36 protein-coding genes and 1 pseudogene are annotated in these 43,057 nt (G+C 61.4%); 21 read left to right on the top strand and 16 right to left on the bottom strand.

The annotated features are described in order from the left end of the window. The first annotated feature begins 415 nt into the window (after nucleotides 1-415). Nucleotides 416-1,078, top strand: a complete 663-nt coding sequence (pdxH, locus tag WA157_RS11285; protein WP_422621046.1) for a pyridoxamine 5'-phosphate oxidase — start codon at nucleotides 416-418, stop codon at nucleotides 1,076-1,078. Between the two features lie 8 nt (nucleotides 1,079-1,086). Here the strand turns inward: pdxH and WA157_RS11290 are convergent, their stop codons facing one another. After that, on the bottom strand, nucleotides 1,087-1,998 hold the full coding sequence (locus WA157_RS11290) for an HTH-type transcriptional regulator ArgP (RefSeq protein WP_422621047.1): 912 nt from the start codon (nucleotides 1,996-1,998) through the stop codon (nucleotides 1,087-1,089). A gap of 120 nt (nucleotides 1,999-2,118) precedes the next feature. Between WA157_RS11290 and WA157_RS11295 the strand changes: the two genes are divergently transcribed. After that, entirely contained in the window at nucleotides 2,119-2,775 is a 657-nt protein-coding gene (locus WA157_RS11295; protein WP_422621048.1) for a LysE/ArgO family amino acid transporter, read from the top strand. 7 nt (nucleotides 2,776-2,782) lie between these two features. On the opposite strand, the gene WA157_RS11300 is transcribed toward WA157_RS11295, so the two are convergent. The 3 genes from WA157_RS11300 to WA157_RS11310 all read right to left on the bottom strand — a co-directional run bounded on the left by WA157_RS11300 (nucleotide 2,783) and on the right by WA157_RS11310 (nucleotide 7,532). Continuing rightward, nucleotides 2,783-3,730 carry an AEC family transporter gene (locus WA157_RS11300; RefSeq protein ID WP_422621049.1) on the bottom strand — a complete coding sequence of 316 codons (948 nt, stop codon included), beginning with the start codon at nucleotides 3,728-3,730 and terminating at the stop codon, nucleotides 2,783-2,785. 10 nt (nucleotides 3,731-3,740) lie between these two features. Beyond that, nucleotides 3,741-6,773, bottom strand: a complete 3,033-nt coding sequence (locus WA157_RS11305) for a bifunctional diguanylate cyclase/phosphodiesterase (RefSeq protein ID WP_422621050.1) — start codon at nucleotides 6,771-6,773, stop codon at nucleotides 3,741-3,743. Nucleotides 6,774-6,980: 207 nt separating this feature from the next. Beyond that, the gene (locus WA157_RS11310) at nucleotides 6,981-7,532 is read right to left on the bottom strand and encodes a Fur family transcriptional regulator (RefSeq protein WP_422621051.1); all 552 of its coding nucleotides are present in this window, start codon (nucleotides 7,530-7,532) and stop codon (nucleotides 6,981-6,983) included. A gap of 114 nt (nucleotides 7,533-7,646) precedes the next feature. On the opposite strand from WA157_RS11310, the gene WA157_RS11315 reads away from it, so the two are divergent. From WA157_RS11315 to WA157_RS11330, 4 genes are read left to right on the top strand one after another with little or no spacing between them, the layout of a single operon-like run. Further along, entirely contained in the window at nucleotides 7,647-7,841 is a 195-nt protein-coding gene (locus WA157_RS11315; RefSeq protein WP_422621052.1) for a hypothetical protein, read from the top strand. Next, nucleotides 7,835-8,647, top strand: coding sequence for a metal ABC transporter ATP-binding protein (locus WA157_RS11320; RefSeq protein ID WP_422621053.1), 813 nt, complete (start codon nucleotides 7,835-7,837; stop codon nucleotides 8,645-8,647). The genes WA157_RS11315 and WA157_RS11320 overlap by 7 nt, the downstream gene beginning before the upstream one ends. Further along, nucleotides 8,644-9,543, top strand: a complete 900-nt coding sequence (locus tag WA157_RS11325; protein ID WP_422621054.1) for a metal ABC transporter permease — start codon at nucleotides 8,644-8,646, stop codon at nucleotides 9,541-9,543. The genes WA157_RS11320 and WA157_RS11325 overlap by 4 nt, the downstream gene beginning before the upstream one ends. Nucleotides 9,544-9,569: 26 nt before the next feature. Next, a complete protein-coding gene (locus tag WA157_RS11330) occupies nucleotides 9,570-10,481 on the top strand; it encodes a metal ABC transporter substrate-binding protein (RefSeq protein WP_422621055.1) in 912 nt (303 codons plus the stop codon). 51 nt (nucleotides 10,482-10,532) lie between these two features. Here the strand turns inward: WA157_RS11330 and WA157_RS11335 are convergent, their stop codons facing one another. Beyond that, the gene (locus tag WA157_RS11335) at nucleotides 10,533-11,585 is read right to left on the bottom strand and encodes an AraC family transcriptional regulator (protein ID WP_422621056.1); all 1,053 of its coding nucleotides are present in this window, start codon (nucleotides 11,583-11,585) and stop codon (nucleotides 10,533-10,535) included. On the opposite strand from WA157_RS11335, the gene WA157_RS11340 reads away from it, so the two are divergent. From WA157_RS11340 to WA157_RS11385, 10 genes are all read left to right on the top strand, one after another. Continuing rightward, the gene (locus tag WA157_RS11340) at nucleotides 11,584-11,724 is read left to right on the top strand and encodes a hypothetical protein (protein WP_422621057.1); all 141 of its coding nucleotides are present in this window, start codon (nucleotides 11,584-11,586) and stop codon (nucleotides 11,722-11,724) included. The two genes, WA157_RS11335 and WA157_RS11340, sit on opposite strands and share 2 nt — an antisense overlap. A 43-nt stretch (nucleotides 11,725-11,767) precedes the next feature. Next, nucleotides 11,768-13,324 (top strand): malonyl-CoA decarboxylase, encoded by a 1,557-nt coding sequence (locus WA157_RS11345; RefSeq protein WP_422621058.1) that lies wholly within the window; start codon nucleotides 11,768-11,770, stop codon nucleotides 13,322-13,324. Between the two features lie 94 nt (nucleotides 13,325-13,418). After that, nucleotides 13,419-13,610, top strand: coding sequence for a hypothetical protein (locus WA157_RS11350; RefSeq protein ID WP_422621059.1), 192 nt, complete (start codon nucleotides 13,419-13,421; stop codon nucleotides 13,608-13,610). Nucleotides 13,611-13,678: 68 nt separating this feature from the next. Next, complete coding sequence (dapC, locus tag WA157_RS11355) at nucleotides 13,679-14,908, top strand: succinyldiaminopimelate transaminase (protein WP_422621060.1); 1,230 nt, start codon at nucleotides 13,679-13,681, stop codon at nucleotides 14,906-14,908. Nucleotides 14,909-14,943: 35 nt separating this feature from the next. Beyond that, entirely contained in the window at nucleotides 14,944-15,768 is an 825-nt protein-coding gene (gene dapD / locus WA157_RS11360; RefSeq protein WP_422621061.1) for a 2,3,4,5-tetrahydropyridine-2,6-dicarboxylate N-succinyltransferase, read from the top strand. 41 nt (nucleotides 15,769-15,809) lie between these two features. Next, entirely contained in the window at nucleotides 15,810-16,997 is a 1,188-nt protein-coding gene (locus WA157_RS11365) for a PilT/PilU family type 4a pilus ATPase (RefSeq protein WP_422621062.1), read from the top strand. A 19-nt stretch (nucleotides 16,998-17,016) separates the two neighbouring features. Further along, entirely contained in the window at nucleotides 17,017-18,192 is a 1,176-nt protein-coding gene (dapE, locus tag WA157_RS11370; RefSeq protein ID WP_422621063.1) for a succinyl-diaminopimelate desuccinylase, read from the top strand. Then, nucleotides 18,189-19,121, top strand: a complete 933-nt coding sequence (gene prmB, locus WA157_RS11375; RefSeq protein WP_422621064.1) for a 50S ribosomal protein L3 N(5)-glutamine methyltransferase — start codon at nucleotides 18,189-18,191, stop codon at nucleotides 19,119-19,121. Before dapE ends, prmB begins: the two co-directional genes overlap by 4 nt. Before the next feature lie 10 nt (nucleotides 19,122-19,131). Next, nucleotides 19,132-19,644, top strand: a complete 513-nt coding sequence (locus tag WA157_RS11380) for a GNAT family N-acetyltransferase (protein ID WP_422621065.1) — start codon at nucleotides 19,132-19,134, stop codon at nucleotides 19,642-19,644. Further along, on the top strand, nucleotides 19,641-21,596 hold the full coding sequence (locus tag WA157_RS11385; protein WP_422621066.1) for an ABC-F family ATP-binding cassette domain-containing protein: 1,956 nt from the start codon (nucleotides 19,641-19,643) through the stop codon (nucleotides 21,594-21,596). The genes WA157_RS11380 and WA157_RS11385 overlap by 4 nt, the downstream gene beginning before the upstream one ends. 497 nt (nucleotides 21,597-22,093) lie before the next feature. On the opposite strand, the gene dnaE is transcribed toward WA157_RS11385, so the two are convergent. Beyond that, entirely contained in the window at nucleotides 22,094-25,651 is a 3,558-nt protein-coding gene (gene dnaE, locus WA157_RS11390; protein ID WP_422621067.1) for a DNA polymerase III subunit alpha, read from the bottom strand. A 112-nt stretch (nucleotides 25,652-25,763) separates the two neighbouring features. Here dnaE and WA157_RS11395 point away from each other — a divergent pair, with 112 nt between their 5' ends. Further along, nucleotides 25,764-26,402 carry a response regulator gene (locus WA157_RS11395; protein ID WP_422621068.1) on the top strand — a complete coding sequence of 213 codons (639 nt, stop codon included), beginning with the start codon at nucleotides 25,764-25,766 and terminating at the stop codon, nucleotides 26,400-26,402. Here WA157_RS11395 and WA157_RS11400 read toward each other — a convergent pair. The 4 genes from WA157_RS11400 to WA157_RS11415 are packed head-to-tail and all read right to left on the bottom strand — an operon-like array spanning nucleotide 26,375 to nucleotide 31,259. After that, a complete protein-coding gene (locus tag WA157_RS11400) occupies nucleotides 26,375-28,333 on the bottom strand; it encodes an ATP-binding protein (protein WP_422621069.1) in 1,959 nt (652 codons plus the stop codon). The genes WA157_RS11395 and WA157_RS11400 overlap by 28 nt on opposite strands. Beyond that, nucleotides 28,330-29,256: an ABC transporter substrate-binding protein gene (locus WA157_RS11405; RefSeq protein ID WP_422621070.1), complete on the bottom strand. Its 927-nt coding sequence runs from the start codon at nucleotides 29,254-29,256 to the stop codon at nucleotides 28,330-28,332. Before WA157_RS11405 ends, WA157_RS11400 begins: the two co-directional genes overlap by 4 nt. 10 nt (nucleotides 29,257-29,266) lie before the next feature. Next, nucleotides 29,267-29,914, bottom strand: coding sequence for a hypothetical protein (locus WA157_RS11410; RefSeq protein ID WP_422621071.1), 648 nt, complete (start codon nucleotides 29,912-29,914; stop codon nucleotides 29,267-29,269). Then, the gene (locus WA157_RS11415) at nucleotides 29,901-31,259 is read right to left on the bottom strand and encodes a TonB-dependent receptor plug domain-containing protein (protein ID WP_422621072.1); all 1,359 of its coding nucleotides are present in this window, start codon (nucleotides 31,257-31,259) and stop codon (nucleotides 29,901-29,903) included. The genes WA157_RS11410 and WA157_RS11415 overlap by 14 nt, the downstream gene beginning before the upstream one ends. A gap of 127 nt (nucleotides 31,260-31,386) precedes the next feature. Between WA157_RS11415 and WA157_RS11420 the strand changes: the two genes are divergently transcribed. After that, on the top strand, nucleotides 31,387-32,031 hold the full coding sequence (locus WA157_RS11420) for a hypothetical protein (protein ID WP_422621073.1): 645 nt from the start codon (nucleotides 31,387-31,389) through the stop codon (nucleotides 32,029-32,031). Nucleotides 32,032-32,286: 255 nt separating this feature from the next. Here WA157_RS11420 and WA157_RS11425 read toward each other — a convergent pair whose 3' ends face one another. After that, on the bottom strand, nucleotides 32,287-32,592 hold the full coding sequence (locus tag WA157_RS11425) for a hypothetical protein (protein ID WP_422621074.1): 306 nt from the start codon (nucleotides 32,590-32,592) through the stop codon (nucleotides 32,287-32,289). A 98-nt stretch (nucleotides 32,593-32,690) separates the two neighbouring features. Continuing rightward, nucleotides 32,691-34,841, bottom strand: a complete 2,151-nt coding sequence (gene dinG / locus WA157_RS11430; protein ID WP_422621075.1) for an ATP-dependent DNA helicase DinG — start codon at nucleotides 34,839-34,841, stop codon at nucleotides 32,691-32,693. A gap of 20 nt (nucleotides 34,842-34,861) precedes the next feature. Here dinG and WA157_RS11435 point away from each other — a divergent pair, with 20 nt between their 5' ends. The 3 genes from WA157_RS11435 to WA157_RS11445 all read left to right on the top strand — a co-directional run bounded on the left by WA157_RS11435 (nucleotide 34,862) and on the right by WA157_RS11445 (nucleotide 38,020). After that, nucleotides 34,862-35,011 (top strand): hypothetical protein, encoded by a 150-nt coding sequence (locus WA157_RS11435; RefSeq protein ID WP_422621076.1) that lies wholly within the window; start codon nucleotides 34,862-34,864, stop codon nucleotides 35,009-35,011. A gap of 168 nt (nucleotides 35,012-35,179) precedes the next feature. Beyond that, nucleotides 35,180-36,697, top strand: a complete 1,518-nt coding sequence (locus tag WA157_RS11440) for an exopolyphosphatase (RefSeq protein WP_422621077.1) — start codon at nucleotides 35,180-35,182, stop codon at nucleotides 36,695-36,697. Between the two features lie 174 nt (nucleotides 36,698-36,871). Then, nucleotides 36,872-38,020, top strand: a complete 1,149-nt coding sequence (locus WA157_RS11445) for an ABC transporter substrate-binding protein (protein WP_422621078.1) — start codon at nucleotides 36,872-36,874, stop codon at nucleotides 38,018-38,020. A gap of 6 nt (nucleotides 38,021-38,026) precedes the next feature. Here the strand turns inward: WA157_RS11445 and WA157_RS11450 are convergent, their stop codons facing one another. The 4 genes and pseudogenes from WA157_RS11450 to WA157_RS11465 form a co-directional block, all read right to left on the bottom strand. Then, the gene (locus WA157_RS11450; RefSeq protein WP_422621081.1) at nucleotides 38,027-39,823 is read right to left on the bottom strand and encodes an EAL domain-containing protein; all 1,797 of its coding nucleotides are present in this window, start codon (nucleotides 39,821-39,823) and stop codon (nucleotides 38,027-38,029) included. A gap of 161 nt (nucleotides 39,824-39,984) precedes the next feature. After that, on the bottom strand, nucleotides 39,985-41,568 hold the full coding sequence (locus tag WA157_RS11455; RefSeq protein ID WP_422621079.1) for a methyl-accepting chemotaxis protein: 1,584 nt from the start codon (nucleotides 41,566-41,568) through the stop codon (nucleotides 39,985-39,987). Nucleotides 41,569-41,582: 14 nt separating this feature from the next. Then, nucleotides 41,583-42,431 (bottom strand): GNAT family N-acetyltransferase, encoded by an 849-nt coding sequence (locus tag WA157_RS11460; RefSeq protein ID WP_422621080.1) that lies wholly within the window; start codon nucleotides 42,429-42,431, stop codon nucleotides 41,583-41,585. Nucleotides 42,432-42,702: 271 nt separating this feature from the next. Beyond that, a pseudogene (locus WA157_RS11465) lies at nucleotides 42,703-43,057 on the bottom strand (patatin-like phospholipase family protein); the annotation flags it as partial.

Here is a 43,057-nt window from a genome sequence, read left to right on the forward strand (position 1 = left end):
TTGGCAGGCTGACTATGGTTATCCACGATCTGTCCAGGCATAAAAACGTTTAAAAATGCTTGACTTGAAACACAGTTGCTCTCCCGCCCCGCCGGGCGGAAGAGGGGAGCTTCATTTGGCCGCGTCTTCAAAGGTGGGAAATTGGCTCTTGATTGCCGCTGGTCTCAAAGTAGCTGCAACATTGCAACGAGGCGCTCAAAGCAAATTGCTGTCTCAACGCCAATCAGCCCGAGTACTTCCTGCCTTAAAGGAGTTGGCCACATGTGGCTGTTAGCTCCTCTTTCCGCCCCGGCGGGGGCGGAGAGGGGCTGGGGGAGGGGGAATACAACGCATAAAAAGTCAACTCCCAACCGAGTCAAAGGACAAGGTTCTGGCAATGAAACCCAAAAATCAACCTGCCTATACTCTTGAACCTATGACCTCCATCGCCCACCTCCGCAAAAGCTACGAACGCGCCGAACTCAGCGAAGACGCTTGCCACGCCAACCCGCTCCAGCAGTTTGAGAAATGGTTGAAAGAAGCCATTTCCGCTGAAATTCCCGAGCCCAACGCCATGACGGTGGCCACCGTGGCGAGCAACCTGCGCCCCAGCACGCGCGTGGTGCTGATCAAGGGCTATGACGAGCGCGGCATCACCTGGTTCACCAACTATGACAGCCGCAAGGGCCAGGAGCTGGCGGGCAACCCTTATGCCGCGCTGCAGTTTCACTGGGTGGAGCTGGAACGGGTGGTACGCATCGAAGGCATTGTTGAAAAAGTAAGTGAGGAAGAAAGCGACAGCTACTTTCACAGCCGACCACTGGACTCGCGCATCGGCGCCTGGGCCAGCCCGCAAAGCCAGGTGATCTCGGGGCGGGGCGTGCTGGTGGCCAACGCGGCCAAATACGGGGCAAAATTCTTGCTCAACCCGCCGCGCCCCCCGCACTGGGGCGGCTACCGCCTCAAACCCGACCATTGGCAATTCTGGCAAGGCCGCAAAAGCCGCCTGCATGACCGGCTGCGCTACACCTTGATCGATTCCGCCCACACCTTGCCCGATGCCGAACCGGTGTGGATTCGCGAGCGTCTGGCGCCCTGAGAATCCTGTCAACGCAAGACTTTGCGCGCGGCCTGTTTGACGGCCTGGGTCAGCCGCTGCGCGGACGCAGGCTCGCGCTCCCAGTGGTGCCAGTAAAGCGCCACATCCACCGCGCTGCCGGGCAACACCTCCACCAGCGCGGCATGCCCCGGGCGCGCCGACAGGTCCGCCAGGTGCTGCTCCGGCACCATGCCCCAGCCCAAACCGAGCGCCAGCGCGCGCTCGAACGCATCCACCGCAGGCACAAAATGGCGTGGGTACTGGGGCGTCGTCAACTGAAAGTTCTGTGCCAAAAAGATATTCTGCAAGCCGTCCTTGCGGTTAAAGATGACCGCTGGCGCGGCCAGCAAGCGGTGCACTGACAAAGCCCCGGTCTTGGTGTGGCACTTTTGCATCAGCGCGGCGGCCGCCATGCAGCAATAGCGCATCACACCCAAATTTTCGGCCAGACAGCCGCGCATGGGCTGGGCCTGCGTACTCACACAGCCCACGACATCGCCATTTTTGAGGGCGTCATGGGTGTGATCCTGGTCGTCAATCACCACGTCCAGCAGCAGTCGGTGCCGTGTCAGCAAAGCCGCCACACCGGGCAAAAACCAGCTGACCAGGGAATCGGCGTTGACAGCGACAGACAGGGTTTGCCAGGCGGTGGCGGCGCCCGGCCCGTGACCACCCAGCCCGCCGACCAGATCGGCCTCCATCAGACGCAGTTGCTTGACGTGGGCCAGCAAGGCCTGCCCCGCGGCGGTGGCACGCACCGTTTTGCCGCGCACCAGCAAACGCTGACCCAGCGCGGACTCCAGGGCCTTGATACGCAGCGAGACGGCCGCCAGCGTCAAGTTCAAAGCCTGCGCAGCCGGGCCAAAGCCCCCGTGCTCCAGCACCGCCGCCAAGGCCTCCAGTTGTTTCGCATCCAGCATGTTGCCCACCTTTGATCAAGTATTTTTTATCCTTAATTAGTTTAATTTAGTTTGGTTTAACAAATTCAGCATTGGCAGCACACTGGCATCTTTGTTCCAAGTACCTTGTGCCGACACACCATGCTGCCTCTCTCCCACGCCCTGGCCCAGGCCCCTGCTTTCAACGCGGGTTTGCTGCTCAGCCTCTCGCTCATCATGGCCTTGGGGCCGCAAAACGCGCATGTGCTGCGCATGGGTTTACGAGGCCAGCACCTGTGGCTGACGATTGGCCTTTGCATTCTGTCGGACGTGCTGTTCATTGGTATGAGCATTTTTGGCCTGGGTCAATTGGGCGGTCTGTCTGACACGATCAGGAACGCCCTGGTGGGCGGTGGCATCCTGTTCCTGCTGGTTTATGGCGCCCAGGCGTTTGCGCGCTTTCGCAGCGGCGCAGCCGCTGCCATGTCGCAGGCCAACGCCAGTGATGAGGCCGTCATGACGCGCCGCCAGGCCATCCTGGCCGCGCTGGCATTTTCATGGCTCAACCCGCATGTCTGGCTCGACACGGCCGTTTTGCTCGGCACCGCCTCGCTGGCCTGGGGCCAGCCGGGCAACGCGGTCTTTGGCGTGGGCGCGGCCACCGGCTCGGTGATCTGGTTTACAGGCTTGGGCGTATGCCTGCTGTGCCTGGGCCCGCGCCTGCGTCGACCCGGCGTGTGGCGCGCGCTGGACGCACTGGTGGCTTTGCTGATGTGGGGCACCGCCCTGGTGCTGGGGCTGGGTTTGCTGGGGCTCTAGATGGCCGTCAAAGCCAGCTCACCAGCGCCATCACCAGTGAGAGTGTCACCAGCGCCAGGCAGGTGGACACCGCCATGCTGGCCGTCACCAATTCTTCAGCGACCTGATAACGCTGCGAAAACATGAACACATTGGCGCCGATCGGTAGCGCCGCCGCCACAATCATCACGGTCAAGGGCAAGCCACTCAAACCAAAAACCCAACACAGCAGCGCCACCAGCGCCGGGAAGACCAGGTTCTTGATCAGACTCAAACCCAGCGCCGCCTTGAAGTGGTCCCCGATGCGCACAGCGGTCAGCGTCACCCCAACCAGCACCAGGGCCACCGGGCCAAAAGCGTTGCCCAACAACTGAAGCGGGCGATCCACCACCTCGGGCATCACCAGGCCGGTTTGCGCAAACAGCAAGCCCATGATGATGGGTAAAGGCACCGGATGAATGATGCCGCTGCGCACCGCGCCCAGTACCGTCAGCAGCATGCGTCCACCGCCCCCGCCACCGGCCGCTGCTTTCTCGCGGGCGACTGCCAGTTCCAGCACCACGGTGGCAAACGTCAACAGCACCAGCGCATGGACCGAGATCAAGGTAAACAGTGTCACCAAGCCGGCCTGGCCATAAGCCAGCCCCACCAGCGGGATGCCAATCATCACCGTGTTGCTGAAGGTGACGGCCAGTCCCAGCACCGCCGCGCGGCGCGTTCCCCCTTGCCAAACCAGAACAAAACCATACAACAGCATGGCTGCCACAAAGTACATCAGCACCGGTTTGAAATTGAGCTGCTCCACATGCACCGTGCTCATGGTGCGAAACAGCAGTGCCGGTGTGAGCACCATGAAGACCAGGTTTGACAAGTCTTTTATGGCCTCAGCCCTTATCCAGCCTGCACGACCAGTTATAAAACCAATAGCAACCAGCAGCACCACCGGCAGCAAGGATGAGAGAACAGGATTGATCATGCAAATTTATTCAGCGACCAAAAAAACACGCCAGCTCCGCGACCGGAACCGGGCGACCAAAGAAATAACCCTGGAAATTCAAGCAGCCCTCGCCTTCCAGAAAATCACGCTGCATCTGGGTCTCCACGCCCTCGGCAATCACCATCATGCCAAGTCCGCGCCCCATCGCCACGGTGGCCCGAACCAATGCGGCGTCTTTCGGGTTGCTCAAGGCATCGCTGACAAATGACTGATCAATCTTGATCTGGTCCAGCGGCAAGCGTTTGAGGTAAGACAACGATGAATAGCCGGTACCAAAATCATCCAGTGAAAATCCGACGCCGTGAGCCTTGAGGGCCACCATCTTGGCGATGATGCCATCAACATCCTTGACCAACAGGCTCTCGGTCAGCTCCAGCTTGAGCCGGTCCGCCGGGGCCCCGGTGCGCGCCAGCGTTGCCAGCACATCCGACACAAAACTCTCGCGGTGAAACTGCAACGCGCTGACGTTCACCGAGATCGTCAAGTGCGCCGCATGTGCTTGTGTCCGCCACAGCTGCAATTGGCGGCAAGCGGCCTCCATGACCCATTGGCCCAAGGGCAGGATCAGGCCGGTATCTTCAGCCAAGGGAATGAAGTGCGCTGGCGCCACCAGGCCACGCAGTGGATGCTGCCAGCGTACCAGCGCCTCAACACCGATCAGACGGCCCGCCTGATTCACCTGCGGCTGGTAATAGAGCAGGAACTGGTTTTCCTGCAGGCCAAGGCGCATGTCCGCCTCCATCTCGGCGCGCGCACTGATGACCGCCTGCATGTCGGGGTCAAAAAAGCGCAGCGTGTTGCGCCCGGCATCCTTGGCCTGGTACAGCGCCAGGTCAGCCCGTTTGAGTAGCTCTTCGACCGTGTCCTGGCTGGCGTTGAACAGGGCCACACCCACACTGGCGCTACCGTGGTGCGTAAAGTAGCCAAAAGGGTAAGGCTGGTGCAAAGCATCGAGAATTTTCTGCCCCACCGCCTCGGCCTGCGTGGCCGCCTCGGTCTGCTGCTCACTCAGATCCTGCAACAGAACCACAAAATCATCACCCCCCAGCCTCGCCACCGTGTCGCATTCACGCACACAAAAATTGAGCCGCTGGGCTACTTGCTGCAACAACACATCACCCTGCTCATGACCCTGGGTGTCGTTCAGATTTTTAAAATTATCCAGGTCAATGAACAGCAAGGCGCCATGACGACGGCTGCGCGTGCCGACCGCCAACACCTGTTGCAGCCGGTCGTTCAGCAGGCGCCGATTGGGCAGCCCGGTGAGCAAGTCATAAAAAGCCAGATGCTCGATTTCGGCCTCGGCCGCCTTGCGCTTGGTGATGTCCTCCTTGATCGCCAAGTAATGAATCGGCCTGCCGTGATCGTCAAAAATAGGGGCAATCGCTGCCTGCTCCCAGAACAGCGAGCCATCCTTGCGTCGGCTGTGAAACTCACCATGCCAGATGTCTCCCGCCAGCAACGTGGCCCACATCTCGCGGTACTCGTCGTCTGACTTTTCGTGCGACGACAAAATGCGGGGATTCTGCCCCACGACGTCGGCACGCCGGTAACCACTGACCTGCTCGAACATCGGATTGACGTATTCAATGAGCCCCTGGGGGTCGCTGATGACGATGGAAACCGGCGATTGCTCGACCGCCGCCGACAAGGTGATCAGGGACTCTTCTGCCTGTTTGTGCTCCGTGACATCCGACACGAAACCGTGCCATAAGACCGAACCGTCATCGAGTTTTTGCGGTGCGGCCTTGCTCGACAGCCAGCGCACCGTGCCATCCTCAAACTTCACGCGATACTCATCTGCCCAAGGCGTCAGCGCACGGGATGAGGCCTGGATCGATGCCGCCACACCAGCCGCATCATCAGGGTGCATCAAGGCAAAAAGCGGCGCAGCATCCTGCGCAATAGTTTCAGGACTGAGCCGGAAGATTTTGTGCAGGCCAGCACTGGCAAAAGGGAAGCAGGAACTGCCATCGGGGCGCAGCAGGTACTGAAATACCACGCCCGGCACATGGTGGGTGAGGCTTTGCAACTGCACCAGGGCTTGCCGCTGCGCCGCCGAATGGCGCCGCCTGATGACCACATACCAGGACAGAAGCACGCCAAGAACGAGCAGGAGAACACTCAGGATCACAGCTTCCCATACACGATGCTGCAGGGTGTCCTCTTGCTGGGCAAACACGTCCTTGCTGGCCAGCCCGACCAATACCAGTACGGGATAAGAAGCCAATTGTTTGAAGTGGTAAAGACGTTCGATGCCGTCGGTCTTGGCTTGAAAGGTCAAGGTGCCGCTGGTATCGCCGTGGGCAATACGTGCAAAGACCGGGCTCGACACGGCATTGCCAGTGAATGTTTCCGTATGCGCAGTCTTGCGGGCGAGCAAGGATCCGGTCAAGCCATACAGCGCCGCGACACCCTCATGACCAAGCTGGAGTTCGCCGTAAAAACGGGTGAAATAGGTGGGATCGAGCGACACGACAACCACGCCAGCAAATTCTCCGTCATTACCCACGATGCGACGCGAAACCCGGACCGACCACACACCATAAGCCAGATCGAACTCGGACTTTGAGATGAAAAGCGAGTCGCTGGCAGCCCCGCGCTGGGCTTTGAAGTAGTCCCGATCCGACACATCACGATGATCGCTCAGAGGCAGGCTGCTCAACCGAAGGATCCCTGACGCGTCAACAATACTGACCTGACGAATGGTTCTCTCATCAAAAACCCCCTCGACACGCATCATGCCAAGGTCAAGACGGCCTGAGTGTTCCTGATATTCAGAACGAACCAGGCGCAAGGTCTGGTCAACGCTGTAAAAAATGCGTTCGGCATGTTCCTGTCCAACCCGCGCCAGATTGACTATTTCGTTTTCTGCGCCGCCCATGGCTTTGGCGCGGTCATCATTGATCAGACGAAAAGTATGCAGCCAGACTGCGGCAAACACCAACGCGGCCAGCAACCAGATCGGCACATGGTGATTGAGCCTGGCTAGTGCGCCGATGCGTTGACGAGTAAATGGCATGGCTTCAGGTAGCAAAGCGTGTGGCCCGCGTTGTTGGTGTGGCGCACCCGGTCCCGGGCTACTTGGCATAGCAACCGGGGCGCCGATGGTGATCGACTAATCTGAAAACAAAACGTCAAGTATCTTCTGCCAGGAAATCTGCCATCCTGATTCAGATCAAGTATCAGAACACTAATTCCAGCGTATCAGACAGCCAGTCACCACGCGTCAGCATGAGGGCGTGACCGCAGGAGTCGGTGCGATCGAGGCGGCAGTTGCACAATCCGCACACACGCCGCGCACCGCCAGATCCAGGCTCAGGCCTTGGTAGCCCAGGGCTTTGAGGGCTTGCAAAGCGTTTTGTGCCGCCACCTCCAAATCAAGCGCATTGCCCTGCAACGCACCTTCCAAAGGCTGGTCGCGGTGGCAGCTCTGGCACTCAAAGTGCGGCAGCGCATGCACGCTGGCGGGCATTGCCTGGTAACGGCGCACCCGATTGACGTCAACCCGGCACAGCAGCAGACCGACTTGTGTCAGCCGGTCAATCAGGCGGTACAGCGTCACGCGGTCCAGTGTGCCCCCGCCCTCGCCTGCCCCTTGTCCATCCGCAGCACTGGCATCCTGCAACGCCGTCTGCAACTGGGCGTGGGTGTAACTGGTGTCAGGGTGCGCCAGCAGCCAGCCCAGCACCAGACGCGCCGCGCCCGTGCGGCGCAGGCCGTGGGCTGACAGCAAAGCGTCAATCGGATCAGGTGGACTCAAGCGGGTAACAGCAGGCATGACCAGGTCAAAGTTTTTTGGAAGGCAGGCAATTATTGCAATTGAGTTGCGTTAAACTATATCGCAATTCAGTTGCATTATCGCCGCAATCGCTATTTTTTGAACTGCCCCAAGATGTCACAACCGACGCACGACCACGGCCACCCGCACGCCCCGGCATCAAACCAGGAGGCGCAACAGCCCGCCCAAAGACGCAGCGTGTTGGCCTGGCCGGCCTGGCTGCGCGTGTTGGCCGTGTTGCCGGTGCTGCTTGCACTGTGGTTGGCCGTGTGGTGGACCCATACAGGCGCGGGAGTGACCGCGTGGTAACGGTCGACAACCTGACAGTCAGCTACCGCCAGCATCCGGCCCTGCACCACATCAGCGGCCAGTTTGCGCCCGGCGCGCTCACCGCGGTGATTGGCCCCAACGGCTCGGGAAAAAGCACGCTGCTCAAAAGCATCATGGGCTTGATCAAGCCCGAAGGTGGTCGCGTCTTGCTGACCACAGCGCGCGAGCGCATGGCCTACTTGCCGCAAATGACCGAGATTGACCGCGACTTTCCGATGCCGGTGCACGACTGTGTGCTGTTGGGCTGCTGGAGCACCGTGGGTGCCTGGGGTGGGGTCAGCGCTGACCTCATGGCCCGCGCCAATGCGGCCATTCAAACCGTGGGGCTGGAAGGCTTTGAGCGCCGCACGGTCGGGTCGCTCTCCAGCGGGCAGTTTCAGCGCGTGCTGTTTGCCCGCCTGCTGATGCAAGACGCCGAGCTGATTTTGCTCGACGAACCCTTCAACGCCATGGACTCACGCACCACGGCCGCGCTGCTGACACTGATCCACCAATGGCACGCGCAAGGCCGCACGGTGATTGCCGTGCTGCACGACGACGCGCAGGTGCGCGCGCACTTTGGGCAAACGGTGCTGCTGGCACGCGAGCTGGTGGCCTGGGGCGACACCGCACAGGTGCTCACCGAATCCAATTTGCAACGCGCCCGCGCCCTGGCCGAGGCCTGGGACGACAACGCCGACATTTGCCACACCGATGAGTCCAGTGGAAAAGATCCGCTACCCGACACCGCATTCAAAACGCAGCCCAACACGGAGCCGGTCCATCTGCACGGCGCAACCCCATGATGGCCTGGTACCAAACCCTCTGGGACGTTTCGGTGGGTCCCTTTGCCGAATTTGCCTTTATGCGTCGCGCGCTGGTGGCCACGCTGGCGTTGGCCATCAGCGCGGCACCACTGGGCGTTTTTTTGACGCTGCGGCGCATGAGCCTGCTGGGCGACGCGCTGAGCCACGCGGTGCTGCCGGGCGTGGCGGTGGGCTTCATGCTGTTTGGCCTGTCGCTGCCCGCCATGGCGCTGGGCGGTGTGCTGGCGGGCTTGGCTGTCGCGGCGATTGCCGGCGTGGTCAGCCGCGCCACCCGCCTGAAGGAAGATGCCAGCCTGGCTGCCATCTACCTGGTGGCGCTGGCCTTGGGTGTGACACTGATCTCGCGCCAGGGCAGCCAGCTTGACCTGCTGCGTATTTTGTTTGGCAGCGCGCTGGGCGTCGATGCGGCAGGGCTGCTGCTGGTGGCCGGCGTGGCCAGCGTGAGCGTGATCGCTCTGGCCGCGCTGTACCGGGGGCTGGTGCTGGAGACCTTTGACCCGGTGTTTCTGGCCGCCTCCGCCGGGCGCGGCTGGAGCCGCCGGGGATGGATCTGGCAACAAAGCTTTTTGATGCTGGTGGTGATCAACCTGGTGGCGGGTTTTCAGACCCTGGGCACGCTGATGGCAGTGGGTTTGATGATGCTGCCCGCCGTCTCAAGCCGGCTCTGGCACGACTCTTTAAGCGCCCAACTGCTCAACGCCAGCGCGCAAGCGGCTTTGGCGGGCGTGGCCGGGCTGCTGCTGTCTTATCACCTGGACACGCCCAGCGGGCCAACCATCATCGGCTGCGCCGGGGTGTTGTACGGCCTGTCCTTGTTGCTATCGCCCGGTGGCTGGTTGCCCACCGTGCTCAAGCGCCCGCACCGGGTGGGCTGAAATTTTCTTCACCTGAAAGCAGTTCAATGAAACGCGCAACTCTCAAATTTTTGACACTCTCATCTCTGGTGGCCATTGGCCTGTTGCCCAGCATCAGCCCGGCCGCCGAGCCGCTGCCGGTGGTGGCGTCTTTCAGTATTCTGGGCGACCTGGTGCAAGTGGTGGGCGGCGAGCGCGTCAAGGTCACGACGCTGGTCGGGCCGGATGCCGATGCGCATGCCTTTGAGCCCAAACCAGCACACGCCAAAGCCATTCTGCAATCACGCCTGTTTGTCATCAACGGGCTCAACTTCGAACCCTGGGCGCAAAAACTGGCCCGATCAGCCAATTACCAGGGCCAGACCCTGGTCGCCTCCCACGGCATCAAGGTGCGCAAGCTGCCACTCGACAAAGGCCTCCAACACGCCGAAGCCGACCCGCATGGCTGGCAAGACCCCAGCAACGTGGTGGTGTATGTCAAAAATATAGCCAAATCACTCGCCAGCCTCGACCCAGCGGGCGCAAGCAGCTATCAAAAAAATAGCGAGACATACATCAAGGAACTGGAATCGCTGGACCAGTTCACCAAAGACCAGCTCGCACCTTTGAGTCTCAAACAACGCCAGGTCATCACCTCGCACGATGCATTTGGCTATTTTGCAGCGCGCTACCAGATCAGGTTTTTAGCGCCTCAAGGCATCAATGCCGACGTGGAGCCGAGTGCCAAAGAGGTGGCCCAATTGATCCGCCAGATCAAGCGTGACAAGATCAAAGCCGTCTTTGTGGAAAACATGAGCAACCCCAAGCTGCTGGCTCAAATCACCCAGGACACGGGCGTCGCACTGGGCCCCAAGCTGTATGTGGATGCGCTCTCCGGCCCCAACGAGCCCGGGTCAACTTACCTGAAGATGATGCATCACAACGTGACGCAGCTGGTGGCGGGCATGCAGCGCAACTGAGGCCTTGACCCGTCTGCGTTTCGTTCGATTTGTCGCGCAACCTGACCCGGATCACGCAGAGGGAATCACCGCCGGTCGCCGATAGGCCCCAGGGGTACTGCCGGTCCAGGCCCTGAAGGCGCGATGGAACGCCGGTGTGTTGTCAAAGCCGGCCAGCGCGGCGATCCGGTCAATGGATTCGCGCGTCTTGACCAGGCGTTCTATCGCCAGGTCACGACGCATCTCATCCTTGATTCTCTGAAATGTGCCCCCCTCAAGGGCGAGCCCTCTCGACAGGGAGCGACCCGACATGAACAGTGCGGCGGCCACCGCATCCAGTGACTGATCGGCACCCGAATGGGCCAGGAGGTATTCCCGCACGCGGGTACTGGTCGGACCGTGATCGAAAGTCACAAATAGCCAATCATCGGGCGCGCGTTTGACGAACTTGACCAACTCGATTTTGGTGCGATGAAAGCGTTGCCGCAACACCTGCTCGGCAAAGCTGACCGATGTGCAGCTCTGATCAAAGCTCAGCGGACCCGGAAATAGTTGGGCGTACTCGGCAAAGTGCGCGGGACGTGCAAAGCCGAAACCAACCGTCTCAATCGGCAGCTCACGCCCCACCAGCCATGAGGCGACGCCGTGGATGAGTTTGACCATCAGCTCATGCCCAAAGATCGTTGGCGTGGTCAGTGTGTCCAGCGGCTTGAGCGCAATGGTCACACACTGGTTCTGGCGTGACAGTTGCAGTGCGTAGTCGTCGAGCAGCAGGTTCCAGAACCGCGTGAACCGGTACATGGCAACCAATACCGAGGGCGCGTCGAGCAGGCTCAGGCCCAGGTACTTGAGTGTGCCGGCGCGGATCGGCCGCGACCAAAGGCCGAGCATCTCATCGCCAATGCTCAAAGCAGTGATCTGATAGAGCCGCACAAACTGTTCACGTGTCGCGCGGGCGCCGCGTTGCGTGAGCAGCGTGGGCGCAATACCGGCCTGACGAAGCAGCTCATCAATCGCCTCAGGCGCCAGCATCCGGGTGGCGCCCATCAGCAGATTCTGAACAAATGACATCGGGATGGTGGGGCTCGGATTGCGCATAGGGGGGTTGCCACCGCGATGGTCCATGAAGTTTCGACAAAAAATGGCGCATTTCGCAACAAAACAGGCGCAAGCTGCAATTGCTTTGGCACGGAATGCTCAGTACTATACAGAGAGAATTCGGCCACCGCTTGCCAAGCAACTGGCGCAAATGGCAAGTTGGTAGACCAGCGGCCTCAGGCTGTCCGCATGAAAGGAAGGCACTTACCATGAACACCTCCGAATGGATCACCCGCAGCGTGTCCAAACTGCTGCCCGCCGCAGGTTCAATGCAAAAAGTGACGCTAGCCACCGTGGAATATGGCCATAGTGCTATATATATGGGAGCAACCAATAGCGTATCGACGGCGGGAGCGAGGCCGACACCGACCGCTGCAGCCGTGAGCCAGCCGTCAACGTCGACCAGCACAAGTGAGCGATCGACTTCCCGCTCCCTGCGCGAACGCCTGGCAGGCACCTTGCGCCACAAGGACGAGGCACTCTCACCACGCTTGCTGCGCCGCACCCTGGCCGAACTGCAGGCCGTACTCGACATCCAGGTCAGCGAGGTCGAAGGCGGGCGCCGCGCCAGTCAGTTCGCACTTTGGTATGCCACCGCCTCGCCCGCGCAGCGGCGCGACTGCTGGCTGCTGATGAGCGAGCAGTTTGCACCCAACCCCGACGTCGTCGAGACCGCGCGCGGACACTACGAGGCGGCCCAAAACACGCCCGACGCCGGGCAAGCCGAGATCGGCTTGCGCCGGGCGCTGGTGTCGCCGCGCAGCCGCCTGCTGCAGCGCTTTGCTGCGTTCCCCGAGGGCATGCAATTTTTGCTTGACCTGCGCACCGAGTTGCAGCCACACCTGAAAGCCGAAAAGCGCCTGCTGGCCCTGGACGGCGAGCTGGAAAACCTTTTTTCCAGCTGGTTTGACGTCGCGTTTCTGGAGTTGCGCCGCATCAGTTGGGACTCGCCCGCGTCGCTGATTGAAAAGCTCATCAAATACGAAGCGGTGCATGACATTCGCGGCTGGAATGACGTCAAGAACCGGCTTGATTCGGACCGCCGCTGCTACGGTTTTTTTCATCCTCAGCTGCCCAATGAACCGCTGATCTTTGTCGAGGTGGCCCTGCTCGACAAGCTGCCTTGCGCCATCTCGCCGTTGCTGGACGAAGCGGCGGCGCCGGCCGACCTGGCCAAAGCCACAACCGCTATTTTTTACTCCATCAGCAGCACCCAGACCGGTCTGCGCGGCGTGAGTTTTGGCGACTCGCTGATCAAGCGTGTGGTGGAGACCCTCAGGGCCGAGTTTCCCCGCCTGCGCACTTTTGCCACCCTCTCGCCGATGCCGGGTTTTCGCAGTTGGCTGGGCAAAAACGCCACCGCCATGCTGGCTCGGCTCGATGAAAAGACCCGAGCCGCGCTTGCCGGTGCCGTGGGCGCGCAGCCTTTGGCGGCAGCGGACCTGCTGGCGGCCGCCGAGCAGGCGCAGTCGCTTGACGCCAGATCGCCGCTACGCCACTTCCTGATGCAGTGCGCCGCCCACTACCTGGGCCACGAGCTGGCGCAAGGCAAGCCACTGGATCCGGTGACGCGTTTCCATCTGGGCAATGGCGCACGCGTCGAGCGGCTGAACTGGGGCGGTGATCTCTCGGCCAAAGGCTTCAAACAGTCCTACGGCATGATGGTCAATTACCTGTACGACCTGAAGCGACTGGACAAGTACCGGGCGCAGTTTGCCAACAGCAAACTGGCGGTTTCAAGCGAAGTTGAAACGCTGGGGTTTTAACGGAATTAGGGGCGTTCCCCTTCGAGCGGTATGGATTCATACCGGGTGCAGGGGCATACTGCAAGCTCAACACCAGCACCCACACAGGAAAATAATGACCATCTGCCCCATCGCCATTGCCGTCGGCTGCAAGAAATGCCCGGTCTTCAAAATCTGCCCGGTCAAGTCCCTGATCGGAGACGTCCCCAAGGCGTCAGCCGGCAAGCCAGTTGCCAAGCCAGCCGTCAAACCCGCGGCCAAGTCAGCAGCCAAATCGGCGCCAGCGCGCAAAAAAACCAAAAAATAAGCCGTCTTTGCTCGCCGGTCGGTGGAGGAGCAGCCAGGCCCGCCGCTCAGGCGGGATAATCGCTGCCCATGAATCCACTGCTCACTCTTTTGCAGCCCTACCCGTTTGAGCGGCTGCGGCAACTTTTCTCCGGCGTCACCCCCAACCCCGCCCTGCGGCCGATCAGCCTCGGGCTGGGGGAACCCAAACACGCCACCCCCGCCTTCATTCAACAAGCCATGATCGAGGCCATTGGGCGCACGCCCAGTGGCCTGGCCAGCTACCCGGCCACGCAGGGCGAGCCCGCGCTGCGCGAAGCCTTTGCCCAGTGGCTGAAGAAACGCTATGCAATCAACGCCGACCCGGCCACGCAAATGCTGCCGGTCACCGGCTCACGCGAGGCGCTGTTCGCCCTGACCCAAACCGTGGTTGACCCCGGCGCGCGCCAGCACGGGCATGAAAAACCGTTCGTGGTCTGCCCCAATCCGTTTTACCAAATCTACGAAGGCGCCACGCTGCTGGCCGGTGCCCAACCCTACTACGTGGCCAGCGACCCGGCGCGTAACTTTGCACCCGACTGGGCCGGTGTGCCAGCCGCCGTGTGGGCGCGCACCCAGCTGCTGATCGTCTGCTCGCCGGGCAACCCGACTGGCGCGGTGATGCCCTTGTCGGAGTGGAAAATGCTGTTTGAATTGAGCGACCGGCACGGCTTTGTCATTGGCTCCGACGAGTGCTACAGCGAGATTTATTTCCGCGACGACGCCCAGGGTGGACCGCCACTGGGCGGCATGGAAGCCGCGGCGCAACTCGGCCGGCTGGACTTCAAGAACCTGATTTCACTCACCAGCCTGTCCAAACGCAGCAATGTGCCCGGCATGCGCAGCGGTTTTGTGGCCGGTGACGCCGCCATCATCAAGCAGTTTTTGCTCTACCGCACGTACCACGGCTGCGCCATGAGCCCGGTGGTGCAAGCCGCCAGCACGGCGGCCTGGCGCGATGAGCAGCATGTGGTCGAAAACCGGGCGCTGTACCGCAGCAAATTCGCCCAGGTCACCCCCTTGCTGGCCGAGGTGCTGGACGTGGCGCTGCCCGACGCCGGCTTTTATTTATGGGCCAAAGTGAAGGGCAATGACACCGACTTTGCCCGCGACTTGTTCGCTCTTTACAATGTGACGGTTTTACCCGGCTCCTACCTGGCGCGTGAAGCGCAAGGCAGCAACCCCGGTGCCGGGCGTATCCGCATGGCGCTGGTGGCCGAAACCGCCGAATGCGTGGAAGCCGCCCGGCGCATCGCGCAATTTGTCAAATCCAGAACCTGAAACCGAAACGGTTTCACCTCCCGAGAAGAATTTTCATGACGCAACAATTGCAATCCATCATCGACGCAGCCTGGGAAGACCGTGCCAATCTGTCCAGCGCCGCCGCCCCCAAAGAAGTGCTTGATGCGGTCGAACACGTCATCTCCGACCTCGACGCCGGGCGCTTGCGCGTCGCCACCCGCGAGAGCGTGGGCCAATGGACCACGCACCAGTGGATCAAAAAAGCCGTGCTGCTGAGCTTTCGTCTCACCGACAACCAGGTCATGAAAGCCGGTGATCTGGGCTTTTATGACAAGGTGCCCACCAAATTTGCCCACCTCGACGAAGAAGCCATGAAGGCGTCGGGCGTGCGCGTGGTGCCACCGGCAGTGGCGCGGCGCGGCAGTTACCTGGCCAAGGGCGTGATCCTGATGCCGTCCTACGTCAACATCGGCGCCTATGTCGATGAAGGTACGATGGTCGACACCTGGGCCACCGTGGGCTCCTGCGCGCAGATCGGCAAGCATGTGCACCTGAGCGGCGGTGTTGGTATTGGCGGCGTGCTGGAGCCGATGCAGGCCGGCCCCACCATCATCGAGGACAACTGCTTCATCGGCGCCCGCTCCGAAGTGGTGGAAGGCGTGATCGTGGAAGAAAACTCGGTCATCTCGATGGGCGTTTACCTCGGGCAAAGCACGCCCATTTATGACCGCGCCACCGACACCGTCAGCTATGGCCGCATCCCCAGTGGCTCGGTTGTCATCAGCGGAAGCCTGCCCAAGAACGAGGGCAAATACAGCCTGTACGCGGCCATCATCGTCAAAAGGGTGGATGCACAGACACGGGCCAAAACCAGCTTGAACGACCTGCTGCGCGACTGATTTTTTTCTACCCCCACACGCATAGAAACCGGGACGCAAGCATGGCAACCAGCGCACCAAACGCAACACCGGGCACCTCCGGCACCATGGAGCGAATTCTTCGCCTGATGAGCGAGAAAAAAGCGTCCGACGTTTATTTGTCCTCCAACTCGCCAGCCCTGATCCGCATCAACGGCCAATGCGTCCCGATCAACAGCCAGATGCTGCCGCCCGAGGCACCGCGCAATTTGCTGGCCGAAATACTGCCACCCAACCGCCTCGAAGAACTCGAAGAGTTGAATGAGCTCAACATCGGCTGGTCGCTGGCGGGCGTCGGCCGCTTTCGCATCAGCGCGATGCGCCAGCGCGGCTCCATAGCGGCGGTGATCCGCTATATCTCGGTCGACATCCCAGCGCTTGATACGCTGGGTGTGCCCCTGATTCTGGGCCAGTTGATCATGGAAAAGCGTGGCCTGCTGCTGATGGTGGGTGCCACCGGTGCCGGTAAAAGCACCACCATGGCCTCCATCATTGACCACCGCAACGCCAACGCCACCGGCCATATCCTGACGATTGAAGACCCGATGGAGTTCTTGTTCAAAAACAAGCGCTCGGTGGTCAACCAGCGTGAGGTTGGCAGCGACACCCAGTCGACCCAGATCGCGCTGAAGAACGCTTTGCGCCAGGCCCCGGACGTGATCATGATCGGCGAAATCCGCGACCGGGAAACCATGTCGGCGGCCATTGCCTACGCCCAGACCGGCCATTTGTGCCTGGCCACCCTGCACGCCAACAACAGCTACCAGGCGCTCAACCGGATCCTGAGTTTTTACCCGGTCGAGGTACGCCAGACCATGCTGGGCGATCTGTCCGCCTCGCTCAAGGCGATTGTGTCGCAACGTCTGCTTCGCACCACAGCCGGCGGACGCATCCCGGCCGTGGAAATCATGCTCAACACCAATCTGGTGGCTGAAATGATTGAAAAAGGCGATTTCTCCGGTGTCAAGGAGGCCATGGAAAAGTCGATGGCCGAAGGTGGCCAGACCTTCGAGCAAGACATTGCACGCCTGATCCTGGAAGGCGTGGTGGACCGCAAGGAAGGTCTGCTCAACTCGGATTCGCCGACCAATTTGATGTGGCGCCTGCAAAACGACTTCAACGCCCGGACACAAGCGCCCGAGCCCGCCGAAGACCCGGATGATCAACCCTCCTTCACCGAAATCGCGTTCGACGTGAAACACGGGTCGTGAACCACCCACTTTGAAGCTGATGCCAAAAACTCTGCACCTGGCCGAACAACTGATCGCCCGCCCCTCGCTCACACCCGATGATGCCGGCTGCCAGCAAATCATCGCTGAGCGACTCGCCCCGCTGGGCTTTGGCTGTGAAACCATCACCAGCGGCCCGACTGATTTCCGCGTCACCAATTTATGGGCGAAACGGGCTGCAGCCCCCGTCAAATCTGCGCAACACACTACCAAATTAGTAGTGTTTGCCGGCCACACCGACATCGTGCCCAGCGGCCCGGTGCAGCAATGGCGCTGCCATCCGTTCACGCCCACCCAGTTTGACGGCAAGTTGTACGGCCGCGGCGCGGCCGACATGAAAACCTCGCTGGCCGCGTTCGTCGTCGCGGTCGAAGAGTTTTTGGCGGCCCAGCCGGACACGGCTTTGGCCATCGGTTTTCTGCTCACCAGCGACGAAGAAGGCCCGGCGCTGGATGGCACGGTCAAAGTCTGCGAAGCGCTGCAGGCGCGCGGCGAACGCATCGATTACTGCATCGTCGGTGAGCCCACCTCCCTGGAGCGCACCGGCGACATGATCAAAAACGGTCGCCGCGGCACGCTCAGCGCCCGCCTGACGGTCAAAGGTGTGCAAGGCCATATCGCCTACCCGCACCTGGCCAAAAACCCGATTCATCTGGTCGCGCCCGTGCTGGCCGAGTTGGTGGGCGTCGAATGGGACCGGGGCAACGCGTTCTTCCCGCCCACCTCCTGGCAGATCAGCAACATCCACAGCGGCACCGGCGCCAGCAATGTGATTCCGGGTGCGGTGGTGATTGACTTCAACTTCCGCTTTTCCACCGAGTCCACACCCGAGTCGCTGCAGACCCGGCTGGCCGCGGTGCTGGAGCGCCACGAGCTCGACTACGAGCTGGCGTGGACGCTTGGTGGCACGCCGTTTCTGACCGAGCCCGGCACACTGGTCGACGCGGTGGTGGACGCGATCAAACAAGAGACTGGCCTGACCACCGTTCTGTCCACCACCGGTGGCACCAGCGACGGCCGTTTTATTGCCAGAATTTGCCCCCAGGTCATTGAGTTCGGTCCGCCCAATGCCAGCATCCACAAGATCGACGAACACATCAACATCGCCGACATCGAGCCGTTGAAAAACATCTACCGCCGCGTGCTGGAGAACCTGAGTGCGGGGATAAGCGCATGACGGTGCTGGAACTGATCGAAGCGGCTGCCGCCCAGCTCACTGAGGCCGGGGTGGCGTTTGGCCACGGCACTGAGAACGCCTTTGACGAAGCCGCCTGGCTGGTGCTGTGGCAACTCGGGCTGCCGCTTGATACACCACTCGATACACCGCCAGCAGATGCGCCTGATGCGCCGAAATTTGTAGCAAATCGGCCTGTAGCCCCCGTGGAACAAGAGCAGGTAGCTACTCTTATTAGAGCAAGAATCACATCCCGCCAGCCCGCCGCCTACCTGACGCAAGAAGCCTGGTTGATGGGCGTGCCGTTTTACGTGGACCCGCGCGCCATCGTGCCGCGCTCGCTGATTGCCGAGTTGCTGGTGAATGGCGGCATTGACTACTGGCTCAGCGATGCCACCCACGCCGTGCTGGACCTGTGCAGCGGCAACGGCAGCCTGGCCGTGCTGGCGGCCATGGCTTACCCGGACGTGACGGTGGATGCCTCTGACTTGTCAAAGGATGCCCTGGCGGTGGCCCGCATCAACGTTGACAAACATGGCCTGGGCGGGCGCATCACCCTGATCGAATCGGATGGCTTTGCCAACCTGCCGGACCGCTACGACCTGATTTTGTGCAACCCGCCTTACGTCAACTTGCAGAGCATGGCCGAGCTGCCGCCTGAATTTCACGCCGAGCCCGCGCTGGCGCTGGACGGCAACCGCGCTGGCGGCCAGGATGGCATGGACTTCATCCGCACGCTCTTGCGCGAGGCGCCGCAGCACATGAATGAAGACGCCGTGCTGGTGCTGGAAATCGGCAACGAGCGCGAGCACTTTGAAGCGGCCTTCCCCAAGCTGGAAGCGATCTGGCTGGAAACCAGCGCCGGTGAAGACCAGGTGCTGCTGCTGACACGGGAGGCCTTGAGGGCCAACCGGGAAGCCCGGCAGGACTAATACAAAGACCATGCAGGCACTGTTCCAGCTGACAAATATTTCGACCCCGGCAGACTATGAGATTTTCAAAGGCCTGCTGCTGGAGTACGCTGCGCGCGACCTCGACGACCCCAAAAACAGCACCATCTGGAAAGACATCGAGCAGTTGCCGGGGCGCTACGCTGCGCCCGTTGGCGCCGTGGTGCTGGCAACCGTTGGCGGTGAACTGGCGGGTTGCGGCGCGTATACGGCCACGGCGCACAGCGGCATTGCAGAAATCAAGCGCGTTTATGTCCGGGATGGCTTTCGTCGTCAGGGACTGGCGCGCGCACTGACCCAGGCGCTCATCAGCCGCGCCAGGCAAGCGGGCTACGCGACAGCGGCCATCTGTACCTGGCCGCACAACACGCAGGCCCTCGCGCTCTATCAACAACTGGGCTTCGTGCCCATTTCATCCTTCAGAGAGCCTTCCAAAGCTCACCTTGTTTTTCTCGGTTTGCCGCTCGGCCAATCCGGCCCAGACACAAACTCCCCTCCCGCATGATCACTCTAAAAAACGTTACCCTGCGCCGCGGCGCCAAAGTGCTGCTCGACGGCGCCTCCGTCACCCTCAATCCGGGCGAAAAAGTCGGCCTGGTGGGCCGCAACGGCGCGGGCAAGTCCTCGCTGTTTGCGCTGCTCAACGGCACGCTGCCCGAAGACGGCGGCGAATACTTCATCCCCAGCCAATGGCGCATGGGCCAAGTGGCGCAGGACATGCCCGAGACCGAGCAAAGCGCCACCGACTATGTGGTCGACGGCGACACCACGCTGCTGGCCGCGCAACAGGAAGTTACCGCGTCGGAGGCCACCGACGATTACGACCGCATGGCCCACGCCTACATGGCGCTGCAGGACGCCGGTGCGCACGACGCGCCGGCGCGCGCGCAAGCGCTGATTCTGGGGCTGGGCTTCAAGACCACCGAACTCAACAACCCGGTCAACAGCTTCTCGGGCGGCTGGCGCATGCGGCTGCAATTGGCCCGCGCGCTGATGTGCCCGTCTGACCTGCTGCTGCTCGACGAGCCCACCAACCACCTGGATCTGGACGCCTTGGTGTGGCTGGAGTCGTGGCTCAAGAAATATGACGGCACCATGATCGTCATCAGCCATGACCGCGAGTTTCTGGACGCCGTGACGGACGTCACGCTGCACATCGACGCGGCAAAATTGATGCGCTACGGCGGCAACTACAGCAAGTTCGAGGACATGCGCGCCGAGCAGATGAACCTGCAACAAAACGCGTTTGCCAAGCAGCAGGACAAGATTGCTCACCTGAAGAAGTTTATTGACCGCTTCAAGGCCAAGGCCAGCAAGGCGAAACAGGCGCAAAGCCGGGTCAAGGCGCTGGACCGCATGGAAAAAATTGCACCCCTGTTGAGTGAGGCTGACTTCACCTTTGAATTCAAGGAGCCCGCCAACCTGCCGAATCCGATGCTGTCGATGACGGGGGTCAGTTTTGGCTACCCACCACCCGTTGATGCGCCAGTTGGCACGCCGCCGACCGTGATCGTCAAGAACGTCAGCCGCTCGGTGCTGGCCGGTCAGCGCATCGGTATCCTGGGCGCCAACGGCCAGGGCAAATCGACGGTGGTCAAGACAATCGCGCGCGAACTGCAACCGATCAACGGCGAGATCACCGAAGGCAAGGGCCTGAACATCGGCTACTTTGCGCAGCAAGAGCTCGACGTGCTGCGCCCTACTGACACGCCGCTGGAACACATGATTCGCCTGGTCAAGGACCTGACCGCGCTGGGCAAGATTGCCGGCCAGGCCACGCGCGAGCAAGACCTGCGCAGCTACCTGGGCACCTTCAACTTTGGCGGCGACATGGTCAAGCAGGCCGTGGGCAGCATGAGCGGCGGTGAAAAAGCACGGCTGGTGCTGTGCATGATCGTCTGGCAGCGCCCCAACCTCTTGCTGCTCGATGAGCCGACCAACCACCTGGATCTGGCCACGCGGGAAGCCCTGAGCATGGCGCTCAACGAGTTTGAAGGCACGGTGATGCTGGTCAGCCATGACCGCGCTCTCTTACGCGCCGTTTGCGACGAGTTCTGGATGGTCTCGCGCGGTGGGGTTGAGCCCTTTGACGGTGATCTGGACGACTACCAGCGCTATTTGCTCGACGAAGCCAAACGCCAGCGCGAAGCCATCAAGGAGGCCAGCAGCGCAGCGGCCAAGGCCGAGCGCAAAGCACAGGCAGAAGCAGCGGCCAAGCCGAAGGTCAAGGTGGCGTCCAGCGGCGCCAAACGTCAACTCGAACAGCTTGAAGCGCGCATGGCGGTGCTCAACGGTGAAGGTGCTTCTCTGGAGGGCCTGCTCTCCAAATCGCCACCGCCATCCGACTATGCCGAGCTGGGCAACCGCCTGAAAGCCGTCAACGACGAACTGCAGCTCTTGGAAGAGCAGTGGTTGACGCTGTCGGGGCAGGTGGAAGCGGCGGCTGTATCTCACTGAATTTCAAGGATTTCAGGGCGTCGGGCGAGATGAACGTTATTTCACGTTAAGACTTTTGTCATTTGCTCACGCCTGTTCTGCCCCCACTCACTCTCCCCCGCCTCTCTCTCGCCCCGCCGGGCGAAAGAGAGGGGCCAACAGCCACATTTGGCCGTGTCTCTTATGGTGGGAAATTGGTTCTTGATGGCGCGTTGGCCTCAAGGTGACGGCAACCCATGAACAGGCCGATCCAGCCAATTGTGAGGTTATCTTGATGCCAAGCCTGAGTTGAAAACCAACGCAACATCTGCCTGCGTGCTCGGCCTCGTCATGCCATGCCGCCACTTGACGGCCAGCGTGTCTCGGCTCGTCTCTTTTCCCACCTTCAAAAACGCGGCCACATGAAGCTCCCCTCTTTCGCCCGGCGGGGCGAGAGGGGTTGGGGGAGTGAGTGGGGGAAAAATAACTATAAATTCGATAGCCACTCAAGCATATAACACGGGGGCTACAGCCAGATTTCACTCATAAACAATGTCAGACTTACCAGCCCCCGCCTGCACTCGCCAGCCCGCCAGCGCCGCGTTGCTGGGGTAAAACTTGGCACGATCCCCCAGTTGCAGCTCCGCCGTAGCCCGAATGCCCTCCCCCTGGCACGTCACCGACAGCCGCACGCCCAGGCCGCGCAGCAACTCGCCCTGCTCGGTGACTTCGCGCAGCGGCGGGTAGTCCCGGGCCATGCGGGCGATGTCGGGTGCCTGGCCGGGCTGCGCGCTCACCACCAGCCGCAAAAACTTGCCAAAGCGGCAGCGCGCCTGCTCCAGATCCCAAATCTGCGTCACCGTGAGCTGCATACCGCCTGAAAAACGGTCCGGTTTCAACTGGCCCATGACGATCACCAGTTCGTCGTCCTTGAGCAAATTCTTGTGCGCGTTGATCAGCGCTTCATCGGCCCGGGCCTCGATCACGCCCGATTTATCGTCGAGCTTGAACAGCGCCAGCTTGCCGCGCTGGCCGTTAATCACCCGAAAATCAGTGATGATGCCGGCCAGCAACTGCGGCTCGCGGATGTCGATCAGGTCGTCGATCTGGCGCTTGGCAAAGCGGCGCACTTCCAAAGCAACCTCGTCAAACAGATGGCCCGACAAATAAAAGCCGACAGCGGTCTTCTCGAAAGTCAGGCGCTCTTTCACACCCCACGGCACGGCCTGCACCAGCTCCGGCTCTTGCGTGCTCGACCCTTGTGCGTCATCGTCCATGTCGAACAGACCGCCCTGGTTGGCGTTGGCCAGTGCGGCGGCGCCAAACTCGAACGCCAGGTCGGTGGAGGCCAGCAGGCTGGCGCGGTTGAGTTGGATGGCATCAAACGCACCGGCCTTGATCAGCGCCTCGACCGTGCGCTTGTTGACGCGCGAACGGTCCACCCGCACGCAAAAATCGAACAGGCTCTTGAACGGCCCCGCCACATCACCCGAGGGCCCCACACCGCGGCCTTCGCGCGCCGCCACAATCGCCTCAATCGCTTGCTGGCCACTGCCCTTGATGGCGCTCAGGCCATAGCGAATGACCTTGTCGGAGATCGGCTCAAAGCGGCTGCCACCCCGGTTCACATCGGGCGGCTCAAACGTCAAGCCCATTTTCAAAGCGTCTTCGTACAAGACCTTGAGCTTGTCGGTGTCGTCCATTTCCACCGTCATGTTGGCGCAAAAGAACTCGGCCGTGTAGTGCACCTTGAGCCAGGCCGTGTGGTAGGCCAACAGTGAATAGGCCGCCGCGTGCGACTTGTTGAAGCCGTAGCCGGCAAATTTTTCCATCAAGTCAAACACCTCGTCGGCCTTGGCTTGATTGATGTTGTTTTTGGCGGCACCGTCGCGGAAGATCTGGCGCTGGCGGGCCATTTCATCGGCGTCTTTCTTGCCCATGGCGCGGCGCAGCATGTCGGCGCCACCGAGCGAATAGCCGCCCAGAATCTGCGCAGTCTGCATCACCTGCTCCTGGTAGACCATGATGCCGTAGGTCTCGCTCAGCATCTCGGCCACCAGCGGGTGCGGGTAAATCACTTCTTCGCGGCCATGCTTGCGCGCCACAAAGCTGGGGATCAGGTCCATCGGGCCCGGCCGGTACAGGGCGTTGAGCGCAATCAGATCTTCCAGGCGGGTCGGCTTGGCGTCTTTCAACATACCTTGCATGCCGCGCGATTCAAACTGGAACACGGCCTCGGTCTTGCCGTCCTGAAACAGCTTGTAGACCCGCATGTCGTCCAGCGGCAGGTTCTCAAAGGCAAAGTTTTCCTGGCCCCGGTGACGCTCGATGATGAAGTCGCGCGCAATCTCCAGAATGGTGAGTGTGGCCAGGCCCAAAAAGTCGAACTTGACCAGGCCAATGGCCTCCACGTCGTATTTGTCGAACTGGCTCACCGCCGAGTCACTGCCGGGCTGCTGGTAGAGCGGACAAAAGTCGGTCAACTTGCCCGGTGCGATCAGCACGCCGCCGGCGTGCATGCCGACGTTGCGCGTCAAGCCCTCTAACTTGCGCGCCAGCTCCAGCAGGGTCTTGACGTCTTCTTCCTTGGCCTCGCGCTCAGCCAGCAGCGGCTCGGCCTCGACGGCATAGACCGTTTTGTCGTCTTTTTTTCGATCCGGTGGCGGCAACTGCAGGCTGACACTGACGCCCGGCTTGTTCGGGATCAGCTTGCTGATGCCATCGCAAAAGGTGTAGCTCATGTCCAGCACACGCCCCACGTCGCGCACCGCAGCGCGCGCGGCCATGGTGCCGAAGGTCACGATCTGGCTGACGGCGTCCTTGCCGTATTTGCTCTTGACGTAGTCAATCACCAGGTTGCGGTTGGTCTGACAAAAGTCGATGTCAAAGTCGGGCATCGAAACCCGTTCCGGGTTCAAAAAACGCTCGAACAGCAGGTTGTAGCGCAAGGGGTCCAGGTCGGTGATCTTGAGCGAATAGGCCACCAGCGACCCCGCGCCGGAGCCCCGTCCCGGCCCCACCGGGCAACCGTTGTTTTTGGCCCAGTTGATGAAGTCGCCCACAATCAAAAAATAGCCCGGGAAACCCATCTTCACGATGGTATTGAGCTCAAATTCAAGCCGTGCCAGGTAGCGCGGCATCTCCTTGTCGCGCTGCGCCGCATCCGGGTACAGATGGGCCATGCGCTCTTTCAGACCCTCGTGCGAGGCATAGCGAAAGTAATCATCCGGCGTCATGCGCTGGCCGTTGACCTCGGGCGTCGGAAAGTCCGGCAACTGCGGTTTGTCCAGCACCAGGGTCAGGTTGCAGCGCCTGGCAATCTCCAGCGTGTTGGCGAGTGCCGAAGGCACGTCGGCAAAGAGCGCCTGCATCTGCGCGCTGGACTTGAAATACTGCTCGCGCGTGAAGCGGCGCACCCGGCGTGGGTTGCTCAAAATTTCACCGTCGGCAATACACACGCGCGCCTCATGCGCTTCAAAATCGTCCGGCCCGGCAAACTGAATCGGGTGCGTCGCCACCACCGGCAAACCAGCGCGCGCGGCCAATTGCACCGTGGCCACGACATGCGCCTCATCGTCGGGACGACCGGCGCGTTGCAACTCCAGGTAAAACCGATGGGTAAACAGGCCCGCCAACTGCAGTGCGGCGTCCAGCGCGCGCGCCACATCGCCCTGCAGCAGCGCCTGCCCCACCGGCCCAGCCTGGGCGCCGGACAAGACGATCAAGCCCTCGCCCAGTTCTTTCAGCCAGTCCAGTTTGACGCTGGCCTGCGCCTTGCTGCCCTGCTGCGTCCAGGCGCGCGCCAGCAACTCCGACAAATTGAGGTAACCCTGCTTGTTTTGCACCAGCAGCAGCAGGCGCGACAACGCGCTGGCATCCTGGCCCAGGCCTTCGAGCCAGATTTCGGCGCCAATCAGCGGCTTGACGCCGCACTTGCGCGCCGCCTTGTAAAACTTGATGGCGCCAAACAGATTGCTCAGGTCGGTAATAGCCAAAGCCGGCTGGCCGTCAGCGGCCGCGGCCTTGACGCTGTCGGCAATGCGGTTGGTGCCGTCAACGACGGAAAATTCAGTGTGCAAACGAAGGTGGATAAACATGGTTCATTCTAATTTGCGGCACAGACCGCCGCGAACCCGAGCCCCTTTTTCCGGCTCTTGACCCAGCGCACGTTTTTGCCGGCATCAGACGGGTGCATACTCAAACTAAAAAATGAATAACCTGAAAATTCTCGTTGTCGATGACCATGCCCTGGTGCGCGAAGGCTTGCGCCAGGTTCTCCAGGGGCTGAACGAACCGGTCGAGGTACTGGAGGCGCCTCACTGCGAGCATGCTTTTGAGCTGGCCGCCCTGCATCCTGAGCTTGATCTGGTGCTGATGGACTACGACCTGCCCGGCATGAACGGCCTGGAAGCACTCAAGGTGCTGGGCCAGGCGCATCCCGAGCTCCCCATCCTCATGCTCTCGGGCATGGCCAATCCGCAGATGGTGCGCAAGGCGCTGGCCAGCGGTGCGGCCGGTTTTCTATCCAAAAACGCCCATAGCGCCGACTTGCTGACTGCCGTGCGCCTGGTGCTGGCGGGTGAGGTTTATGTGCCCATGGACCTGCTCACGCCGGGCGCCACCCCGGGCAAGTCAGCGCCCCAAGTCACACTGCGCCAGACCGAGGTCCTGGCCCTGCTGATGGACGGCCGCTCCAACAAGGAAATCAGTGAAGCGCTGGCGCTGACCGACGACACCACCAAAAACCATGTAACCGCCCTGCTGCGCGCTTTTGACGTCAAAAGCCGCACCCAACTGGTGCTGGCCGCCAGCCGCCAGGGCTACACCGCATTCCCACCGTCAGCCTGAGCCGACCGGGTCAAACGCCGCAGCAAGCTGCGCAGCTTGGCCGGGCGCACCGGTTTTTGCAGCAGGGTGAGCGATGCCGCCGCGGCCGCCTGCATCAGAGTGGCGTCAGTGTCACCGCTGATCAGGCAGGCCGGTATCGGCTGGCCGGCAGCAGCACGCAGTTGGTGAATGACCTCAATACCGTTTTCGCCATCACGCAAACGGTAGTCGGCCACGATCACCTCGGGCGCAACGCCGCTTTTGAGCAGCGCCAACGCCATGGCCAAGCCCTCTGCCACCGCCACCTCGACCCGCCACGAGACCAACAAGCTCATCAGCGCCTCCCGCACCAGCTGATCGTCCTCAATCACCAGCACCCGCAGGCCGGCGATGTCTTCGAAGTTGCGCGGCCGCAGCGGACTGCGCCGCTCCAGGGCGACGCCCGGCGGCGCCAGTGGCACGCACAGGCTAAAGCGCGTGCCGCAGCCCAGACTGGAGCGCATTTGCAAGGGGTAGCCGAGCAGTCGCGCACTGTGCTCAACAATGCTGAGCCCCAGCCCCTGGCCCTTGTTGCGGTCACGCTCGCTGTTGCCGATTTGGTAAAACTCCTTGAATACCGCCGACTGATGCTCCGGCGCGATGCCAATACCGGTGTCCCACACCTCAATGCGGACGTGCTGGCCGTCAGCGCCTGATCGACACGCCAGCAATACGCCCCCAGTGTGCGTGTAGCGCAAGGCATTGCTCAGCAGATTGAGCAGAACACGGTGCAGCAGGGCTGAGTCGCTCAGCACCCAAACCTGCGTCGGGCGCACGCGCAAACGCAAACCCTTTTGCTGGGCGGTCAACGCCAGACTGGCCCGCAATTGCTCAAACAGATCAGCCAGCGGGAAGGGGCGCAACTGCACCTGCACCGCCTGCGCCTCCAGCCTTGAAACATCGAGCAAGCCATCGAGCAGTTCCTGCAGCGCCTGCACCGACGCCTCCAGGTTGCCAATCAAATGCGTCGTCGGCGCATCGTGCGGCAACTGTGCCAGTCGCGCGACAAATAGGCCCAGCGCGTGCATCGGTTGGCGCAAGTCATGACTGGCCGCTGCCAGAAAGCGCGACTTGGCCCGCGTGGCGGTCTCGGCCTCTTCTTTTTTCTCGCGCAAGGCCTGCGTCGCCGTGGCAATACGCTGCTCCAGCTCATCCCGGCCGGACTCCAGCCGCTGCGCCATCACGTTGAGGCCTTGCTGTACCTCACGCAAGGGGTCACCCGGCAACACCTCGGCGCGCGCCGACAGTTCGCCAGCGCCGATGCGTTCAATCAGTCGGGAGACCCGCGCAATGGGCCGAATCACCCCACGGCCCAAGCGCGCCGCCAGCAAGGCGCCGAACAACAGGCCGCCCAGGGTGATGGCAATGCCCGTCCACAGGATCTGGCGCGCTCTCTGGTTCAGCGACTCGCGTGAAAACTCGATCAACACGTGCCCTAGCAGGAGCGGCGCCGGCATGGCTTGACCGGCGCCGCCGGCGGTGTCGAACTGCGCGTCAAACAGGTCGTCCAGGGGAACCTGAGTGGCCGCAACCGGCTGCAGCAACAAGTCCAGATCGGCGCCGGGCTCAAACTGTTCACGCTCCTGCCGATCCAACAGCGGCTGTGTCCGATAGCTGGGCTTGCCTGCGTGCGCCAGCATCTGGCCCTGCGCGTTCACAATGGCGACCGAGCGCACGTCAGCCTCGCGCAATGCACCGGCCAAGGTTCGCAACTGGCTGACGTTGTCTGAAAACAGGCCATATTCACTGGCAGTGGCGAGTTGGCGGGCCAGGGACCCGGCGCGCTGGCGGTGCGCCGCATTGATGTCATCGAAGCGGGTGAACAGAAACACCGCCGCCAGCAAGACGGCAATCAAGGCCACCGGCAACACCGCGGCCAACAACATCCGGTGGCGGATACCGCCCAGTTTCATGGTGCTGCCTCCCGCTGGCGCAACAGTGTGCGCAAAGCAACGGCGTCGAGCCTCAATCCGAGCGAACGGGCCACATGCTCATTGACGTCAACGCTGAAGTCCTGCGAATACAGCGGCGTGGCCGACAAGGCCTTGCCCTGCAAGACGCCACCGGCAATGAGGGCCGCTTGCTGACCGATTTGCTCGGGCGTGACATGCAGGGCCAGCAGGGCGCCGGCCCGCACATAGGCGGGTGAAAAAGCCACCAGAGGCACGCCCGCCCGGAACGAAGTCAGCAAGATATTTTGAATGCTGCTGCTGTTGAAGACCTGCGGGTCGGCCAGCGCCAACAACACATCGGCGCCTTCCAGCGCGGCCTTGAGGCCCGGAAAAAGAAATTCACCCTGCCCGACGTCCGCCTCCCGCAGGCTCAAGCCGCGGGCCTGGGCGAGCGCTCTCAAAGTGGGAGCCTGCGTTTTCGACTCGGGCCCCCACAGCACGCCAATGCGGCGCGCCTCGGGCAAGGCCAGCTGAATCAGCCCCAGTTGCCGGCTCAGGGGCTGATCCAGATAGAGCGCCGAAAACTGGCTCGATGCCTTGCGCCCACTGCTGCGCAAGACCCGCTCAAAACTGCTGCGCAGCAGCAGCGCGCACAGCACCGGCGCCTTCAATGGCGCCAGTGCATTGGCGGCTTGGGCACCCAGTGCCACAAACAGCTTGGGAGTCAACACACCGGCACCAGCCAACTCGGCGACTGTGAGCTGCAGCATGTCATGGCGCGACCAGCCTGTGCGCTCAAGTTCGCGCACCAGGGCCTCAGCCGCCTGCGCATAAGCCGGGCTGCGCTCACTGCTGACGATCACGACCGTGACGGCCTGCACCGCTGGTGCCGCCAGGCACCCGAGCCAGAACGTCAGCAACAGTAAACGCAGGCGCGCCAGCATGGGACCGGACTCAGTTTTCCAACTGGAGGGTTACAAAGGCGCGACGCTCGAAAGAGAATGTTTTGCGATAGTCCTGATACGGCGACCCAAGGTTCTGCACGACCAGTGCCAGCTCGCCGCGCTTGGAGCCAAAACGCAACGGCAAGCCCAATCGCAGATCAGTCCGGGTTATCGCCTGCTTGCTGTCAATGCCGCCGCCCTGCGGGGTCACCGTGCCACTGTCCTGATGCAGCAGGCTCAGGTCCAGACCACCCGGCAATTTCTGGAAAAATGTGAGCGAACTTGCCAGCTTGGGCGCTGCCAAGGCAGAGCCGCCGAGCTCGGCGGAGCCAATATCCGTATAAGCCTGGTTAAAGATGAGCTGTGCCCCCTGCCAGGGTCGCCATTTCAACTGGTATTCGATCCCCTTGATCGCGAAATCTTCGTCATTGATGAAGTCCCAGGGGTAGGACGGATAAACAGTGGGTCCGGCCGGCAAGGCATATTGCTGACGTCGGACAAAACCGCCAATCTGCTCATGAAAAACACGCACATCCAGACTGGCCGCCAACTTTGGAAATTCACCAAGGTAGCCGATCTCGCGCGCCAGTATGCTTTCTGGCTGAATGTTCCCGCGAGAAACGGAGACGGCTTGCAGCACAACGCTATTCAAGCGCATAGCGAATGTCGCCGGAATTCTCAAAAGTACTCGGTGGCCGAAATGCCCTGGAGACACCGGCCCGCAGTGTTTGACCCCCAGCGACGTGCCAATTGAGCATCAGCCGGGGCGCAACACTATCGCCGTTGATGCTGCTCTTTTCAGCCATGGCGCCCGCATTGAGAATCAGGGCCTGGCTCAGCCGCCATTCGGCATTGCCAAACAAGCGGGTGAAATCAGTGACCAGAGCGGCATCCGTGTTGTAGAGCGGCCTGGAGCTCACCTGCTCGTGCCTGAATTCACCGCCCCAAACCAAACGCACATTGGCGCTGTAGCGCAAGGTGTGCTGAAGCGACACCGTGTCGCTGCTTGAACGGCCACCAAAATCGAAGCTGAGTCCCGGAACAGGCACGTAGGGAAAATTATCCCGGTAGGTTTCTTCGCCATGCGAGGCACTGAATGCAATGTCTTGATCCTGACCAAGATTTCTCCGCCAATCAAGCTGCAGGTAGCCCGAACCGAGAGAAGACTCGCGTGGCGCATTGTCGACATAGCCAAACAAACCTTTTCCGGCATCGATCGCCAGACTGCCTGCGCGCAGCTGGATTTCATCGCGCGCATTGACGCTCAGATCGGCTCGAAAATTAACGCGGCTGACCAGGTTGTGGCCATTCGAACCTGCCAGACCATCATCGCCGCGGCGGTCCACCGTCAAACGGTAACTGGCATCGCCCCTGCCCCAGCCAATGCGCGCCTGGGCATCGCGAACCCCGTTTTCCCCAGCACTCAGTCCGGCCTGCAAACCCAGCGTGTCGGCCGTGTGGCGTGTGATGATGTTGATAACCCCGAGCATGGCGCGCGCGCCATAGGCCGCCGAGTTGGAACCGCGCAGTACCTCGATGCGCTCGATATCGGCCAAAGCCACCGTCTCCAGGCCGCTCCCGGTGCCGCCGAAAAAGTAAGGCGAATAAACCGAACGACCATCGACCAGCACTTGCATTCGTACCGAGTAGGCGTCAAAACCCCCGTGGTAGCTGGCCAATGGCGCGCCGGTTTCAAAAGCCGTGCTGGTCTGGAACCCTGGCACCAGGCGCAGCAGGTCAGCCACGTCGCGCGCGCCAGAGAGCCGGATCATGTCACGGTCGATGATGGTCACGGCACCCGGCGTCTCGTCCAGGCGCTGCGGCAGCCTCGATACCGACAACACAAGCGGCATCTCGGTCAGAAAATCGGCCTCGGACAGCACCGTGGCGTTCGCGGCGCTGACGCTGACGCTGACGGGCTCGGGTGTCTGCGCGATGGCCAGTCCGACGCTGCCAAGCTGGCAGATCAGGGCACCCCATAAACGCAGGGTCGGCGCTAACATATTGTTTCTCATCATTACATTCTGCCTTGTCCGCCAGCCGTGCTCCCAAGCTGAGGCTTAGGCAAAGCGGCGCAACAGCTGTCATGACGGGCCCCAACAGGCAATAGCGGTCACATAATGACGCACCATGTCCAAATCTGCACGCTCCAGACTTGATGTCACCGACGTCGCCGCAACTGACGCCCCAAGCGGACTGCGCCACAAAGTGGGCGACGCCATTCTGGGCTTGGTGTTGCGCGTGCCCACCTCCGGCGAAAGAGAAATCGAGCAGCCCGAGAAGCGCGCCCGCGCATTGGGCCGCGCCGCCGCCCGCCAGGCCGGTGTGATGGCCGGGTCGCTGGCACTGCCGCCGGGCTTTCTGGGCTGGCTGACGGTGCTACCGGAACTGGTGGGGGTGTGGAAGCTGCAGGCGCAACTGGTGTCAGACATCGCGGCGGTCTATGGCAAACACGCCACGCTGGGCCGGGAGCAAATGATTTACTGCCTGTTCAAGCACGTCTCGGCGCAGCTGTTTCGCGATGTGGTGGTGCGCGTGGGCGAGCGCTATGTGGTTCAAACCGCGTCGCTGGGGTTTATCCAGTCGGCCGCGCGGCTGCTGGGCGTCAAGGTAACGCAACGCATCATTGGCAAGAGTGCAAGCCGCTTTGTGCCCTTGCTTGGCGCAGTCGGCGTCAGCGCCTACGCCTACTTTGACACGCAACAAGTGGCCAAGACGACGATCGACTTGTTTTCGAAAGACATCGTCATCGATGCCGAAACGCCGTCGCGCTGACTTCTTATAGACAAAACAGGGCTCTAGCCCCCGTTCTATATGGGTGATGCGCTCTGATTTTTGTAGTGGCTTCTTGCGAAGTGGCTGCAACAGACCACGAAGCCATTCAATCAGTTAAAGGCCAACGTGCCATTGCGCGGCAATTTCCCACCTAAATAGACGCGGCCACATGAAGCTCCCCTTTTTCGCCCGGCGGGGCGAGAAAGGGGGTGGGGGTATGAGTGGGGGCAAGAACGCCAAAAAATCCCAAGCCCTTCAAGAATCCGGCCGCTTGTCTTCCCTGACTTCCTTGATTTCCTTGACCTCCGCGTCAATCACATTGGAGTCGTCGCGCCCGGGCGCAGCATCCCGCCCCGGCTGCCGATAAAAGTGCTGCCACATCGCTTGCCGATTGACCTGAAACGTCCAGGGACGCACCGGCTGACCGGTCAGCTTGGCCCACAACGCGCGCAGCAGCCACAGCACCAACACCAGCAAGGCGGCAACCAGCAGACTGGCCATGAAGATCAAACCTGCCAGTAGCAGCACCACCCGCACAACAAAACCAAAAATCGTATTCATCATCGCTTTCAATTCAAAACACCTGACCTCAACTTTTACCTCTGCCCTGACCTCAACTGCGGTCGCGGGCTCCAAATGCAAGGCAAGGGCTCCTTAAGCTACATCGCCCGCAGCACACCCGCCGAGCGGCGCAGCACCGCGTAGGCGGGCAAACCCTGCAGCATGCGCCGCCCAAACGCCATGGTGAGCAGGCGCCGGTCATAACAGATGACGGTCGCCACATCTTCTTCGGTGCGAATCGCCCGCCCCGTCCACTGCAGCAGCCGGATGCCGGTGGCAGGCACCACCAGTTCGGAAAACGGGTCGCGCCCGACACTTTTGAGCCACTCGGAGCGCGCTTCTTCCACCGGGTCCGACGGTGGGCTGAAGGGCAATTTGGCAATCAACACGGTTTCGCACAGCCGCCCGGGCAAGTCCAGACCTTCGCCAAACGACTGCAGGCCAAAAATGACGGAAGGCCGCCCCGCCTCCACCCGCGCCTGATGCGTGGCCAACAGCCGGGTGCGCGCCATCTGCCCCTGCACCAGCACCACGTCCTGCAGCGTGGGGCTCAGGGCGTCGACCGCCGCTTTCATCTGCACGCGCGAGGTGAACAGGGCCAGCGCGCCATGTTCGATTTGGCTCAAGTCGAGCAGCAACTCCGCCACCAGCTCGCGCGTGTAGGCCTCGACGTTCTTCGGGTCAGCCACGGTCTCGACCACGATCAAGCGGCCTTGGGCGGCGTAATTGAAAGGGCTGGCGACCTCCAGCGTTGACACCGTCGTGTCGTTGTCGAGCCCGGCTTCTTGCAGAAAAAAATCAAAACTACCGCAACTCGTCAGCGTCGCCGAGGTGATGACAGCGCCGCGCACCTGACGCCAAAGGCTTTGCTGCAACAGCTCGCCCGGCACGATCGGGCAGGCGTGGGCGCTCATGAAGACCAGGCCCGAGCCGGTGTCGGACTTGAGCCACTTGGCCAGCGGTTGCGGGTCATGCGCCAGCAGCATGGCGCTGGTGGCCAGCACGCTGCCCAGCTTGGGCGCCATCGGACCGAGCTTGGCGTACAGCAGGGAGCTGCTCAAGGCCAGCGCCGGGTCTTCCTTGGCGCGCCGTTTCAACTCGGCGCCCAGGGCTTCGAGCACGCCGGACAAGCCCCTGGCGTGGCCCTGAATCAGCGCCATGGGTTCTTGCAGCACGGCCGGCAACACGCCGTTTCTAAAGCGCTGGGTGCCATCAAAACCGCTGCCGCCGGTCCGCAACAAATCCATGGCGATGCGGCTGACATCAAGCAAGGCGGTCTTGAGCTGCTGCGCCAGGGTGTTGACATCCTGATCAGGCGTGCGATTGATCTTCGCGCTCACCTCCAGCAAGATTTTGGGCAGTTTGTCGAGCCAGCGCAGGCTTGATAGGTCCATGCTGCTGGAAAACTGGTCCAGCGCGACGGCTGGGAGGTGGTGCCCTTCGTCAAACACCACCAGGCATTTTTCCAGCTCGGGCAGCGCATTCATGCCGAGCGAGGCCAGCACCAGGTCATGGTTGGCAACGATGACATTCGCTTCGGCCAGTTGCGTGCGCGCCTGGTAGTAGCTGCAGTCGCGAAAACGCGGACAATGCCGCGCGGTGCAGCTGTGGCGCTCCGCCGCCACCGCCGACCAGTCGCGCGCATCGGGCTGCTCGGCGAGCTTGTCGCGGTCGCCGTCCCATTTGCCCTGGCTCAAGGCAGTGGCCAGCGCGTCATAGAGTTTCATGCGGCGCTCTTCAGGATCGACACCCTGCAGCTGGGCGGCAAACGCTGCGCGCGGCGGCGGCGTGTCTTCATCCACGCCAAACAGCTCGTCGTTCAGCTCATCGCCGCCCGGACCGGCCAGGCGCTCCAGCTTGAACTTGCACACGTAGCGGCCACGCCCCTTGGCCAGCGCAAAGACGAAAGGGGTCTCCAGCACCGCCGCCAGCGCGGGCAAGTCCTTGGTCATCAGTTGCTCTTGCAGCGCCACCGTGGCGGTTGAAATGACGACCCGGGTCTTGCGCGCCAGCGCCAGCGCCACGGTCGTAGCTAGGTAAGCCGCCGACTTGCCCACGCCAGTACCGGCCTGAATGACCGCAATAGACTTGTTGGGCTCGGCATGCTCGCCCAGCGTCACGCCTGACAAGGCACTGGCAATCTGCTGCGCCATGTCACGCTGGCCGGGGCGGGAGCGAAAACCCGCCGTGGCGTCCACCATCTGGTCAAAAGCGGCCAGCGACAGGCCCGCCAGATCGTCGGTACTCAAGCGAATGACTCCTGATTGGGTTGTTTGGATTGATTTTGCACAGCGGCTATTACACCGCCTTCATGACCCCGGCCGCCCGGCACCCGGTCAAAAAGGGCTTTGTGCCGCCACGCTGGCGCCAGCAGCGCCGGATGGCCCGGTCGGTTCGCGGCCATACCCACACGGCGTAAATGGGCAGAAACGAAGGCTGCTTGAGCGCCGATAAATATATGCAAAATCAAGCTGTAGCCCCCGAAAAATAAGCGTGTATTGCTACTATAAATATAGCAAATGACAAGCATCGCCGGGCCATCCAACCCGAATGCTATGCTGCACGCCCAAACACAGGAAGATTACCGATGCAAGAAGGAACGCGCCTGGCGGCTGTCGATTTGGGCTCCAACAGCTTTCGCCTTGAAATTGGACGGATTGAACACGGTCAGTTCTTCCGCACAGAATACTTGAAGGAAACCGTGCGCCAGGGCAACGGCCTGGATCCTGACCGAAATTTGACGCCTGAGGCGATGCAGCGTGGCTGGGATTGCCTGGCACGTTTCGGCGAACGGCTGGCTGGCTTTGGTGCGGCCGAGGTACGCGCCGTGGCGACACAAACCTTGCGCGAAGCGCGTAACCGGGTCGAGTTTTTGAAGCCCGCCAACAAGCTGCTGGGGTTCCAGATTGACGTCATCTCGGGCCGGGAAGAAGCCCGTCTGATCTACCAGGGCGTGGCCCAGGCGCTGCCGCACGGCGACGAGCGCCGTCTGGTGGTTGACATTGGCGGGCGCTCGACCGAGCTGATTCTGGGTCAGGGCCTGGAGCCCAGCCAGATGGAGTCGTACCGGGTTGGCAGCGTTGCCTGGTCGAGCCGCTATTTTGCCGACAACCAATTCACCAAACGCGCCTTTGAAATGGCGGAAATTGCGGCCAAAGCGGTGCTGGACGAGGCGCTCAACACCTACCGGCGTGACGCCTGGGACGTGGCTTATGGCTCGGCGGGTACCGTGAACGCGGTTGCTGATGCGTTGGCCGCGGCGGGTTGGCCGACAGGCTACGTGAGCCGCGAAGGACTGGACTGGCTGCAAGACAAGTTGCTCAGCGCCCAAAGCGCCGATCGTCTTCGGCTGATGGGCGTGCGGGAGGACCGGCGCGCCATCATCGGTGGGGGTTTGAGCGTTTTGCGGGCGGTTTTCGACTTGCTGGAAATCGATCAAATGCAGCAGACCACGGGCGGCCTGCGGCACGGACTGTTATTTGACTTGATGGGCGCCACGCAAGACCAGTCGGATGTGCGCGAGCGCTCGGTGCAACGGCTGGCGACCAAATTTGGCACCAACACGGCGCATGGCCTGCGCGTTGGCAAAGTCGCCAGCCACTTGCTGGCGCAGCTTCAAGGCAGCGCTTTGAAGCCGCAAAGCCTGCCCGAGGACCCACTCGCTGAACGCATGCTGCGCAAGCTCGAATGGGCGGCCCGATTGCATGACATTGGCAGCCACATTTCCCACAGCGACTACCACAAACACGGTGCCTACATTCTGGACAATGCCGATGCCATGGGTTTTACCTTGCCCGAACTGCACAAGCTCAGCCTGCTGGTCTTGGGGCACCGGGGCAAGCTGCGAAAACTTGATGTGGACTTTGAAGACGAGCTGTTTGTCCAACAACTGCTGTGTTTGCGCCTGGCGGTTATTTTGTGCCACGCCCGTCGCGACCCCGACCTGGACGGTTTGACACTGACGCGGGCGGGCCATGCCAACAGCTTCAGCCTAGACTGGCGGGCCGGCTGGGCCCAGGCTTTTCCCCAGTCGGCGCACCTGTTGCGCGAGGAAGTGCTGGCGTGGCAAAAGACGCCCTGGTCATTGAGCCTCAGCAAGGGCTGAAGTCGGGGGGTTCGCGCACAGAGCGAAATTAATGCCATAGTCACCTGCCTGTCACAGGACAAAACTATCCTCGGTCTTTCATTGACCGGGAGCGTCTTTCATGTTGAACCGTCGAGCTTTGGGTTTTGCCCCTGTTGCCGCTGCATTGGCCGGGTGCGCTAGCGCTCAAAAGAAATGAGGGTGTATCCGTCCAAATGGACCCGGCGCGGCGTCTTGCGCGGCGCAGTGAGTCTGGTTGCTTGCACGGCAGCGCCAGCTTGGGCGCAGTCAGGAAAATCTGCAGGCGCCCCGCGTATTTTGGTGGTGGCCCAGGTCGTGGACAACACACCAGGTCAGTTGGACGTGTCCAGGGACTTTCTGATTGGGTCCCGCGCTGCCTGGCAAGAGGTCAACAAAACAGGGGGCGTCAATGGACGCTCTATCCAGCATTTGGTCCTGGAGGTCGACGGCAGTTCCACCAGCCTGCGGGCAGCCCTTGAGACGATCAAGAAAACTGCCAATTGCGTGGTGCTTTCTGGTACAGCGGGTGACCGTGCCGCCAGCCAGCTCGTGGCATTGTTGAAACAAGATCAGCACGACATGGCACACGTTGCACCCTGGCTGCAGAATTCTGATCTGGATGGGGACAATCGCACGTTTCCCATTTTTGCATCGCGTCAGGATCAAATCGCGCAAGCCATTAAATCGCTGTCCTTGATGGGCGTACCTGAGATGGGTGCCGTCTACGCGTCTGAGCACGAGTACTCTCTGTACCGCGACGATGTCGAGCGGGCGAGTGCTGCCTTGAAAATCAAGCTCATGTCTTTCAAACCAGGTGCTGGTCTGGCACAAATCGGAAAAAGCCTGAACGCCGACACGCCCCGGATTCTTTTGTTTATGGGCGGCACACCGGAGCTCATGCAGTTTACCCAGAGCATTGACAAGCAGGCTCGGCAACGCTATCTGGTTGCGCTGGCTGATGTGAACCTGCAAACCCTGATGCAAATGGGTGCATCGCGCCATACACCCATCATGGCCACGCAGGTTGTCCCCATGGTCAACTCCCCGTCGCCCATCGTGAAGTCCTACCGTCAGACGCTGGCTCGACTTTTTGATGAGCCGCCAACACCGCAAAGCTTGGCCGGCTACATCGCAGCACGCTACACAAGTGCAGTATTAAGCACCGTGGAAGGCGTCGTGACGCGCCAGACAGCATTACAGGCATTCCAACAACGTCATACGGTTGATTTGAGCGGGTTTCGTGTCAGCTTCAACGCGCAGGGACGCGGCGGGTCTTACGTTACGCAAAGCATGCTTACCCCGGACGGTCGGCTTGTGGGTTGATGATTCTCAGCGAGTGCTGAAGTCGAGGGTATCGCGCACCAGCAGTCCCACGTTATGGGTCTTGGCGTCATGCTTGGCCCGCGCAGCCTCCGACGCGACCTGCTCGGCATTGGCATATTCATCACGCGCGACTTTGACGGCACCGATCGAGATGGTGGTCAAAGGGAAAAACCGGGGCACGCCGAAGCGATCTTCAGCTTCAATACCGCCCGCCGCGCGCGCCGACGGGTCAAACAGCTCCACCGCGCGCTTGGCAAATTCAGCGATGAATCGCTCGCATTGCACCCGCCAGTCATCACTCTGATACAAGATGATGAAGTCATCGCCACCGACATGCCCGACAAAATCACGCCGTGGATCACAATGCGCCTGGGCGAGCCGGGCCACCAGACGAATCATTTCGTCGCCGCGCCAATAACCATATTGGTCGTTAAAGGGTTTGAAATTATTCAAGTCGGCGTAGCAGGCAACAAAATCGACGCCACTGTTCAAGAGCCGCTCGATATGTTGACTGATCGGGATATTGCCCGGCAAGAAAGTCAGTGGATTGGCGTGGCGGGCCGCTTCAATGCGTGTCTCCGTGACTGAGCGAACCAGCTGATCGCCGGTGCCCAAGCCAGCATAGCGGCCGTTGTCCGTCACGATAAATCCATCCGCGAGGTAACGTTGGTCGTCCGACGTGAGGATGCCGATCAACTCGTCAACATTGTGGTCGCGCTCAATCAAGCGGGGCTCCAAATTGGCATGAACCAGGCACGGCTTGCGGCCCCATACCTCACGGTAATACAGCCTGCTGTATTCGTTCATGAAGCGTGAACGGTTAATGATCCCCACCGGGCGGGTGCCATCAACAACTGCCGCGGCATGCAGCCTGGTATGCGTCATAAACAGCGACGCCAATTCATCGTTGGTCGCATCCAAGCCGACCGCGGGCGCCTCCAGCACCAACAGGCGTTTTAAAGAGCCCGCGTTGGACGCCCGCCGCAACTCAGGGAACACGGCGACCCGACGGTCCTGCATCACGGCCATTGCCGGTTCTTCAATCTGCTCGCGCGGCAGTGCGGCCGGGCGCCCAAGAAGATAACCTTGTCCATAAGAAATGCCGAGATCGCGCAGAACGCGCAAGTCGTCCTCGGTCTCAATGCCTTCGGCGACCAAGGCGGTATCAAAGATGGCGGCAATTTGTTGCAAAGCCTGAATCGTCTTGACTTTGTCGGCGTGCAGGCTGAGGTCCTTGGTAAAGTATTTGTCGATCTTCACAATCTCGGGCTTGAGTTGCGACCACAGGCGCAGACTTGAGCGACCATCGCCAAAATCGTCCAGTGCGATGGAGACGCCGATCGCACGCAGGTCGCCCACGACGCTGGCGAAATAATCCATGTCGGTCACCCGCTCATACTCGGTGATCTCCAGCACCAAGCGGCGTGGCAACACACCCAAGCCGCTGACCATCTCGATCAGGGCATCACGCCCGCATTGTTTCAAGACCTGTACCAGCACCTGCGCGCTGATATTGACAAACAGTCGCCCGTTTTGAAGCAGCGCGCCCCACTGATCCAGTGCGGCAATGACACACAGGGTTTCAAACTCGAAGTTCAGCCTCTCATGTGCCGCTGCTGCCAACAACATATCGGGCGTATGCAATGAGGTGCCTTGTGGCCCGCGAATCAGGGCCTCATGGGAATAAATGGCACCACCCTCCAGCGACACAATGGGCTGATAGACCGGGTACAGCCCGGTGCCGCGCATCAGGTCAGCCAGCGGCCCGCAACCGCGCCGCACGGCATAGGAGCGCGTCACCATCAGCATCGACCTGGCACTGCCGATCGGCCTGTCGCGCGCGTCAGTTGAATTAAAGTTAATGGCAGGCCGCGCTGTTGCTGCGCCCGGTTGAACCGTGTTCAATAGCATTGCTTTCTTTCAAAAAACAGGAATGGTTTCAGAGTGGCAAGCTGCCGGCACCCTCATCGAAGGGCAGGGGCAAGCGCCGGCAATCGAAACTGCCCGGCCATATCCCGCAAATCGCGAGCCTGCGCCTGCAAGCTTTGGGCAGCGGCCGCCGACTGCTCGACGACGGCCGCGTTTTGCTGGGTCATTTGATCGAGACGACTCAGAGCGGTATTGATGCTCGCCATGCTGGCGCTTTGCTCACGGGTGCCGGTGCTGATGTCGCCAATCACCTGCACCACCCGCGCCACGGCATCATCGATGGCGCTCATGGTGTCACGCGCCTGGCGTACATTGAGCGTACCCAGTTTTGCCTTGTCCACCGAGACGCCGATCAAGGACCTGATTTCCCGCGCTGCCACGGCGCTACGGTTGGCCAGCGCGCGAACCTCGGCGGCCACCACCGCAAAGCCGCGCCCGTGCTCACCGGCGCGAGCAGCCTCAACGGCGGCATTGAGCGCCAGGATATTGGTCTGGAAAGCGATGCCGTCGATGACTGCCGTGATCTGCGCAATCTGGTGCGACGACTGGCTGATGTCGCTCATGGTCTGCATCACTTCGGTCATGGCCTTGCGGCCGGCTGTTGCCTCCACAGCTGCCGATCTGGCCAGCGCTTCGCCGCGCGAGGCTGCCGCCAGGGACTGATGCAGGGTCGCCGCGATCTGCTCCACCGCAGCGGCGGTCTGCTGCAGAAAGGAGGCGGCCAGTTCGGTTCGGCTGGAGAAGTCAAGATTACCAGTTGCAATCTGCGTGGCGCCCTCGGCCACACCGTGACTGGCGCCCTGAACTTCAGACACCAAGGTGTGCAGAGACGACTGCATTCGGCTCAGTGCGGCCAGCAGGCGGCCGCCTTCATCGCGATCATGTCCGTCGATGGGGTCACTCAGGTCCAGCGCCGCCACCCGGTCAGCGGCATCCACCGCCTGATGGATAGGCCGGGTGATGGCCCGCACAAGCCACGCCGACAGCAGGCCGCCCAGCAACAGGGCACCACAGCCAAAGAGAACCAAACCCCATTGCGCTGACCGGCTCAAACCAGCTATTTCAACGACAGAAGCATCGATCCTGGCCTGCCGGGAATCCCGCAGCCGGGCAACGGCTTCCAGCAAGGCCTGCGCAGTCGGGGAAAAACGCTTGGCATACACCTGTTCAATGTTGGCCGTCACACCGCCATCGCGGGCGAGCGTCAATTCTTGCCGCGCCCGCAAAAATTCGCGATTGGACCGCAACATGTGCCCAAGCATCAATTGATCATCGGGACTGCTCAGCCGAGAGCCCAATTGACGCAGCAACTCCTCCACCACGGTGGAAGTCTGGTTGATCTCCGGGGTCAACACATCACCGACCTGCGGTTCCGAACTCAGGGCGAGTGCCTTGGAGCGCGCCACATTGAGCGCGAGATGCCGATACAAATCCACCGCCAGACGCTCGGTTGCCATGGCGTCATCGACCATGCGGCTGGTCTGGTTGGCGACCCGTTGCAAAGACCAGACCCCCAGCGCCGAGCCCAACAGGGCGACCGCCAGAACCAGCGACAGCACGACCCGTATTTGCCGCGAAAATGACCACGCGCCATTGAATTTTGAAAGTGCTGTGCTCATGGTCATGGCTCGCATCACGCGCCCAGAAAATGCTTGCGGTAGCGCGGCGGCAAGTCGTTGATGCGCATCAGCATGGGGAGGTCGGCCGTGTTGAAATCCGGGTCCCAGGCAGGCGCCCCCAGAATCTTGGCGCCCAGTCGCAAATAGCCCTTGATCAAGGCCGGCGGCTCGACGCTCAGGCTGTGGTCCAGCCGATCCACGGGCAGCGCCAGGCGCGGATGCACCTGGTGTTCGATCGGTGCCAGATGCGTTGCCTTGAGTTGATGCCAGATGCTGGCGGCCACATCACCGCTAACGATGCCGTTATGCAGCATCGGAATGCTGGCGCAGCCAATCATGGTATCGAGCTTGTTGCGCACCATGAACTCGGCCAGCGCGCCCCACAAGGCCATGATCACGCCGCCGTGACGATAGTCCGGATGCACGCAGCTGCGCCCCAGCTCCACCATGCGTTCACGCAGGCTGCGCAGGCGGGTGAGGTCAAACTCAAGGTCGCTGTAGGTGCTGCCGACGCGCCTGGCCTGGGCCGGCGTGAGCAGGCGGTAGGTTCCCACCACCTCCAGGGTCAATTCGTCGCGCACCAGCAGATGCTCGCAATAGTTGTCAAACAAATCCACATCGTGGCCGGGTACGGTCGTATCCAGGCGGGCCCCCATTTCCCGGGCGAAAACCGCAAACCTCAAGCGCTGCGCTTGCCGCACTTCATCCGCGTGTTGGGCCCATGAAACCACGAGGCCGGCGCGTTCAACAGGCGCGACTGATCGTGGATTCGATACAACCAGAGGCGCATGAGGCCGGTGAAACAGGCTCCGGGGCAAAGATAGCGGCGACAAAGGAAAGGTGGGGCTGGGTAGCTCTCTCATGACTTGCTCCTTTAAAGAATGGGACAAACCCGAATTGCATCGTGGTGAACCTGATGTTGGCGATCTAGCGTGACAACACGATGGCAACTTCATGGCAGTTGCGTGACAGGATTGACGCTCGCAGTTGCGCCTGCCGGCACGCCGAGAAGGCGCAGGAATACCGCAAACCAGGCAGACTGACTCCACCATGGGCACGGCCGTGACAATTCAATCCATGGTGTTTGGCAACAGTGGCAGCCCCGCTGGCGCCAGATGCCTGCGCATCACGACATCAGAAAAACCATTTCTTCATGTCAACGGTTGATCGTCGTCCGATGCCATCGGCACTCTCCGAGAGCCAGGCAGTGGCGCGCTCACGCCCCTGACCGCACAGCAGCTCGAGAAACGGCGCGTGCGCCAGCAGCTTGGTTTCGGTGCGCTGCAGACTGACCAGCTCACTGGTGTCAATCATGTGAAACCGCATCTTCTGCAAGCGTCGCTCCAGCCTGCCCCAGGTCACAAATGTCGGGCTGGAAAATTCAGCCGCATGAACGAACATCCGCATCTCGCGCATGAAGTTGGCACTGAACGCCAGTTCGGCGATGCGCGACTCGATCTCATCCACCGTGTTCGGTGTGCCTTCGCGT

It is taken from the genome of Rhodoferax ferrireducens (assembly GCF_049302455.1).
Classification (GTDB): domain Bacteria; phylum Pseudomonadota; class Gammaproteobacteria; order Burkholderiales; family Burkholderiaceae_C; genus Rhodoferax; species Rhodoferax ferrireducens_B.

Coding starts and splice junctions, on each gene's coding strand:
- pdxH (WP_422621046.1), top strand. CDS start 416: ATGACCTCCATCGCCCACCTCCGCAAAAGCTACGAACGCGCCGAACTC.
- WA157_RS11290 (WP_422621047.1), bottom strand. CDS start 1,998: ATGCTGGATGCGAAACAACTGGAGGCCTTGGCGGCGGTGCTGGAGCAC.
- WA157_RS11295 (WP_422621048.1), top strand. CDS start 2,119: ATGCTGCCTCTCTCCCACGCCCTGGCCCAGGCCCCTGCTTTCAACGCG.
- WA157_RS11300 (WP_422621049.1), bottom strand. CDS start 3,730: ATGATCAATCCTGTTCTCTCATCCTTGCTGCCGGTGGTGCTGCTGGTT.
- WA157_RS11305 (WP_422621050.1), bottom strand. CDS start 6,773: ATGCCATTTACTCGTCAACGCATCGGCGCACTAGCCAGGCTCAATCAC.
- WA157_RS11310 (WP_422621051.1), bottom strand. CDS start 7,532: ATGCCTGCTGTTACCCGCTTGAGTCCACCTGATCCGATTGACGCTTTG.
- WA157_RS11315 (WP_422621052.1), top strand. CDS start 7,647: ATGTCACAACCGACGCACGACCACGGCCACCCGCACGCCCCGGCATCA.
- WA157_RS11325 (WP_422621054.1), top strand. CDS start 8,644: ATGATGGCCTGGTACCAAACCCTCTGGGACGTTTCGGTGGGTCCCTTT.
- WA157_RS11330 (WP_422621055.1), top strand. CDS start 9,570: ATGAAACGCGCAACTCTCAAATTTTTGACACTCTCATCTCTGGTGGCC.
- WA157_RS11340 (WP_422621057.1), top strand. CDS start 11,584: ATGAAGTTTCGACAAAAAATGGCGCATTTCGCAACAAAACAGGCGCAA.
- WA157_RS11335 (WP_422621056.1), bottom strand. CDS start 11,585: ATGGACCATCGCGGTGGCAACCCCCCTATGCGCAATCCGAGCCCCACC.
- WA157_RS11345 (WP_422621058.1), top strand. CDS start 11,768: ATGAACACCTCCGAATGGATCACCCGCAGCGTGTCCAAACTGCTGCCC.
- WA157_RS11350 (WP_422621059.1), top strand. CDS start 13,419: ATGACCATCTGCCCCATCGCCATTGCCGTCGGCTGCAAGAAATGCCCG.
- dapC (WP_422621060.1), top strand. CDS start 13,679: ATGAATCCACTGCTCACTCTTTTGCAGCCCTACCCGTTTGAGCGGCTG.
- dapD (WP_422621061.1), top strand. CDS start 14,944: ATGACGCAACAATTGCAATCCATCATCGACGCAGCCTGGGAAGACCGT.
- WA157_RS11365 (WP_422621062.1), top strand. CDS start 15,810: ATGGCAACCAGCGCACCAAACGCAACACCGGGCACCTCCGGCACCATG.
- dapE (WP_422621063.1), top strand. CDS start 17,017: ATGCCAAAAACTCTGCACCTGGCCGAACAACTGATCGCCCGCCCCTCG.
- prmB (WP_422621064.1), top strand. CDS start 18,189: ATGACGGTGCTGGAACTGATCGAAGCGGCTGCCGCCCAGCTCACTGAG.
- WA157_RS11380 (WP_422621065.1), top strand. CDS start 19,132: ATGCAGGCACTGTTCCAGCTGACAAATATTTCGACCCCGGCAGACTAT.
- WA157_RS11385 (WP_422621066.1), top strand. CDS start 19,641: ATGATCACTCTAAAAAACGTTACCCTGCGCCGCGGCGCCAAAGTGCTG.
- dnaE (WP_422621067.1), bottom strand. CDS start 25,651: ATGTTTATCCACCTTCGTTTGCACACTGAATTTTCCGTCGTTGACGGC.
- WA157_RS11395 (WP_422621068.1), top strand. CDS start 25,764: ATGAATAACCTGAAAATTCTCGTTGTCGATGACCATGCCCTGGTGCGC.
- WA157_RS11400 (WP_422621069.1), bottom strand. CDS start 28,333: ATGAAACTGGGCGGTATCCGCCACCGGATGTTGTTGGCCGCGGTGTTG.
- WA157_RS11405 (WP_422621070.1), bottom strand. CDS start 29,256: ATGCTGGCGCGCCTGCGTTTACTGTTGCTGACGTTCTGGCTCGGGTGC.
- WA157_RS11410 (WP_422621071.1), bottom strand. CDS start 29,914: ATGCGCTTGAATAGCGTTGTGCTGCAAGCCGTCTCCGTTTCTCGCGGG.
- WA157_RS11415 (WP_422621072.1), bottom strand. CDS start 31,259: ATGTTAGCGCCGACCCTGCGTTTATGGGGTGCCCTGATCTGCCAGCTT.
- WA157_RS11420 (WP_422621073.1), top strand. CDS start 31,387: ATGTCCAAATCTGCACGCTCCAGACTTGATGTCACCGACGTCGCCGCA.
- WA157_RS11425 (WP_422621074.1), bottom strand. CDS start 32,592: ATGAATACGATTTTTGGTTTTGTTGTGCGGGTGGTGCTGCTACTGGCA.
- WA157_RS11440 (WP_422621077.1), top strand. CDS start 35,180: ATGCAAGAAGGAACGCGCCTGGCGGCTGTCGATTTGGGCTCCAACAGC.
- WA157_RS11445 (WP_422621078.1), top strand. CDS start 36,872: ATGAGGGTGTATCCGTCCAAATGGACCCGGCGCGGCGTCTTGCGCGGC.
- WA157_RS11450 (WP_422621081.1), bottom strand. CDS start 39,823: ATGGTGACGCGCTCCTATGCCGTGCGGCGCGGTTGCGGGCCGCTGGCT.
- WA157_RS11455 (WP_422621079.1), bottom strand. CDS start 41,568: ATGAGCACAGCACTTTCAAAATTCAATGGCGCGTGGTCATTTTCGCGG.
- WA157_RS11460 (WP_422621080.1), bottom strand. CDS start 42,431: ATGAGAGAGCTACCCAGCCCCACCTTTCCTTTGTCGCCGCTATCTTTG.